This is a genomic window from Dankookia sp. GCM10030260 (genome assembly GCF_042666655.1).
Lineage (GTDB): Bacteria > Pseudomonadota > Alphaproteobacteria > Acetobacterales > Acetobacteraceae > Paracraurococcus.
Genome location: NZ_JBHTDE010000005.1, coordinates 164,503 through 220,645 on the forward strand (window position 1 = coordinate 164,503; position 56,143 = coordinate 220,645).

The 56,143-nt window shown below is 72.0% G+C and carries 49 protein-coding genes (2 of these 49 running past the window's edge); 24 read left to right on the plus strand and 25 right to left on the minus strand.

Annotated features, from left to right (window positions below; translation table 11 throughout):
* Window positions 1-678: the 3' portion of a cytochrome P450 gene (locus ACFQS7_RS18280; protein WP_380068549.1), read on the plus strand. It extends 534 nt beyond the left edge of the window; the window shows 678 of its 1,212 coding nt (coding positions 535-1,212); its start codon lies beyond the left edge, outside the window; it ends in the stop codon at window positions 676-678.
* A 166-nt stretch (window positions 679-844) separates the two neighbouring features.
* Window positions 845-1,807: a Bug family tripartite tricarboxylate transporter substrate binding protein gene (locus ACFQS7_RS18285; protein WP_380068550.1), complete on the plus strand. Its 963-nt coding sequence runs from the start codon at window positions 845-847 to the stop codon at window positions 1,805-1,807.
* 603 nt (window positions 1,808-2,410) lie between these two features.
* Here ACFQS7_RS18285 and paoC read toward each other — a convergent pair.
* From paoC to paoA, 3 genes are read right to left on the minus strand one after another with little or no spacing between them, the layout of a single operon-like run.
* A complete protein-coding gene (gene paoC, locus ACFQS7_RS18290; protein WP_380068551.1) occupies window positions 2,411-4,630 on the minus strand; it encodes an aldehyde oxidoreductase molybdenum-binding subunit PaoC in 2,220 nt (739 codons plus the stop codon).
* Between the two features lie 3 nt (window positions 4,631-4,633).
* The gene (locus ACFQS7_RS18295) at window positions 4,634-5,584 is read right to left on the minus strand and encodes an FAD binding domain-containing protein (protein ID WP_380068552.1); all 951 of its coding nucleotides are present in this window, start codon (window positions 5,582-5,584) and stop codon (window positions 4,634-4,636) included.
* A complete protein-coding gene (gene paoA / locus ACFQS7_RS18300) occupies window positions 5,581-6,594 on the minus strand; it encodes an aldehyde dehydrogenase iron-sulfur subunit PaoA (RefSeq protein WP_380068553.1) in 1,014 nt (337 codons plus the stop codon). Before paoA ends, ACFQS7_RS18295 begins: the two co-directional genes overlap by 4 nt.
* Window positions 6,595-6,802: 208 nt before the next feature.
* Between paoA and ACFQS7_RS18305 the strand changes: the two genes are divergently transcribed.
* Together ACFQS7_RS18305 and ACFQS7_RS18310 are read left to right on the plus strand one after the other, a co-directional pair.
* Window positions 6,803-7,813, plus strand: coding sequence for a TauD/TfdA dioxygenase family protein (locus ACFQS7_RS18305; protein ID WP_380068554.1), 1,011 nt, complete (start codon window positions 6,803-6,805; stop codon window positions 7,811-7,813).
* Window positions 7,814-7,862: 49 nt separating this feature from the next.
* Window positions 7,863-8,528 carry a glutathione S-transferase family protein gene (locus ACFQS7_RS18310; protein WP_380068555.1) on the plus strand — a complete coding sequence of 222 codons (666 nt, stop codon included), beginning with the start codon at window positions 7,863-7,865 and terminating at the stop codon, window positions 8,526-8,528.
* Here ACFQS7_RS18310 and ACFQS7_RS18315 read toward each other — a convergent pair.
* Together ACFQS7_RS18315 and ACFQS7_RS18320 are read right to left on the minus strand one after the other, a co-directional pair.
* Window positions 8,525-10,150, minus strand: a complete 1,626-nt coding sequence (locus ACFQS7_RS18315) for a GMC family oxidoreductase (RefSeq protein ID WP_380068556.1) — start codon at window positions 10,148-10,150, stop codon at window positions 8,525-8,527. The two genes, ACFQS7_RS18310 and ACFQS7_RS18315, sit on opposite strands and share 4 nt — an antisense overlap.
* Window positions 10,150-10,902: an SDR family NAD(P)-dependent oxidoreductase gene (locus tag ACFQS7_RS18320; protein WP_380068557.1), complete on the minus strand. Its 753-nt coding sequence runs from the start codon at window positions 10,900-10,902 to the stop codon at window positions 10,150-10,152. Before ACFQS7_RS18320 ends, ACFQS7_RS18315 begins: the two co-directional genes overlap by 1 nt.
* Window positions 10,903-11,114: 212 nt before the next feature.
* Here ACFQS7_RS18320 and ACFQS7_RS18325 point away from each other — a divergent pair, with 212 nt between their 5' ends.
* Window positions 11,115-11,999, plus strand: a complete 885-nt coding sequence (locus ACFQS7_RS18325) for a sulfurtransferase (RefSeq protein ID WP_380068558.1) — start codon at window positions 11,115-11,117, stop codon at window positions 11,997-11,999.
* 21 nt (window positions 12,000-12,020) lie between these two features.
* Here the strand turns inward: ACFQS7_RS18325 and ACFQS7_RS18330 are convergent, their stop codons facing one another.
* From ACFQS7_RS18330 to ACFQS7_RS18390, 13 genes are all read right to left on the minus strand, one after another.
* A complete protein-coding gene (locus ACFQS7_RS18330) occupies window positions 12,021-13,043 on the minus strand; it encodes an ABC transporter ATP-binding protein (protein ID WP_380068559.1) in 1,023 nt (340 codons plus the stop codon).
* Entirely contained in the window at window positions 13,040-14,008 is a 969-nt protein-coding gene (locus ACFQS7_RS18335) for an ABC transporter ATP-binding protein (RefSeq protein ID WP_380068560.1), read from the minus strand. Before ACFQS7_RS18335 ends, ACFQS7_RS18330 begins: the two co-directional genes overlap by 4 nt.
* 2 nt (window positions 14,009-14,010) lie before the next feature.
* Window positions 14,011-14,850: an ABC transporter permease gene (locus ACFQS7_RS18340; RefSeq protein ID WP_380068561.1), complete on the minus strand. Its 840-nt coding sequence runs from the start codon at window positions 14,848-14,850 to the stop codon at window positions 14,011-14,013.
* Window positions 14,850-15,860 carry an ABC transporter permease gene (locus ACFQS7_RS18345; protein ID WP_380068562.1) on the minus strand — a complete coding sequence of 337 codons (1,011 nt, stop codon included), beginning with the start codon at window positions 15,858-15,860 and terminating at the stop codon, window positions 14,850-14,852. The genes ACFQS7_RS18340 and ACFQS7_RS18345 overlap by 1 nt, the downstream gene beginning before the upstream one ends.
* A 1-nt stretch (window position 15,861) precedes the next feature.
* Window positions 15,862-17,442, minus strand: coding sequence for an ABC transporter substrate-binding protein (locus ACFQS7_RS18350; protein WP_380068563.1), 1,581 nt, complete (start codon window positions 17,440-17,442; stop codon window positions 15,862-15,864).
* Between the two features lie 107 nt (window positions 17,443-17,549).
* The gene (locus ACFQS7_RS18355) at window positions 17,550-18,920 is read right to left on the minus strand and encodes an FAD-dependent oxidoreductase (RefSeq protein ID WP_380068564.1); all 1,371 of its coding nucleotides are present in this window, start codon (window positions 18,918-18,920) and stop codon (window positions 17,550-17,552) included.
* On the minus strand, window positions 18,917-19,192 hold the full coding sequence (locus ACFQS7_RS18360; RefSeq protein WP_380068565.1) for a (2Fe-2S)-binding protein: 276 nt from the start codon (window positions 19,190-19,192) through the stop codon (window positions 18,917-18,919). Before ACFQS7_RS18360 ends, ACFQS7_RS18355 begins: the two co-directional genes overlap by 4 nt.
* Window positions 19,189-20,178: an ABC transporter ATP-binding protein gene (locus tag ACFQS7_RS18365; RefSeq protein WP_380068566.1), complete on the minus strand. Its 990-nt coding sequence runs from the start codon at window positions 20,176-20,178 to the stop codon at window positions 19,189-19,191. The genes ACFQS7_RS18360 and ACFQS7_RS18365 overlap by 4 nt, the downstream gene beginning before the upstream one ends.
* A complete protein-coding gene (locus ACFQS7_RS18370) occupies window positions 20,171-20,992 on the minus strand; it encodes an ABC transporter permease (RefSeq protein WP_380068567.1) in 822 nt (273 codons plus the stop codon). Before ACFQS7_RS18370 ends, ACFQS7_RS18365 begins: the two co-directional genes overlap by 8 nt.
* Entirely contained in the window at window positions 20,989-21,927 is a 939-nt protein-coding gene (locus ACFQS7_RS18375; RefSeq protein WP_380068568.1) for an ABC transporter permease, read from the minus strand. Before ACFQS7_RS18375 ends, ACFQS7_RS18370 begins: the two co-directional genes overlap by 4 nt.
* Entirely contained in the window at window positions 21,928-23,472 is a 1,545-nt protein-coding gene (locus tag ACFQS7_RS18380; RefSeq protein WP_380068569.1) for an ABC transporter substrate-binding protein, read from the minus strand.
* On the minus strand, window positions 23,469-24,614 hold the full coding sequence (locus tag ACFQS7_RS18385; protein ID WP_380068570.1) for an NAD(P)/FAD-dependent oxidoreductase: 1,146 nt from the start codon (window positions 24,612-24,614) through the stop codon (window positions 23,469-23,471). The genes ACFQS7_RS18380 and ACFQS7_RS18385 overlap by 4 nt, the downstream gene beginning before the upstream one ends.
* On the minus strand, window positions 24,598-25,566 hold the full coding sequence (locus ACFQS7_RS18390; RefSeq protein WP_380068571.1) for an ABC transporter ATP-binding protein: 969 nt from the start codon (window positions 25,564-25,566) through the stop codon (window positions 24,598-24,600). The genes ACFQS7_RS18385 and ACFQS7_RS18390 overlap by 17 nt, the downstream gene beginning before the upstream one ends.
* Before the next feature lie 187 nt (window positions 25,567-25,753).
* Between ACFQS7_RS18390 and ACFQS7_RS18395 the strand changes: the two genes are divergently transcribed.
* Window positions 25,754-26,593 carry an LLM class F420-dependent oxidoreductase gene (locus ACFQS7_RS18395; RefSeq protein ID WP_380068572.1) on the plus strand — a complete coding sequence of 280 codons (840 nt, stop codon included), beginning with the start codon at window positions 25,754-25,756 and terminating at the stop codon, window positions 26,591-26,593.
* Window positions 26,594-26,596: 3 nt separating this feature from the next.
* Here ACFQS7_RS18395 and ACFQS7_RS18400 read toward each other — a convergent pair whose 3' ends face one another.
* Together ACFQS7_RS18400 and ACFQS7_RS18405 are read right to left on the minus strand one after the other, a co-directional pair.
* Window positions 26,597-27,511: an SMP-30/gluconolactonase/LRE family protein gene (locus ACFQS7_RS18400; RefSeq protein ID WP_380068573.1), complete on the minus strand. Its 915-nt coding sequence runs from the start codon at window positions 27,509-27,511 to the stop codon at window positions 26,597-26,599.
* A 40-nt stretch (window positions 27,512-27,551) separates the two neighbouring features.
* Window positions 27,552-28,313, minus strand: coding sequence for a class II aldolase/adducin family protein (locus ACFQS7_RS18405; protein WP_380068574.1), 762 nt, complete (start codon window positions 28,311-28,313; stop codon window positions 27,552-27,554).
* A gap of 136 nt (window positions 28,314-28,449) precedes the next feature.
* Between ACFQS7_RS18405 and ACFQS7_RS18410 the strand changes: the two genes are divergently transcribed.
* Together ACFQS7_RS18410 and ACFQS7_RS18415 are read left to right on the plus strand one after the other, a co-directional pair.
* Window positions 28,450-29,694, plus strand: a complete 1,245-nt coding sequence (locus ACFQS7_RS18410; protein ID WP_380068575.1) for a CinA family nicotinamide mononucleotide deamidase-related protein — start codon at window positions 28,450-28,452, stop codon at window positions 29,692-29,694.
* A gap of 168 nt (window positions 29,695-29,862) precedes the next feature.
* Window positions 29,863-30,666, plus strand: a complete 804-nt coding sequence (locus ACFQS7_RS18415) for a glucose 1-dehydrogenase (RefSeq protein ID WP_380068576.1) — start codon at window positions 29,863-29,865, stop codon at window positions 30,664-30,666.
* Between the two features lie 9 nt (window positions 30,667-30,675).
* Here ACFQS7_RS18415 and ACFQS7_RS18420 read toward each other — a convergent pair whose 3' ends face one another.
* Window positions 30,676-31,878, minus strand: coding sequence for a CaiB/BaiF CoA transferase family protein (locus tag ACFQS7_RS18420; protein ID WP_380068577.1), 1,203 nt, complete (start codon window positions 31,876-31,878; stop codon window positions 30,676-30,678).
* Entirely contained in the window at window positions 31,875-32,813 is a 939-nt protein-coding gene (locus ACFQS7_RS18425) for an HpcH/HpaI aldolase/citrate lyase family protein (RefSeq protein ID WP_380068578.1), read from the minus strand. The genes ACFQS7_RS18420 and ACFQS7_RS18425 overlap by 4 nt, the downstream gene beginning before the upstream one ends.
* A 258-nt stretch (window positions 32,814-33,071) precedes the next feature.
* On the opposite strand from ACFQS7_RS18425, the gene ACFQS7_RS18430 reads away from it, so the two are divergent.
* Entirely contained in the window at window positions 33,072-33,533 is a 462-nt protein-coding gene (locus ACFQS7_RS18430; RefSeq protein WP_380068579.1) for a nitroreductase family deazaflavin-dependent oxidoreductase, read from the plus strand.
* A gap of 87 nt (window positions 33,534-33,620) precedes the next feature.
* A complete protein-coding gene (locus ACFQS7_RS18435) occupies window positions 33,621-34,580 on the plus strand; it encodes a TIGR03557 family F420-dependent LLM class oxidoreductase (RefSeq protein ID WP_380068580.1) in 960 nt (319 codons plus the stop codon).
* Window positions 34,581-34,746: 166 nt separating this feature from the next.
* On the opposite strand, the gene ACFQS7_RS18440 is transcribed toward ACFQS7_RS18435, so the two are convergent.
* Complete coding sequence (locus ACFQS7_RS18440) at window positions 34,747-35,319, minus strand: phosphonate degradation HD-domain oxygenase (RefSeq protein ID WP_380068581.1); 573 nt, start codon at window positions 35,317-35,319, stop codon at window positions 34,747-34,749.
* A 288-nt stretch (window positions 35,320-35,607) separates the two neighbouring features.
* Here ACFQS7_RS18440 and ACFQS7_RS18445 point away from each other — a divergent pair, with 288 nt between their 5' ends.
* The 4 genes from ACFQS7_RS18445 (at window position 35,608) to ACFQS7_RS18460 (ending at window position 42,936) form a co-directional block, all read left to right on the plus strand.
* Window positions 35,608-36,759: an efflux RND transporter periplasmic adaptor subunit gene (locus tag ACFQS7_RS18445; RefSeq protein WP_380068708.1), complete on the plus strand. Its 1,152-nt coding sequence runs from the start codon at window positions 35,608-35,610 to the stop codon at window positions 36,757-36,759.
* A complete protein-coding gene (locus tag ACFQS7_RS18450) occupies window positions 36,756-39,923 on the plus strand; it encodes an efflux RND transporter permease subunit (protein WP_380068709.1) in 3,168 nt (1,055 codons plus the stop codon). Before ACFQS7_RS18445 ends, ACFQS7_RS18450 begins: the two co-directional genes overlap by 4 nt.
* Before the next feature lie 81 nt (window positions 39,924-40,004).
* Window positions 40,005-41,201, plus strand: a complete 1,197-nt coding sequence (locus ACFQS7_RS18455) for an ABC transporter substrate-binding protein (protein WP_380068582.1) — start codon at window positions 40,005-40,007, stop codon at window positions 41,199-41,201.
* Window positions 41,202-41,256: 55 nt separating this feature from the next.
* Window positions 41,257-42,936, plus strand: a complete 1,680-nt coding sequence (locus ACFQS7_RS18460; RefSeq protein ID WP_380068583.1) for a dihydroxyacetone kinase family protein — start codon at window positions 41,257-41,259, stop codon at window positions 42,934-42,936.
* Window positions 42,937-43,032: 96 nt separating this feature from the next.
* Here the strand turns inward: ACFQS7_RS18460 and ACFQS7_RS18465 are convergent, their stop codons facing one another.
* Complete coding sequence (locus ACFQS7_RS18465; RefSeq protein WP_380068584.1) at window positions 43,033-44,844, minus strand: DEAD/DEAH box helicase; 1,812 nt, start codon at window positions 44,842-44,844, stop codon at window positions 43,033-43,035.
* A 210-nt stretch (window positions 44,845-45,054) separates the two neighbouring features.
* On the opposite strand from ACFQS7_RS18465, the gene ACFQS7_RS18470 reads away from it, so the two are divergent.
* The 9 genes from ACFQS7_RS18470 to ACFQS7_RS18510 all read left to right on the plus strand — a co-directional run bounded on the left by ACFQS7_RS18470 (window position 45,055) and on the right by ACFQS7_RS18510 (window position 54,590).
* A complete protein-coding gene (locus tag ACFQS7_RS18470) occupies window positions 45,055-46,683 on the plus strand; it encodes an ABC transporter substrate-binding protein (protein ID WP_380068585.1) in 1,629 nt (542 codons plus the stop codon).
* Window positions 46,684-46,878: 195 nt separating this feature from the next.
* Window positions 46,879-47,070, plus strand: a complete 192-nt coding sequence (locus ACFQS7_RS18475; RefSeq protein ID WP_380068586.1) for a hypothetical protein — start codon at window positions 46,879-46,881, stop codon at window positions 47,068-47,070.
* Window positions 47,067-48,461, plus strand: coding sequence for an amidase (locus ACFQS7_RS18480; protein WP_380068587.1), 1,395 nt, complete (start codon window positions 47,067-47,069; stop codon window positions 48,459-48,461). Before ACFQS7_RS18475 ends, ACFQS7_RS18480 begins: the two co-directional genes overlap by 4 nt.
* Entirely contained in the window at window positions 48,458-49,801 is a 1,344-nt protein-coding gene (locus ACFQS7_RS18485) for an amidase (protein WP_380068588.1), read from the plus strand. The genes ACFQS7_RS18480 and ACFQS7_RS18485 overlap by 4 nt, the downstream gene beginning before the upstream one ends.
* A 39-nt stretch (window positions 49,802-49,840) precedes the next feature.
* Window positions 49,841-50,080, plus strand: coding sequence for a hypothetical protein (locus tag ACFQS7_RS18490; RefSeq protein WP_380068589.1), 240 nt, complete (start codon window positions 49,841-49,843; stop codon window positions 50,078-50,080).
* A gap of 5 nt (window positions 50,081-50,085) precedes the next feature.
* Window positions 50,086-51,705 carry an amidase gene (locus tag ACFQS7_RS18495; RefSeq protein ID WP_380068590.1) on the plus strand — a complete coding sequence of 540 codons (1,620 nt, stop codon included), beginning with the start codon at window positions 50,086-50,088 and terminating at the stop codon, window positions 51,703-51,705.
* A 57-nt stretch (window positions 51,706-51,762) separates the two neighbouring features.
* Complete coding sequence (locus ACFQS7_RS18500; protein WP_380068591.1) at window positions 51,763-52,599, plus strand: LLM class F420-dependent oxidoreductase; 837 nt, start codon at window positions 51,763-51,765, stop codon at window positions 52,597-52,599.
* Complete coding sequence (locus ACFQS7_RS18505) at window positions 52,596-53,528, plus strand: LLM class flavin-dependent oxidoreductase (protein WP_380068592.1); 933 nt, start codon at window positions 52,596-52,598, stop codon at window positions 53,526-53,528. The genes ACFQS7_RS18500 and ACFQS7_RS18505 overlap by 4 nt, the downstream gene beginning before the upstream one ends.
* Before the next feature lie 66 nt (window positions 53,529-53,594).
* A complete protein-coding gene (locus ACFQS7_RS18510) occupies window positions 53,595-54,590 on the plus strand; it encodes a 2-hydroxyacid dehydrogenase (RefSeq protein WP_380068593.1) in 996 nt (331 codons plus the stop codon).
* On the opposite strand, the gene ACFQS7_RS18515 is transcribed toward ACFQS7_RS18510, so the two are convergent.
* Entirely contained in the window at window positions 54,587-55,636 is a 1,050-nt protein-coding gene (locus ACFQS7_RS18515) for an LLM class F420-dependent oxidoreductase (RefSeq protein WP_380068594.1), read from the minus strand. The genes ACFQS7_RS18510 and ACFQS7_RS18515 overlap by 4 nt on opposite strands.
* Window positions 55,637-55,740: 104 nt before the next feature.
* Between ACFQS7_RS18515 and ACFQS7_RS18520 the strand changes: the two genes are divergently transcribed.
* Window positions 55,741-56,143, plus strand: the 5' portion of a protein-coding gene (locus tag ACFQS7_RS18520; RefSeq protein ID WP_380068595.1) for an SDR family NAD(P)-dependent oxidoreductase. It continues 350 nt past the right edge of the window; the window shows 403 of its 753 coding nt (coding positions 1-403); it begins with the start codon at window positions 55,741-55,743; the stop codon falls past the right edge of the window.

Below are 56,143 nucleotides of genomic sequence, written 5' to 3' on the forward strand. Positions count from 1 at the left end.
CGGCCGGAGGTCGCTGCGCGCGGCAATGCCGCGGTCACCGAATTCCTCGGCTACCTGCGCGGCCTGGTCGCCCGCCGCCGTGCCGCGCCGCTGGACCCCGCCACCTGCGTGCTGACCCGGCTGATCCAGGGCGAGGAATCGGGCGACCAGCTGACCGAGCAGGAATTGCTGCACAACTGCATCTTCCTGCTGAACGCCGGCCATGAGACCACCACCAACCTGATCGGCAATGGCCTCGAGGCGCTGCTGCGCTTCCCCGCCGAGAAGGCCCGGCTGCTGGCCGAGACCGGGCTGATCGGCAGCGCGGTGGAGGAGGTGCTGCGCACCGAAAGCTCCAACCAGCTCGGCAACCGCGGCGTGACGGCGGCCTGCGAGATCGGCGGCGTCGCGGTCGCACCGGGCACGCTGGTCACGCTCTGCATCGGCGCCGCCAACCGCGACCCGGCGCAATTCCCCGACCCGGAACGCTTCGACGTGGGCCGCACGCCGAACCGGCATCTGGCCTTCGCCACAGGCGCGCATCAATGCGCGGGGCTTGCCCTGGCGCGGCTGGAAGGGCGGATCGCCATCGCCCGGTTCCTGATGCGGTTTCCCCGCTATGCGTTGTCCGCCGCGCCGGTGCGTGGCGGGCGGGCGCGGTTCCGCGGGTTCCTCAGCCTGCCGGTGCGGGTTGCCTGACAGGCAAGGTTGGGGAGGGAAAAGTATTTCCTCCCCGAACCCCACCCTTCCTTTTTGTGGGCTTGGCATTTGCCGCGCGGCAGGCGCCGACTCCCAGAAACAGCGGAAGGCCAGGGAGGATGCTCTCTCCCTGGCCTTTGCTTCCTAACCTGCACAGGACGCCCGCATGATGCCCACCCGTCGCGCCACGCTGGCCACGCTGTTTCCCCTTGCCGCCCAGGCCCAATGGGCACCGGACCGCCCGCTGCGCTGGATCGTCGGCTACCCGCCCGGCGGCGGCACCGACGTCCTCGCCCGGCTGCTGGCCGCTGCCATGGGCCCGAAGCTCGGCCAGCCGGTGGTGGTGGAGAATCGCCCGGGCGCGGCCACCAATATCGGCGCCGAGGCCGCGGCCCGCGCCGAGCCGGATGGCCTGACCGTCTTCACCGCCGGCAACGAGACGCTGGTCTTCAACCCGGCGCTCTACCGCGCGCTGTCCTTCGACGTGGACCGCGACCTGCGGCTGCTCGGCCTGATGGCGCGGTTCCACCTGGTGGTGGCGGTGCGGCCCAATTCCGCCGCCGGGTCGCTGCGGGCGCTGCTGGACCGCGCGAAGGCGGCGCCGGGCAGCGTGGACTACGGCAGCCCCGGCATCGGCAGCCCGCACCACCTGGCGATGGAACGCCTGGCCCGCGATGCCGGGGTGAGGCTGAACCACGTGCCCTATCGCGGCATGGCGCCGGTGCTGAACGACCTGATGGCCGGCACGGTCGAGGCCGCGGTGGTCGACCTGGCGGCGGGCGGGGAGGCGCTGCGGTCGGGCCGCATCCGCCCGCTCGCGCTCTGTTCCGCGGCCCCCCAGGCCGCGCTGCCGGGCGTGCCCACGGTGGCCGATTCCGCCGGGCTGGCGGGCTTCGAGGCCTATGCCTGGCAGGGCCTGACCGCCCCCGCCCGCACCCCGGACGCTGCCGCCACGCGGCTGGCCGCGGCGCTGGCGGAGGCGCTGGCCGAACCGCCGGTGCAGGCCCGCATGCGGGAGATCGGACTGGAGCCGCTGGCGGGCGGCGCCGCCGAATACCGCGCCCGGATCGACGCCGAACGCGCCATCACCTGGCCGCTGATCAAGGCGCTGGGGCTGACGCTGGACTAGAGTGCGATGGCTTGGGGCGAAACCGCCGATAAGCCCGATCGCGCGGCCCAACGGACGCCGTTGCGGCTGTGCCATCAATACTTGCCGGATGCGACACTGCTTTTGTCCGTGGGAAGGCTCACGCATCTGGCGGCGGTACCTGGCCCTCCCAGCTGCACTGGGCGACGGTGAATCGCGGTTCCCGACTCTGTCGCGGCGTTACGTGCCTAGCTGCTGCTGCCGGATGACCGCAAGAGCATCGAGCCAGCGGCCGCCTGGGTCGGGTCCAGGCGACGCATCGGTCGCGCATTGCGTCCAGCCCCGAAGGCGCGCCGACGGCGGTCGAACGCATGCGTTCAACCCAGGATGCGAACGTCCACCTCCTCGAGCAGTCCGATGGGTGGGTAACCCAGCGAGCCCGTCACATGACCCTGGAGACGATCGGCACGCTCAGCCCTACCGCCGGCGTCAGCCGGCCCGCTATGGCCAACTGACCGGACGGCCCAGCCCAGGAGCGTCCCTCCTACACCACGCGTCGGGGCACGATCCTTGCCGTGCCATCAGTCGCTCGGTGGCCGAATCCGCGGCCTTGGCTCGCCGCAGGGCGAGCATGGCGGCCCTGCGTCATGCCGGCTCCGGCAGACGCTCCAGCAGCTTGTCGAGGGTGACCGGGTAATCGCGCACGCGCAGGCCGGTGGCGTTGTGGATCGCGTTGGCGATCGCCGCGCCGACGCCGCAGAGCCCGAGTTCGCCGACCCCCTTGGCCTTCATGGGCGAGGAGACCGGATCGACCTCGTCCAGGAAGATGACCTCCTGATGCGGGATGTCGGCATGCACCGGCACCTCGTAGCCCGCCAGATCGTGGTTTACGAAGAAGCCATGCCGCGTGTCGACCGCCAGTTCCTCCATCAGCGCCGCGCCCACGCCCATCGTCATCGCCCCGATCACCTGGCTGCGCGCCGATTTGGGGTTGAGGATGCGGCCCGCCGCGCAGACCGCCAGCATCCGCCGCACCCGCGTCTCGCCGGTCGCGGCATCCACCGCCACCTCGACGAAATGCCCGGCGAAGGTGGATTGCTGGAAGCGCTCGGCGAGGTCGCCGTATTCGATCGTGTCTTCCACCACCAAGCCCGCCGCGCCGGCCGCCTCGCCGAGCGGCACGCTGCGGTTGCCGGCGCGAACCTGGCCATCGGCGAACTCCGCCTCCGCCGAGTTGAAGCCCAGCTTCTGCGCCACCGCCTCGCGCAGCTTGACGCAGGCGGCATAGACACCGGCGGTGGAACTGTTCCCGCCCCACTGCCCGCCCGAGCCGGCGGAGGCGGGGAAGTCGGAATCACCGAGCCGCACCGTCACCCGCTCCAGCGCCACGCCCATCATCTCGGCCGCGGTCTGGGCAATGATGGTGTAGCTGCCGGTGCCGATATCGGTCATGTCGGTCTCGACCGTGACCCTGCCGTCGGCGGCCAGCCGCACCCGCGCGCCCGACTTCATCGCCATGTTGTTGCGGAAGCCGGCCGCCATGCCCATGCCGATCAGCCAGCGACCCTCCCGCTGCTGGCCGGGCGTGGCGCGGCGCCGGTTCCAGCCGAAACGCTCCGCCCCCTGTTGCAGGCACTGCACCAGCTGGCGCTTGGAGAAGGGGCGCTCCGGGTTCTCGGGATCGACCTGGGTGTCGTTCAGGATGCGGAACTCGACCGGGTCGATGCCTAAGCGCTCCGCCATCTCGTCCATCGCTACCTCGAGCGCCATCAGGCCCGGCGCCTCGCCCGGCGCGCGCATGGCGTTGCCCTCCGGCAAATCGAGCTCGGCGAGGCGCATCGCGGTCAGCCGGTTCGCCCCGGCATAGAGCAGCTTGGTCTGCGACACCGCCAGTTCCGGCTGCCCGCCCGGCAGGTCGCCCGAGAGGCTCTCATGCGCGATGGCGGTGATGCGGCCGTCGCGCCCGGCGCCGATGCGGATGCGCTGGATGGTGGCGGGGCGATGCGTCGTGTTGTTGGCGACCAGGGGACGCGCCAGCGCCAGCTTCACCGGCCGCTTGGCGGCCCGGGCGCCCAGCGCCGCGAGGACGGCATCCGCCCGGAGGAACAGCTTGCCGCCGAAGCCCCCGCCGACATAGGGACTGTCCAGCCGCACCTTCTCGGCCGGGATGCCCAGCGTCTTCGCCAGGTCGCGCTTGCCCCAGGCGACCATCTGGTTCGAGGTCCAGACGGTGAGGCTGTCGCCCTTCCAGGCGGCGATGGTCGCGTGCGGCTCCATCATCGCATGGCTCTCGTCCGGCGTGGTGTAGGTCGCGTCCAGCGTCACCGCGGCCTGGGCGAAGGCGGCTTCGAAATCGCCGACGCGGTCCTCGGCCGGGGCGCCGCTGCCCTCGTCGCTGTCGGCACTGGTCAGCTTGGCGTTCCCGGCCTCGGCGGCCAGGTCGAAGCGGCCGGGCTGGCGGTCATACTCGACGCGGATCATCGCCGCGGCGTCGCGCGCCTGCTCGAAGCGCTCGGCCAACACCACCGCGATCGCCTGGTGGTAGTGCTGGATGTCCGGCCCGCCGAAGAGGAAGGCGGTGTTCATCTCGCCCTTTTCCAGCTGCGGCATGTCGAGCGTGGTGACCACCGCCAGCACGCCGGGCGCGGTGCGCGCGGCGGCGGTGTCCATGGCCTTGACGCGGCCCTTGGCGATGCCGGCGCCGAGGATATGGCCATAGGCCTGGTCGGGCGCCACGTCGTGGCGTTCATAGGCATAGGGCGCCGTGCCGGTGGTCTTGCGCGGCCCGTCGATGCGGTCGACCGGCTTGCCGACGACCTTCAGCCGGTCGATCGGATTGGCCGCGGCGGGGGTATCGAATTGCATGGCTCAGCTCCTCGCCTCGGCCAGGACGGCAGCCAGCGTCCGTTCAGCCAAAATGACCTTGAAGGCATTCTCGTGGGTCGGCCTGGCGCCATCCAGGATCGCCGCCGTCGCCGCCTTGGCGCCGCGCGGCAACTCGGCCTCGGCCGCCTCGACCCGCCAGGGCTTGTGCGCCACGCCGCCCAGGGCGACGCGCCCGGTGCCGTCGCGCTGCACCACCGCCGCGACCGAGACCAGGGCGAAGGCATAGGAGGCCCGGTCGCGGACCTTGCGGTAGAAATGCCGCCCGCCCATCGGCGGCGGCAGGACCACCGCGGTGATCAGCTCGCCCGCCTGCAGGGCTGTCTCGATATGCGGCGTCTCCCCGGGCAGGCGGTGGAAGTCGGCCATCGGGATCCGCCGCTCCGTCCCGTCCGGCGTGATCGTCTCCACCACCGCATCAAGCGCCCGCATGGCGACCGCCATGTCGCTGGGATGCGTGGCGACGCAGGCCTCGCTCGACCCGATCACCGCCAGTTGCCGGGTGACGCCGCCGATCGCCGCGCAGCCGGAGCCGGGCTTGCGTTTGTTGCAGGCCATGTTGGTGTCGTAGAAATACGGGCAGCGCGTGCGCTGCAGCAGGTTGCCCGCCGTGGTCGCCTTGTTGCGCAGCTGCCCCGAGGCCCCGGCCAGCAAGGCGCGGGAAAGCACGCCGTAGTCGCGCCGTACGCGGTCGTCGGCGGCGAGGTCGGTGTTGCGCACCAGCGCGCCGACCCGTAGCCCGCCTTCCGGCGTCGGCTCGATCCGGTCCAGTGCCAGGCCGTTGACGTCGATCAGGTGGACCGGCGCCTCGATCTGCAGCTTCATCAGGTCGAGCAGGTTGGTCCCGCCGGCGATGAACTTCGCCCCGGGCTTGCCGGCCACGGCAGCGGCGGCCTCGGCCGGGGTGGCGGCGCGTTCGTAGGTGAAGGGCTTCATGCCTGCCTCCCCGCGACTTCGGTGATCGCGTCGACGATGTTGGAATAGGCGCCGCAGCGGCAGATGTTGCTGCTCAGGCGTTCGCGGATCTCCTCGGCGGTGACCTGCGGCGCCGCGGTCAGGTCGGCGGTCACATGGCTCGGGATGCCGGCCTTGAATTCGTCGAGCATCGCCACCGAGGCGCAGATCTGCCCCGGCGTGCAATAGCCGCACTGGTAGCCGTCATGCCTGACGAAGGCGGCCTGCATGGGATGCAGGGCGTCGGGCTGGCCGAGGCCCTCGATCGTGGTGACCGCATCGCCCTCGTGCATCACCGCCAGCGTCAGGCAGGAATAGATCCGCCGTCCCTCCACCAGCACCGTGCAGGCGCCGCACTGGCCGTGGTCGCAGCCCTTCTTGCTGCCGGTGAGCTGCAGATGTTCCCGCAGCGCATCCAGAAGCGTGGTGCGGGTGTCGAGTTCGAGGGCCCGCGTTTCGCCATTCACCCGGAGGGAGACATTCGCCATCGTCGATGTTCCTGTCTGCGTCGTTGCGCTGGTCGTGGGGGCCGGCCGCGCCTGGGTCGGCCCGGCCGTCGGCGCCATCGTGGCGGTGGCCGCGCCGGCGACCAGGATGCGCCGTGATATCGGTGGGGTGTCGTCGGTTCTCATGCGGTTCGGTCCTTCAGCGTCCAGACAGGGCGCATGGCGTCGCCGGGCGAGTGGGCGCGGCCGCCGAACGCCAGCGTGCGAGCACCCTGGGCGACTTCGGCCGGCGCCCTTGGGACGTCCTTGCGGAGTGATTTCTTGGTGCGGCCGAAGCCGCACGCCCCAGGTCAACGCGGCGACACGGAAACGGTGGCATCGCGTCCGTTGGCCGAGTCGTTTTTGAAGAACCGTGCGGGGAGGGGGGGTGCCGCCGGTGACCTGGGAGCCACCCCGGGACCTGGCGCCGTATCGCCGTGCCCGGTGGCGACGGCGGGGCGTCCGAGCACGGCCTCGGGCCCGCCCATGCGGCCGATCGGCTCCCATGCGATCACGCGCGCCCGGTGGGCGTGTCGCCGCCGGAGCGGCCGTTCACCGGCGCCTCGATGCTCCCATGGCGGATGGCGGTGCCACGGATGTCCGAGATTGCCGGCCCGATGCCCGCATCTTCCCAAGCCGGCCCCGGCGCGACACCCTTCCCGGCAGCCGGGGTCGCTCCGGCCCCGCTTGCTTCAGCCGCAGGATGACACCGCCCATGGCCGCCAGCATCGCCTTCGCCCAGCCCCTGACGGGCGCCGGTTTCGGCTGCCGCATCGATCCGGCGGGGGCCGGCGGCGCCGCGGCCCTGGTCGCCGCCGCGGAAGCCGATCCGGCGGCCCTGCCGCGGGCGCTGGCCGCGGGCCGCGGCCTGCTGCTGCTGCCAGGCATGGACGCGATGGCCGAGGCGCCGGAGTTGCTGCTCCGCCTGTCCCGCATCTTCGGGCCGGAGGTCGAGGACTACCGCACCACCGGCATGGCGCCCAACATGGTGCACCCGACGGTGCCGGAGATCTTCGTCGTCTCCAACATCCCGCCGGTCCTGCGCCAGCCGCCGCCCCTGCCGGACCCGCCGCTGACCGAGGACGGCAGGCTGCCGGTGCAGTATCCGCACCGGCATGGCTGGCATACCGACCAGAGCTACCGCCGGCCGCCGCCCGACATCTCGCTCTTCCTCGCGGTGCTGCCGGCGCCGCGGGGCCAGGGCCAGACGCTGTTCGCCGATGGCATCGCGGCCCATGCGGCCTTGCCCGAGGCGCTCAAGGCGCAGGTGGCGGGGCTGGAAGGGCTGCATGTCGGCTCGTCGGCCGGGCGGCGGCGGGAAGCGGTGGCGGCAGGGCAGCCGCCGCGCGCCCTGGCGCCGCACGAAAGGCCGCAGCGCCAGCCGGTGGTGCGCATCCACCCGGTCACCGGGCAGCAGGCACTGTACCTGTGCGAGCACGGCCAGATGGACTGGCTGGAGGGCCCCTTCCTTGGGATGGAGCCCGGCCCCACGGGCGCGGGCGCGGCGCTGCTGGACCGGTTGATGGCGCATCTGACCCGGCCGGAATTCGTCTATGTGCATGAATGGACGCCGGGCGACTTGGTGGTCTGGGACAACCGCTGCACCGTCCATGCCGCCACTTGGTTCGACGCGGCGAAGGAGGCGCGGGTGATGTGGCGCACCACCGTCAGCGGCCATCCCGGCGCCGCCTATGCCGGGGAGGCGAAGAGCTGGCTGGCGGCTTGACCCCGGCCGCGGCGGCCCCCCACCATACCGCGGTGGGGGAAAACCGGTCATGGTCAACACGGCGGATGCGGGCGATCCGGAACGCCTGGTGCTGTTCGGCAGCTTCACCAGCAGTTCCAGCTACAAGCCGATGCTGTTCCTGTCGCTGTCCGGCCTGCCGTTTTCCTTCCGCACGGTGAACCTGAAGAACGGGGTGCAGAAGTCGCCGGACTACCTGCGCGTCAACCGCTACGGCCAGGTGCCGGCGCTGCGGCACCGCGGGCTGACCGTGGTGCAGTCGAACGTCATCCTCGACTACCTGGCGCGTGCGACGGGTTGCTTCGACGGGGCGACGGAGCAGGCGCGCTGGACCGCGCGGGAATGGCTCTCCTGGGAAGCGGATGCCATCACCAACGTCGCCAAGGTGCGGCACTACAGCCGCTTCCGCGCAGTGGACCCGGCGGTGATGGACTACTTCCGGCCGCTGGCCGAGGGCGCGCTGGGTTTCGTCGATGACGCGCTGGCGGATGGGCGGGACTGGCTGGCGGGCGGCGCGGCGCCGAGCATCGCCGATATCGGCTGCTGGGGCCGCATGGTCTTCATGGCGGAAGGCGGGCTGGAGATCGCCCGCTGGCCGCATCTGCAGGCCTGGGCCGCGCGGCTGATGGCGCTGCCCGGCTTCGCCCTGCCCTACGACCTGATCCCGAAGCGGGACACGGAGTTTCCAGGCCGTTAGGCGGCCCGGGCGAGCCGCGCCGCCGCCCTGACCAGCACCGCGCCCTTCTCCGCGATCATGATGGTCGGCGCATTGGTGTTGGTGGAGGTCACCGCCGGCATCACCGAGGCATCGATCACCCGCAACCCCTGCAGCCCATGCACGCGAAGCTGGTCGTCCACCACCGCCATCGGGTCCTGGCCCATCCGGCAGGAACAGGAGGCATGGAACACGGTGGTGCCGGTCTGCCGCGCATAGGCGAGGAATTCGTCGTCGGTCTGCACCTCGGGTCCCGGCAGCGTCTCCGCCACCAGGTAGCGTTGCAGCGCCGGCGCGCGGAACCAGTCGCGCACCTTGCGCATCCCGGCGACGATGCTGCGGCGGTCGCGGTCCTCGGCCAGGTAGTTCGGGTTGATCGCCGGCTGGTCCTGCGGATCGGCGGTGCGGGCCAGCACGCTGCCGCGGCTTTCGGGCCGCATCTGCCAGAGGCCGGAGGTCATGCCCGGCTTGCTGTCCAGCACCCGCTGCGTCCCCGGCGCATAGCTGGCCGAGGCGAAGAGTGCCTGCACGTCCGGCGTCGCCGACTCCTCCAGCACCTTCACCGAGGCGGCGATGAGCGAGGCCGCATAGGTCAGCATGCCGCGCCCGGTGGCGACATACTTGAACACCTCGCCGGCGAAGCGCAGCCCGCGCGAGCGTTCGTTCAGGGTGGCGATGTCCTTCACCTCGGCCTGGACGCGGACCAGGAAATGGTCCTGGAAATTCCGCCCCACGCCGCGCAGCGCATGCCGCACCGGCACGCCGATCCGCGCCAGGTGGTCGGGGTCGCCGACGCCCGAGAGCTGCAGGATATGCGGCGAGCCGATGGCGCCGGCCGAGAGGATCACCTCCGCCGCCGCATCGGCGCGCTGCACCGTGCCGCCACGGGCGAATTCGACGCCCACCGCCCGCGTGCCGTCGAGCACCACCCGGTGCACCAGCGCGCCGGTCACCACCTGCAGGTTCGGCCGCGCCATCGCCGGCCGCAGATAGGTCCGCGCGGTGGAGGCGCGCAGCCGCCCGCCGCGGGTCTGCTGCACCCAGCCGACATGGTCGCCGAGCCCATGCGGCAGGTCGTTCAAATCCTCCCGGTATTCCCAGCCCAGCTCGGTGCCGGCGCGGATCGCCGCCTCGCACAGCGCGGGCTGGTCCCGGGTGCGGGAGGTGAATTGCGGCCCGTCCTGCGCATGCACCGCATCGGCCGGGCCTTCCCAGCGCTCCGACTTGCGGAAGAAGGGAAAGACCTCCTCCGACGACCAGCCGCGGTTGCCGAGCTGGGACCAGTGGTCGTAGTCCTCCGGCTGCGAGCGGATGTAGATCATGCCGTTGATCGAGCTCGACCCGCCCAGCACCTTGCCGCGCGGATAGGGGATCTCCCGCCCATCCAGCCCCGAGGCCTTGTCCGCCTTGAAGCCCCAGGTCAGCGTCGGGTGCTGCAGCAGCTTCATGTAGCCGGCGGGGACATGGATATAGGGGTGCCAGTCGCGCCCGCCCGCCTCGATCAGGATGACTTGCGTGCCCGGGTCTTCGGTCAGCCGGTTGGCCAGCACGCAGCCGGCCGAGCCGGCGCCGACGATGACGTAGTCCGCCCGCAGCCCGGGCATCAGTGGAAGACCCGGCCGGAATCGATGACCATGGTCTGGCCCGTCATCGTCCCGGTGCGGCACAGGGTGACGACCATGTCGGCGCAATCCTCCTTGTCCGCCGGCTTCTTCAGCAGCGACGTGGCGGCCGAGCGCTCGATCATCTCCGGCCGCAGGTTGGCGGTGGCGCGGGTGCCGTCCAGCAGGCCGGGCGCTACGCAATTCACCAGGGTCTCCGGCGCCAGCGCCACCGCCATGCAGCGCGTCAGGTGGATCAGCCCGGCCTTCGAGACGGCATAGGCGATGGAGGAGCCGACCGGGTGCAGCCCGGCGACCGAGGCTATGTTGACGATCCGCCCCGCCCCCTGCGCCCGCATCACCGGCGCCACCGCCTTGATCAGCCGCATCGGCCCGGTCAGGTTCACCGCGATGATCCTGTCCCAGGCCTCGGCGGTCAGGGCGTCGAGGTCGGCGAAGGGGATCGCCTGGTTGTAGGCCGCGTCGTTGACCAGGATATCCAGCCGGCCGAAGCGCTGCGTCACCGCGCCGACCAAGGTATCCACCGCCGCCTGATTGGTGATGTCGCACTGGAAGGCGGCGGCGCTGGCCTGGTGTCGCGCCGCCAGGTCGCGCACCACATCCTCGGCCTGGTCGCGGCTCTGCGCATACATCACCGCGACATGCACGCCCTCGCGCGCCAGGGCGTGGCAGATGCGCTGGCCGAGCCCGCCATTGCCGCCCGTGACCAGGGCGACCTTCCCCTTGAGGTCCATCGACCCTTCCTCCCCCGCGGGTGCGCGCTCCGCCGGCGGCGGCTTCCCGTTTCGCCCGGCAGAGTGCAGCCTGTGCCGCCCGGCAGGCAAGCCGGGCCGGTGTCCTGCCCCTGAGGCCCGCATGCGGGCTTCCGGGATCGGCAGGCCACGCAACCTTGGTTTCTGGCTTGCCGGTCGCCCGTCGCGATCGGCCCGCCAGGGAGGAAACCCGGATGGAAGCCGCCCCGTACTACGCCTTCCCCGAGGCCATCGTCAGCACCGCCTGGCTGGCCGACAACCTCGGCGACCCCGCGCTGCGGGTCTTCGACTGCACCACCTACCTGCTGTACGAAACCGGCACCGGCCGGCCCTACCGGGTCGGCAGCGGCCGGCCGGACTACGAGGCCGGCCATATCCCCGGCTCGGGCTTCCTCGATCTGCAGGGGGACCTGTCCGACACCGCCAGCCGCTTCAACTTCACCATGCCGGACCCGGCCGACCTGGCCGCCCGCTTCGCGGCCAAGGGGATCGGCCCTGGCACCCGCGTCGTCCTCTATTCCCGGAAAAGCCTGCAATGGGCGACGCGGGTCTGGTGGATGCTGCGGGCGATCGGCTTCGACGATGCGGCGATCCTCGATGGCGGCTTCGACAAATGGGCGGCCGAGGGACGGCCGACCGAGACCGCCGAGACGCGCTACCCGCCGGCGACGCTGGCCGCCCGGCCGCGGCCCGGCCTGTTCATCGGCAAGGCCGAGGTGCAGGCCGCCATCGGCGATGCCGGCGCCTGCACCATCAATGCCCTGGCCCCCGACCTGCACCGCGGCGAGAACCCGCGCTACGGCCGGCCGGGCCGCATCCCGGGCAGCGTCAACGTGCCCGCCGCGGCCCTGCTGGACCCGGCGGCGCTGACCATAAGGCCGCCCGAGGCGGTCGCCGCCAGCTTCGCCGCGGTCGGCGCCGACCCGTCGAAGCGCATATTGCTGTACTGCGGCGGCGGCATCGCGGCGACGCTGGACGCCTTCCTGCTGCACCAGCTCGGCTACCGCGACATCGCCGTCTACGACGCGTCCATGAGCGAATGGGCGAAGGACGAGTCGCTGCCGATCGAGCAGGGCTGAAGCCCTTGCCGGCCGCCGCCATCAGCCTGCCGGCGGCAGCGCCGTCGCGTATCCTGGCGTAGTGGCGGCATCGGGGTCGATCTCCGCCGCGCGGTGACAGGCCACCTGCGTCGCGCCATGCGGCGCCAGCGGCGGGTCGATCGCCCGGCAGCGGTCCTCCGCCAGGGCGCAGCGCGGGGCGAAGGCGCAGCCGGGCGGCAGGCGTGCGGCGCTGGGCGGCTCGCCCTGCAGTGCCGGCGCGGCCTCGACCCGCCGGCCGGAAAGCCGCGGCGCGGCGGCCAGCAGGCTGCGCGTATAGGGATGCGCGGGTGCTGCGAAGATCCGCACGGTCGGCGCCTGCTCGACGATGCGGCCGAGATACATGATGGCGACGCGGTCGCAGAACCGCCGTACCACCGACAGGTCGTGCGAGATGAACAGGTAGGTCAGGCCGTAGCGCGCCTGCAGGTCGCGCAGCAGGGTCAGCACCATCGCCTGCACCGACATGTCGAGGCCGGAGGTGGGCTCGTCCAGCACCACGATGCGTGGCCGCAACGCCAGGATGCGCGCCAGCGCCACGCGGCGCAGCTGGCCGCCGGAGAATTCATGCGGGTAGCGCCGGCCTGCGGCGGCATCGAGCCCGACCGCCTCCAGGACCTCGGCGACCCGCGCCTGCCGCTCGGCGCGGTCGCGGACGCCCTGGACCACCAGCGCTTCCTCCAGCGCCCGGCCGATGCTCCACCACGGGTCGAGCGAGGCGCCGGCATCCTGGTGAACGTAGTGGATGGCGTTGCGCGCGCGCCGCGCCGCCTGCGGCGCCAGGCCGCTGACCGGGGCACCGTCCAGCAGGATGCGCCCGCCGCTTTCGCGCTGCAGGCCGAGGATGGCGCGGCCGAGCGTGGTCTTGCCGCAGCCGGATTCGCCGACGATGCCGAGCACCTCGCCCGGCGCGACCGCGAGGCTGACGCCGCGCACCGCCTGCACCGGCGGGATGGACCGGCCGATCCAGCGCTTGCGGCCGCCGAGCGCGACCGAGAGGTCCTCGACCTCGAGGATCGGCGTCATGCCGCGACCTCGTGCAGGATGCAGTCGACGCTGCGCCCCGGCTCCGGCCGCTGCGGCGCCGGGGCGCGGGTGGTGCAGGCAGGGTGGGCCGAGGTGCAGCGCGGCGCGAAGCGGCAGCCGGGCGGCGCCCGCAGCGGCGAGGGCACCGCGCCGGGGATGCCGACGAAGCCGCTGCTGCGTTCGGGATGGCAGGCCAGCAGCGCCCGCGTATAGGGATGCAGCGGCCGGTCGAGCAGCGCCGCGGTTGGGCCGGATTCCACCGTCTGGCCGGCATAGATGACCGAGACGTCATCGCAGAGCTCGGCGACGACGCCGAGGTCATGCGTGACGAAGAGCATGGCGATGCCGAGATCGTCGACCAGTTCGCGCAGCAGCCGCAGGATCTGCTGCTGGGTGGTGACGTCGAGCGCCGTGGTCGGCTCATCCGCGATCACCAGGCGCGGGGCGCAGGCGAGCGCCGCGGCGATCAGCAGCCGCTGCCGCTGGCCGCCGGAGAACTGGTGCGGGTGGCGGTCCAGCGCGGCTTCCGGGTCCGGCAGCTGGACGCGGCGGAACAATTCCAGCAACCGGGCGCGATGGCCGCGGCGGTCGCCCGGGGCATGCCAGCGCATCGTCTCCAGCAATTGCGCGCCGATGGTGAAGAGCGGGTTGAGCGCGAGGTAGGGGTCCTGCGGGATGAAGCTGATCCGGCTGCCGCGCACGTTGCGGTTCAGTTCGGCCTCGGAGAAGGCGAGCAGGTCCTCGCCCTCGAACAGGATCTCGCCGGCGGCGACCTCGGCGGCCGGTGGCAGGATGCCGAGGATGGCGCGGATCAGGGTGGACTTGCCGCAGCCGCTTTCGCCGACGACGCCGAGGATGCGGCCTGCCTCAAGCCGCAGCGCGATATGGTCGAGGATGCGCGCCACCCCCTCGTCGCCGCGGATCGCCACGCGCAGGCCGGAGACGGCGAGGGTCGGTACCGCCACGTTCAGCGGGACCGCCGCAGGCGCGGGTCGACCAGGTCGCGCAGCCCGTCGCCCAGCAGGTTGAAGCCGAGCACCGCGAGCAGGATGGCGAGGCCCGGGAAGGTGGCGAACCACCAGGCCTTCGGCAGGTAGGTGCGGCTCTGCGCCACGGCCAGGCCCCAGTCGGGGTCGGGCGGCGTCGCCCCCATGCCGAGGAAGCCGAGCACCGCGGCGACCAGGATGGTGAAGCCGAGCCCGATGGTGGCGCGCACGATGATGGGAGAGAGGATGTTCGGCAGGATGTGCAGCAGCAGGATGCGCGGCGTCCCGGCGCCGATCCCCTGCAGCGCATCGATGAACAGCGCGTTGCGCAGCCGCTGCGTCTCGGCATGGACGATGCGGGTGAAATAGGGCCAGTAGGTCAGCGTCAGCGCCAGCATCGCGCTTTCGACCGAGGGGCCGAGCAGCTGCGCCAGGGCCAGCGCCAGGATCAGCTGCGGCAACGCCAGGAAGACGTCGGTCACGCGCATGATCGCTTCCGGCACCAGGCCGCGGCCATAACCGGCAATGAGGCCGAGCGGCACGCCGATCGCCGTCGACAGCCCGACCACCACCAGGGCTACCTTCAGCGCGCCGCGCGCGCCGAGGATGACGCGGGAGAGGATATCGCGGCCGAGATTGTCGGTGCCGAAGGGGAAGGCGGCGCTCGGCGGCTTCAGCCGGCGCAGCAGGTGGGACGCGCTGGCGTCTTCCGGATAGGGCGCGATCCAGGGACCGAAGATGGCCAACGCGACCACGCCCAGCACCAGCAGCGCGCCGATCACCGCCGGTACGTCGCGGAGGAATTTGCGGAGGATCAGCATCAGTGCTGTTCCCGTACCCGCGGGTCGATCAGCGCATGCGCCACGTCGGTCAGGATATTGACCACGGCGTAGATCACGCCGACCAGCAGGGTTACCGCCAGCATCACCTTCGCATCCGCGGTCAGGATCGCCTGCACCGTGTAGCTGCCGATCCCCGGCCAGTCGTAGATCGCCTCCACCACCACGGCGCCGGCCAGCAGGCTGCCGAAGAGCAGGCCGATCTGCGTCACGGTCGCAACGACGGAATTGCGCAGCACATAGATCCAGATGAGCCGGCCCCGCGGCGTGCCGGTGGCGCGGCCATAGAGCACGAAATCCTTCTGCAGCGTGTCCAGGACGCCGGCCCGGGTGAAACGGGTGATGGTGGCCAGGCCGCCGAGCGAGAGGGTGACCGCCGGCAGCACCAGATGCCGCAGCGCGTCCAGGAAGACATCGAAACGGCCATGCAGCAGGCCGTCGAGCAGCAGCAGGCCGGTCGGCCCCGCCGGCGCCGCAAGCCCCACATCGAGGCGCCCGCGCAGCGGCAGCCAGCCGAGCTCCATGGCGAACAGCAGCTGCAACATGATGGCCAGCCAGAAGGCGGCGATGGCGATGCCGCCGACCGAGACGATGCGAAGGACGAAATCCGGCCAGCGGTTGTGGTTCACCGCCGCCAGCACGCCGAGCGGGATGCCGAGCCCGGCGCTGAGCAGCAGCGCGGCGAAGGTGAGCTCCAGCGTCGCCGGCAGGCGCTGGGCGATGTCCTGCGCCACCGGCCGGCCGGAGAACTGGCTGGTGCCGAAATCCAGCCGCGCGACGCCCGCGAGGTAGCGGCCGAACTGCACGTGCAGCGGCTGGTCCAGCCCGTATTGCCGGCGGATCTCGGCGATCTGCGCCGGCGTCGCATTGTCCCCGGCCAGCGCCACCGCCGGGTCGGCCGGCACCGTGCGGATCAGCAGGAAGGTCACCACCAGCAGCCCGAAGAGCGAGGGCAGCACCAGCAATGCCCGCCGCAGGACGAAGCCGAGCATCTCAGCCCTGCATCTGCAGCCAGCGGAATTCGGCGCCGCCGCCGGCCGGGCAGAAGCGGTAGCCGGACAGGCGGCGGGAGACGCCGCGCAGCTCGACCGTGTTGTAGACCCAGATATCGGCGCAATCGGCCATCACCAGGCGGGTCGCTTCCTCGTATAGCGGGGCGCGCTCGGCCTGCACCACCAGGCTGCGTGCCTGGCGCAGCAGCTCGTCCACCCTGGCGTTCCGGTAGTAGGAGGACGCCTTCCAGGTGCCGTGGAACTGGCTGTCGTACATCTGGCCGACCCAATTCTCCGGGTCGACGAAATAGGTGCTGACCCAGTGGATCCACATCTCCGGCGAGGTGTCGGGCTTGCCGGTCGCCGCGGTGATGTTGGCCCAGGTATCGGCGACGATGCGCAGGTTGACGCCGATGGATTGCAGGTCCGACTGGAACAGCTGCGCCGCCTGGTTGGTCTGTTCCAGCTGCGACTGGATGTGGATGCGGACCGGCGTCTTCGGGTTGTAGCCTTCCGCCTGGGCCAGCTTCAGGAAGTGCTTCGCCTTGTCGAGGTCGTAGGCATAGCCCGGCGCATCCTTCGGCGCGCCCCACAGCGCGTTCGGTACCGGCCCGGCATTGCGGTCGGCATAGCCCTTCAGGATCTCCTGGATGAAGCCTTCGTAGTTGAAGGCATGGGCGAAGGCCTTGCGCACGTTGATGCTGCTGAAGGGAGCGCGGCTGTTGTTCATGCGGATGATGAAGGTGCGCATGGAGACGGCCTTCTCCACCCGCGCCACCCGGCTTTTCTCGATCTGTTCGAGCTGGTCGGTCGGCAGGTAGCTGTCGGTCCAGTCGATCGAGCCGTTGAGCAGGCCGAGCACGCCGGTCGAGGTCTCCTTCGCCGCGCGGGTGGCGATGCGGGGGACCGGGTTCGGGTTGTCCTTCCAGCCGAGGAAATGCCCCTCGAACCGCACCATGTCGAGCTTTTCCAGCGTCGTCAGCGAGCCGGGGACGAAGCTGTAGGCGCCGGACCCGGCCTCGTTCGAAGCCAGCCAGCCGGCGCCCCAGTCGCCGTCCTTCTCGTTGGCGCGCACCAGGCGGCTGTTGACGACGGCGATGATCGGGATGGCGGCGAGGAAGGGCCCGTAGGCGCGGTCCAGCCTGAAGCGGACCGTCAGCGCATCGGGCGCCGTCACGTTCTCCGGCTTCAGGATCGCCAGGAAGGCGCTGGCCGGCGCCCGCTTCAGCGCCAGCGCGCGGCGGAAGCTGTAGACCACGTCCTCGGCGGTCAGCGCAGTCCCGTCATGGAATTTGACGCCGTCGCGCAGGCGGAACTCCCAATCGAGCCCATCCGCCGAGGCGGTATGGCCGGTGGCCAGCCAGGGCAGGAGCTCCGGCGGGTTGTTCTCGTAGCGGTAGAGCCCATCATAGGTGTTCAGCGCATAGCCCATCATGGGCACGTCGTAGAGCAGATGCGGGTCGAGATTGGCAGGCGGCGAATCCGACCGCACCAGCACGCCGGGCGTGGCCGCTTGGCCGGCGCGCGCCGCCACCAGCGTGGCGAGGGCAAGGGCACCGCCCTGACGTCTCGTGATCTGCATGGTTTCTCGCTCCCGCTCCGGCTAAGCGCGCGCGGATTGTGCAGGCAGGCCGGCAGGCCGCCCCGCGTGGCTTGATGCGGCAAGCCTTACGCAATATGCGGGCCAGATCAGGCGGCGGCCGTCGCCGGGATCGGGATCGGCTTGACCGGCGGCTGGCCGCGCAGCCGGCCGACCGCGGCCGTGGTGCAGCCGAGCGCCGCCGCCAGCACCTCTGCCCCGGCCGGTCCGCAGACGCGACCCTGGCAGCGGCCCATGCCGATGCGCGTGATGGCCTTGGCGCGGTTCGCTTCCGGCGCCGGGCCGGTGGGCGATGCGGCGGCGGCGCGCAATTCGCCGGCGGTGATCGCCTCGCAGCGGCAGAGGATGGTGGCGTCGGCCATCTCGGCAGCCAGGCCGGCGGGAAACGGAAAGGCGCGTTCCAGCGCGGCGCGGAAGCGGGCCTGGCGGCGCAGCGCGCGGTCCAGGTGCAGGACCTGCGCGGCATCCGCGGGATGGCCGGCATCCTCCAGCAGCGCCAGCGCGGCGCGGGCGCCGGCCAGTTCCGCAACCTCCGCCCCGCCGATCCCGGCGCCGTCGCCGGCGAGGTAGAGGCCTGTCACCGGCGTTCGCCCGGCCAGGTCGCGGCGCGGCACCCAGTTATGCTGCAAGGGGTCGAAGTCGAAGGGCACGTCGGCAAGGTCGGCAAGCTGCGCCTCCGGCTTCAGCCCCCAGCCCATGCCAACCGCGTCGCATCCGGTACGGTGTTCGGCGCCGGCCGCATCGCGCCAGCGTAGCGCGGTCACGCCATCGTCGCCTTCGACCGCGAGCGGCACGACGCCCTCGACGACGGGGATGCCCCGGGCCCGCAGCCATACCGTATAGTAAAGACCCTTGGCCAGCGTCGCCGGCCCGTGCAGCAGGCCGGGCGCGGCGGCCAGCTTGGTGGCGAAGCGGGTGGTGTCCAGCACCGCCGCGACCTCGATGCCCGCCCTGGCATATTGATAGGCGGCCAGCCACAACAGCGGGCCGGTGCCCAGGAACACCACGCGCCGGCCGATGGCGCAGCCCTGCGCCTTCAGCGCGATCTGCGCCGCACCGAGCGTGGCGACCCCCGGCAGGGTCCAGCCCGGCAGGGGGATGACGCGGTCCATCGCACCGGTGCAGAGCAGCACGGCATCGTAGCCGACTGCCTGCTGCGCACCGTCTTGCATCAGGTCCAGCACGCGCGCCTTCGGGCGGATGTTCCAGACCAGCGTGTCCGGCCGCCATTCGGTGCGCGGCTTCAGCGCGTCGAGCGTGGCGTGCAACACTGTCGCACGGCGCGCCTCGAAGCCATAGAGGGCGCGTGCGTCGCGGCGGAAGCCGGCGGGCGGACGCTGGTAGATGCGGCCGCCGCCATCCGGCGCCTCGTCGATCCAGGCCGGCGTCAGGCCGGCCCGGACCAGCTGTTCCACCGCGCGTACCCCGGCAGGGCCGGCGCCGACCACCGCGACCCTCATCTGCGGCGTACCTGCATATCCGCCACGACAAGCGTGCCGCACGCGCGGCGGCGGCCCTGGCCTTCCACCGTCACCCAGCAGTCCTGGCAGGCCCCCATCAGGCAGAAGCCGGCGCGCTTGCCGTCGCCGAATTCGCTGTTGCGCAGCCAGCCGGCGTCGGCGGCGAGGATGGCGGTGAGCAGCGTGTCGCCGGCGCGGGCGGTGAGCGTCTCGCCATCGAGCTGGAAGCGCAATTCGGCGCGGTCCTGGTCCAGCACGCGCTGCAGCCTCATGCCACCTTCTCCATGATGTCCTCGGCGCGCAGGCAGGCGACGCGGCGGCCCTGGCCCAGGTCGCGCAGCGGCGGCAGGTTGGTGGCGCAGGCCGGGATGGCGTGCCCGCAGCGCGGGTGGAAGGGGCAGCCCGGCGGCGGGTTGGCGGCGGAGGGGATCTCGCCGGTGATGCGCGGCAGGGCGCCGCGCCGCGCCGGGTCCGGGATGGGGGAGGCATCGCGCAGCATCCGCGCATAGGGGTGCAGCGGCGCTTCCAGCACGCGGGCGGCCGGGCCTTCCTCGACGATGCGGCCAAGATACATCACCGCGACGCGGTCGCAGAACCAGCGCACCACGGCCAGGTCGTGGCTGACCAGCAGGAAGGACAGGCCGCGGCGCTCGCGCAACTCCCGCAGCAGAAGCAGTACCTGCGCCTGGACCGAGACGTCGAGCGCGCTGACCGGCTCGTCCGCCACGATCAGCTCCGGTTCCACCGTCAGGGCGCGGGCGATGCCGATGCGCTGGCGCTGGCCGCCGCTGAACTCGTGCGGGTAGCGGTCGAGCGCCGCGGGCGGCAGGCCCACTTCCTCGAGCAGCGCGGCGGCGCGGCGGCGCGCCCCGGCGCCGCTGGCGAGGCCGTGCACGCGCATCGGCTCGACCAGCGCGGCGCCGATGGTCTGGCGCGGGTCGAGCGAGGAATAAGGGTCCTGGAAGACGATCTGCATGCGCCGCCGCAGCGCCTTCAATGCGGCGCCGCGCGCCGCCAGCAGGTCCTCCCCGCGCCAGTGCACGCGGCCGGCATCGGGTTCGATGAGCCGCAGCAGGGCGCGGGCGGCGGTGGACTTGCCGCAACCGCTTTCGCCAACCAGGCCGAAGGCCTCGCCGCGGGCGATGCTGAAGGAGAGGTCCTCCACGGCGCGGACGGTGACGGTGCGGCGGCGCGGGAAACCGCTGGTGGTGGTGAAGTGCTTGCGCAGCCCGTCCACCGTCAGCAGGGGCTCATTCATGGCGCAGCCGCGGGTCGGTGGCGTCGCGGAGGCCGTCGCCGACCATGTTCAGCCCCAGCACCAGGAACAGGATGGCGAGGCCGGGGAAGATCGCCAGCCAGGGGGCGTCGAGGATGTTCTCGAACCCGTCCCGCGTCATGCCGCCCCAGGTGGCGGTCGGCGGCTTGGCGCCGAGGCCGATGAAGGACAGGGAGGCCTCGACCCGCACCGCGGTGGCGAGCCAGAGCGTGCCCATCACCAGCACCTCCGGCAGGATATTGGGCAGGATGTGACGGAACAGGATGCGGGCATGGCTGAAGCCGAGCGCCCGCCCGGCCTCGACGAAGGCGCGTTCCTTCAGCGCCAAGGTCGGCGCGCGGGCGATGCGGGCGAAAGGGGCGATGGCGGTGAGCGCGATGGCGATGATGAGGTTCTGCAGGTCCGGCCCCAGCAGTGCCACCACGATCAGCCCGAGGATAAGCGAGGGGAAGGACAGCAGCACGTCCATCACCTGCATGGTGAACAGGTCGGTCCGGCCGCCGACATAGCCCGAGATCAGGCCGATCGCCCCGCCCACCACCATGGCCGCGGCGATGGCGCCGAGCGAGACGGTGAGCGAGATGCGCGCGCCCCACAGCAGGCGCGAGAGGATGTCCCGGCCGAACTGGTCGGTGCCCAGCGCATAGTCGCCGCCGGGCGGCTGGAGGCGGGCGATGATGTCCTGTTCCGCCGGGTCGAAGGGCGCGATCCAGGGGGCAAGGGCCGCCGCGAGCAGGATGCCGAGGCAGAGCAGCGCGCCGACCAGCGTGGTCGGGTTGCCGGCCAGGCGCCTCATGCCTTCACCCGCGGGTCGATGATGCCGTAGAGCAGGTCGGTGATGGTGTTCACCGCCACGATCAGCACGCAGTAGATCACCATCAGCCCCTGCAGCATGGTGTAGTCGCGCTGGTTCAGCGCGCCGACGATGACCTTGCCGAGGCCGGGACGGTTGAAGACGATCTCGGTCAGCACCGAATTGCCCAGCAGGATGCCGACATAGAGCCCGACCACGGTGACGATCGGGATGGCGGCGTTGCGCAGGCCATGCACCCAGACGATGCGGCGCCGCGGCACGCCCTTGGCGCGGGCGGTGCGGATGAAATCCTCCCCCATGCTCTGCAGCATGGCGCTGCGGGTGACGCGGGTGATGTAGGCGGCCATGACCAGGCCGAGGGTGATGGCCGGCAGGATCAGCTTGTGCAGCCGATCGAGCGGATCGCCGAGGTCGGCGTTGCCGATCACCGGGAAGACCTGCCAGTGCAGCGCGAAGGCCAGCAGCAGGAAGATGCCGGAGACGAAGACCGGGAAGGACAGGCCGAGCAGCGACAGCATCCGCGCGGCGAGGTCGATGGCACCGTTGCGGTGCAGGGCGGCCGCGATGCCGGCCGGCACGCCGATGACGATGCCGAAGACCATGGCGGCGAGCGTCAGGTCGATGGTGTGCGGCAGCACGGCGGCGACCTCCGCCGTGATCGGCCGGCCGGTGACCATGGAGGCGCCGAAATCGCCGACCAGCACGCGTCCCATGAAGGCGGCATACTGCGCCGGCAGCGGCTGGTCGGTGCCGAGCTTGGCCCGCAGCGCCGCCACCGCCTCCGGCGTCGCCTGGTCGCCGAGAATGACCAGCGCCGGGTCCCCGGGGACGATACGGACGATGACGAAGATCAGCGTCAGCACCGCCAGCAGGGTCGGCACCGCGGCCAGCAGGCGACGGGCGACGAAGAAGGCCATTCAGCGCAGCCGCGACTGCTCGGTGATCTGCGGGCCGAGGCCCATCGACCCCACCAGCTTGTAGCCGTAATCCAGCGTGTCGCGCCGGGCGAAGACCAGCAGCGTCTCCACCAGCGGCACGGCGCAGACTTCCTTCACCAGGGTCCGCTGCGCCTCCGCCCACAGTTTCAGCTGCGCCGCCGGGTCGGTGCTGACCCGGGCCGCATCGATCTGCGCATCGGCCTGGTTGCAATGGGAGAAATTGGTCACCGCGGTCGGCGTCTTGACGATCGACCGGCCGTGGAAGAACTGGCTGAGGTAGATGTCGGCCACCGGGAACCGCGCCGCCGAGTAGTAGACCAGCGGTGAGAGGTCCTGGCGGATCTGCTGGTGAAAGGTGGCATGCTCCACCACCTGCAGGTCGAGCGTGATGCCGGCGCGGCGCAGCTGCTGCTGCACCACCTGCATCATGTTCAGCATCTCCGGCAACTGGGTGTGGATGACCTTGATGGTCAGGCCGTTCGGGTAGCCGGCCTCGGCCAGCAGCGCCTTCGCCTTCGCCACGTCGTGGCCCGGCAGCCCGTTCTCGGCGGTGAAGCCCAGGTAGCCGCGCGGCACCAGGCTCTGCCCCGGGCGGCTCACGTCGGGGCCGCGCCAGCGCGACAGCTCCGCCCGGTTCACCGCATGCGCCATGGCCTGCCGCACGCGGATGTCGTTGAAGGGTGCCTGGGTGATGTTGAGGTGGAGCATGGCGAGCTCGGCCGGCTCGAACACATCGACCGTCACGCCCGGCAGCGCCCGCACCCGGGTCGCCCAGGTCTGGTCGGCGCGGCCGTAGTTGAGGTCGAGCTCCTTGTTCTGGAAGGCCAGGTCGCGCGAGGCATCGGACGGGATGAAGCGGTAGGAGATGCCGGCGATCTGCGGCTTGCCGCGGAAATAGCCGGCATGCGCCACCAGCTCGGCGCTCTGGTTCGGCGTCACGCCCTGCAGCGCGAAGGGCCCGGTGCCGACCGGTGCGCGGGCGAAGCCCTCGCCCTTCTGCTCCACCGCGCGCTTCGAGACGATGTAGCCGCCGGAGTAATTGGTCAGGATGCCGAGCAGGCTCGGCACGTTCTCGCGCAGCACGATCCGCACCGTATAGGGATCGACCGCCTCGACGCTTTCGAAGGCGCGGAAATCGGCGGAGAAGGCGGAGGTCGCGGCGGCGGCGGATTTCCTCAGGCTGAAGACCACGTCGTCCGCGGTCAGCTCGCCGAAGCCGCCATGGAACTGCACGCCGCGGCGGAGGAAGAAGGTCCAGGTCCTGCCGTCGGCGCCGCTCTCCCAGCGCTCGGCCAGGTCGGGCTCGATCGCCGCCGGGTCGATGCTGCCGGGCGGGAAGCGCACCAGGCCGTTGAACATCCAGCCGACCGCCACGCGGTCGATGGTGGAGGTGGCGAAATGCGGGTCCAGCCGGCCGACATCCTGCGCCGCCATGCCCACGCGCAAGGTCTGCGCCTGGCTCCCCGATGGCAATCCGATCGCCAGCGCCATGCCGAGCAGTGCCGCGCGCAAAGCCTTCATCATTCCGTCCCCCGGCCTGTGGCCGCGTCCGCCCGTGGGGCGAAGCGGCCGATATCGAATGCGTCGAGCGGCACGTCGCTGTGCCCGTCCAGCACCAGCTCCGACAGCACCTCGCCCACCGCCGGCCCCAGCATGAATCCATGGCCGGAGAAGCCGAAGGCGTGGAACAGCCCGGGCGTGGTGCGGCTCGGCCCCATCACCGGCAGCACGTCCGGCGTCAGCCCGTCGATGCCGGTCCAGCTGCGGATGATCAGCGCATCCGCCAGGCGCGGGATCAGCCGCACCGCCTTTTCCATCGCCGCCGCGCCGCTGTCCGGGCGCGGGCGGGACATCGGCACCGCCGGGTCGCCCTCGCCGCGCCCGCCGCCCAGGATGACGTTGCCGCGCGAAATCTGCCGCAGGTAGACATCGCCGCCCACCACGCCGATGTTCAGCCGGCAGAAATGCGGCAGCGGCTCGGTCACCAGCATGTTGGGGTGCAGCGCCTCGATCGGCGCGCGCTCGCCGAAGCGCGCCGCCACCGCGGCGCCCCAGAAGCCGGCGCAGTTCAGCAGCACCGGTGCGACGAAGCCGGTGTCGTTGGCAGTGACGCGGAAGCGGGTGCCGTCATGCGCCATCTCCGCCACTGCATGGCCTTCCAGGATGGTCGCGCCCGCTTTGCGCGCCGCCGCGGCCAGGGCCGGCGCCAGCAGCCGGGGATTGGCCGAGCCATCCTCCTCCAGCAGGCTGCCGGCGATCACCTGCTCGCCCAGCCAGGGATGTTCGGCACGGATGGCGTTGCGGCCGACCATGCGCGGCCGCAGCCCATGCTGCTCGGCGATGGCGTTCCAGCGCAGCAGCTCGGCTTCCTCCGCCGCGCTGCGGGCCAGCTTCAGGTGGCCGCTGGGATCGAATTCGGCATCGGTCCCGATCAGGTCGGCCATGCGCGCCCAGATCGCGCGGGACCGCCGCGCCAGCGGCAGCTCCGCCGGGTTGCGGCCCTGCTGCCGCACGCCGCCATGGTTGACGCCGGAGGCCTGGCCGCCGACCAGGCCGCGTTCCAGCAGCACCACGCGGGCGCCGCGCTTCGCCAGGTGCAGCGCGGCGGAACAGCCGGCGCCGCCACCGCCGACCACCAGGACATCGGCCTCAACCATGCGCGACATGGCAGCGCGCGGCATGGCCGGCCGCCACCTCGGCCAGCAGTTGCGGCGTCTCGCAGCCCGGGCGCGCCAGCGGGCAGCGCGGCGCGAAGCGGCAGCCCGCCGGCATGGCATCCAGCGCCGGCACCCGCCCGCCGATCGCGGACAGCGCCTGGCCCGAAAGGTCGATCCGTGGCACCGCGGCGAACAGCGCCCGCGTATAGGGGTGCAGCGGCCGGGCGAAGATGGCGCCGACCGGGCCCTGCTCGACGATCTCCCCGGCATACATCACCGCCACGCGGTCGGCGATCTGCGCCGCGACGCCCAGGTTGTGGGTGATGAACAGCACCGCCATGCCGTGCTTCGTCCGCAGATCGGCCAGAAGCCCCAGCACCTGCGCCTGGATGGTGACGTCGAGCGCCGTGGTCGGCTCGTCGGCCAGCAGCACCGCGGGCTCGCAGGCCAGCGCCATGGCGATCATCACCCGCTGGCGCATGCCGCCCGAGAATTGGTGCGGGTATTCGCGCAGCCGCTGGCTGGCCGAGGGGATCTTCACCTCCTCGAACAGCGCGCCGGCGCGGTCGAGTGCGGCGGCGCGCGACAGGCCGCGATGGATGCGGAGACTCTCCGCCACCTGGTCGCCCACCGTCATCACCGGGTTCAGGCTGGTCATCGGCTCCTGGAAGATCATCGCCATGCGGTCGCCGCGCAGGCGTTCCAGGGCGGCATCCTCCAGCCCCGCGAGGTCTTCCCCGTCCAGCAGGATGCGGCCGGCGGCGACGCGGCCGGCGGGCGGCTGCACCAGCCCCATGACGGACAGCGCCGTGACGCTCTTCCCGCAGCCGCTCTCGCCGACCAGGGCCAGCGTCTCGTCGCGCTTCAGCCGCAGCGAGACGTCGCGCACCGCGGCATGCCAGGCGCCGCGGATGCGGAACTCGGTGCGCAGGCCGATGAGCTCGAGGGCGGGCGTCGCCATGATCGCGGCAGCCTGCCCGCGCCGCCCGGCGCCGGCAAGCCGGTGCCGCTGCCGCTTGGCGCCACGGCGGACCGGAACCGACCGTCTTCTGGGCAGCGCCGCCTGCCGGCGCGGCAATGGGCGGTTTGCCGGCGCCCGGCGCGGGCGATAGGCTTCCCGCCACAAGGCTGCGACGGGGGAGCGGGACATGCAGTTCGGGGCCTCGATGTTCTTCACCGACTATTCGATGACGCCCGCCGCGCTGGCCCGCGCGCTGGAGGAACGCGGCTTCGAATCCGTCTGGGCGCCGGAGCATTCGCATATTCCCGCCGCCCGCCTGACCCCCTGGGGCGGCGGCGGCGAGCTGCCGAAGCGCTACTACGACGTCATGGACCCCTTCGTCAGCCTGACCATGGCGGCGGCGGCGACCACCACCCTGCTGCTCGGCACCGGCGTCTGCCTGCTGAACCAGCGCGACACCATCCAGACCGCCAAGCTGGTCGCCTCGCTCGACCAGGTCTCCGGCGGCCGCTTCCTGTTCGGCATCGGCGTCGGCTGGAACCGGGAGGAGATGGAGAACCACGGCACCGCCTTCGACACCCGCGCCAAGCTGGTGCGCGAAAGGGTGGAGGCGATGAAGGAGATCTGGACGAAATCGAAGGCCGAGTACCACGGCGAATTCGTCGACTTCGCGCCGATCATGGCCTGGCCCAAGCCGGTACAGAAGCCGCACCCGCCGATCCTGGTCGGCGGCGCCTTTCCGCAGGGGGCGCGGCGGGCGCTGCGCTACGGCAATGGCTGGATCCCGATCGCCGGCCGCGCGCCGCTGGAAGACGCTTTGGTCGCCTTCCGCGGGATGGCGGCGGAGGCCGGGCGCGACCTGGCGGAGGTGCCGGTCTCCACCTTCGGCGCGCCGGAGGACCTCGACACGCTCCGGCGCTACCGCGACCTCGGCGTCTCCCGCGTGGTGGTGTCGCTGGACTCGGAGAAGGCGGCGACCATCCTGCCGATCCTCGACCGCTGGGCGGCGCTGATCCGCGGGCTGTAGCCGCTATTCCTGGAAGTTCAGCCGCAGCCCCGGCTCCGGCCAGCGCATCTGGCCGAGCTCGCCCAAGCCCGATAGCGTGATGGTCGCGGTGCGCATGTCGGCGCCGCCGAAGCAGATATTGGTCGGGTGGGTGTCGGGCATCGCCACCTGGTCCAGCAGCCGGCCGTCGGGGGCGAAGACAGTGATCCTGCCCGTGACCAGCGTGGCGACGCAGACGTTGCCGGAGGCCGTCACGGCCAGGCTGTCGAAGCGGGCGAAGCCCGGCGCGGCGCCGAGGTAGCGCCCGCCATGCGGCGAGGGGAAGGGTTGCTTGCGCAGCACGCCCGGGCTCTCGATGTCGAAGGCCCAGAGCCGCGCCGGCTCGGTATCCGCGACATAGACCGTGCGCTCATCCGGCGAGAGGCCGACGCCGTTGGCGCTGAGGATCGGATAGGCGATCTCCCGCACCGAGGACCCGTCCGGCATGGCGTAGTAGAGCCCGCCGTGGTCGCGCGACGTGTGGTAGCGCTTGCCGAGATCGGTGAAGTAGAAGCCGCCATGCCGGTCGAAGACCAGGTCGTTCGGTGCCGAGAGCTTGTGCCCGTTCGCCGCCTTGTACAGCAGGTGCCGCGCACCGCTGACGGGATCGACCCGCTCGACGGAGCCGTATTCGTAGTCGTCGGACGGGCCCTGGCCCATGAAGCTGTCGGGCAGGTATTTGCTGCCGCCGTTGTTGCAGAGGATCAGCCCGCCATCCGGCGCGCGCGCCAGCCCGTTCGGCCCACCTCCGGCCTGGCCGAGACGCGTGACCTTGCCATCGGCGCCGACCCGGGTGATCCAGCCGCCGTTGATCTCGGTGAGGAGGATGCTGCCATCCGCCATGGCGACGGGGCCTTCGGGGAAGCCGAGGCCCCTGGCCAGGATGCTGATCTCGGTCACGGCGTTTCCCCTTCTTCGTTTCGTGGCCGGCCTTGCCGGCTCAGCAGCGGTACTTGGCGCCCTGCCGGTCCACCGTGCGCACCAGGCCTTGGAATTCCAGCAGGCCGTAGTCCGGCGTGCCGCGGAGCTTCTTCATGCGCGCCTTGGCGCGTTCCTGCACATGCGGCTCGATCACCACCGGCGGCTCGTCCATCTGCCGGGCCATCAGCTCGACCTCGCAGGCGCGCTCCAGCATATACAGCCGCATCAGCGCGCCATGGATGGTCTCGCCCCAGGTCAGCAGGCCGTGGTTCAGCAGCACCACGCAACTGCCCTGCTGGCAGGTGACGCCGAGCGCCTCGCACTCCTCGACCGAGGTCGGCACGCCGTAATCGTGGTAGGCCACGTCGTCCAGCACATGCAGCGCATCCTGGCTGATCGGCCGCAGCCCGCGGCGCAGCACCGAGATGCCCGCCCCCGCGCGGGTATGGGTGTGCAGCACGCAATTCGCATCCGGGCGCGCCTTGTAGACGCCGCTATGGATGGTGAAGCCGGCGGCGTTGAAGCGGCCCTGGTCGCCGATGACGTTGCCGGCGAGATCCATCTTCACCAGGGAAGATGCGGTGACCTCGTCGAACATCTCGCCGTAGCGGTTGATGAGGAAGGTGTCCGGCTCCCCCGGCACGCGCGCCGACATATGGGTATTGATCAGGTCGGTCCAGCCGAGGTGGTGCACGACACGATAGAGCGCGGCCAGGTCGCAGCGCGTCTGCCATTCGGCATCCGACATGTCCGCCCCGGCGAGCTTCATGGCTGAGGACATTGCTCTCTCCCGTTCCCGGCGCTGCCGCCGGCCGGCCATCCTGTGCGCCAAGCCGCTCCGCCCGCAAGCCAGTATGTCCGGCCGGCTTGACAGCCGGGCGGGCCGGCCGCCTTACCGGGGCCACGGAGGCAACGGCATGCGCATCGAGATACTCTGCACCGGCGACGAGATCCTGACCGGCAAGACGATCAACACCAATTACAGCCACATCGCGCAGCGCCTGGGCGAGGCCGGGCTGGAAGTGGTGCATGGCACCACCGTCGGCGACGACCGCGCCAGCCTGCTGGCCGCCTTCCGCCAGGCGGCGGCCCGCGCCGACGCCGTCATCGTCAATGGCGGGCTCGGCCCGACCGTCGACGACCTGTCGCAGGAGGTCGCGGCCGAGGCCGCCGGGGTGCCGCTGGTGCTGCACGAGCCCTGGCTGGCCCGGATGGAGGCCTTCTATGCCGGGCGGGGCCGGGCGATGCCGGCCAACAACCGCAAGCAGGCCATGCTGCCAGACGGCGCCGAGTTCATCGACAACCCGATCGGCACCGCCTGCGGCTTCGCGGTGACCATCGACGGCGCGCGCTTCTACTTCACCCCCGGCGTGCCGCGCGAGATGCGCCGCATGCTGGACGAGCAGGTGATGCCGCGCCTGCTGGCCAGCGCCGGGCTGCCCGGCGTGGCGAGGCTGAAGCGCTTCCACTCCTTCGGCATCGGCGAATCCCGCGCCGACGAGATGCTGGCGGGGATCGAGGCGATGGCGCCGCCCGGCACGGTGAAGCTCGGCTTCCAGGCGCATTACCCGGAACTGGAGACCAAGCTGGCGGCGCGCGGCGCCGATGCGGCCACGCTCGATGCCATCCTGGCGCCGCTGGAGGCCGAGGTGCGCCGGCGCTTAGGCAATTTCATCCTCGCCGAGGATCGGGACACGCTGGAATCCGTCGTGCTGGATGCGCTGCGCGGCTGTGGCGGCACGCTGGCGGTGGCGGAGAGCTTCACCGGCGGCAGCATCGCCGCCCGCCTGCTGCAGCTGGACGGCGCCGAGACGCTGTTCCGCCGCGGCGTGGTCAGCCGCGACCCGGGCCAGCTTGCCGCCGCGGTCGGCCTCGCGCCGGATGCCGCCGCGGCGCCGGCGGTGGCACTGGCGCTGCGGGCGGCGAGCGGCGCCAGCCATGCGCTGGCCGTGCTGGTAACGATGGAGGGCGAAGGCGCCCAGGCGGCCGGCAGCATCAGCATCGGCCTCGCCGATCCGAACGGCAGCCTGCTGCGCGAGGCCAAGCTGGTCGGCGGGCGGGAATGGGTGCGGCTCGGCGCGGCGGAGCTCGGGCTCGACTGCCTGCGCCGGCACCTGGCGGGGCTGCCGGTGGAGGAACGGTTGGACTTCGAGCGGCGGTAAGGCCAGGGAGGATACTTCTCTGGGTCGGCACCTGCCGCGCGGCGAATTCCGACCCGGGAAAAGGAAGGGTGGGGTCTGCGGAGCGGGAGACTTTCCCGCGGGCCCGCCGCGCCATAGGCTGGCCGGCGGAAGCGGGCGACAGCACCCGCAGGTCGAGGAAACGCCCAGATGAATCGTCTCGATGGCAAGGTCGCGCTCATCTCCGGCGCCGCGCGCGGCATCGGCGCGGAGACCGCGGCGCTGATGGCGGAGGCCGGCGCGAAGCTGGTGGTCGCCGACGTGCTGGACGACGCCGGCCGGCAGACGGTGGAGGCGATCCGCGCCGCCGGCGGCCAGGCCGACTACATCCATCTCGACGTGACGCGGGAAGCCGACTGGACCGCCGCGATCGAGCTGGCCACCAGCCGCTTCGGCAAGCTCGACGTCCTGGTCAACAACGCCGGCGTCTTCATCGGGAAGTCGATTGAGGAGATCAGCCTCGACGATTGGAACAAGCTGGTCGCGGTGAACATGACCGGCGTCTTCCTCGGCACCAAGCTGGCCGCCCCGGCGCTGCGCGCGGCGGCGGCGTCCAGCGAGCATGGCAGCGCCATCGTCAACCTGGCGTCGATCGCCGGGCTGGTGGGTTCGCAGCTCGACCCGCTCTATTCGATGACCAAGGGCGGCGTGACGCTCTTCACCAAATCCGCCGCGCTGGAATTCGGCCGCAAGGGCTACCGCATCCGGGTGAACTCGATCCATCCCGGCGTCATCCAGACCGAGATGGGGGAGCAGACCTTCATGGCCCGCGCCCGGCGGACCGGCAGCAACGACCCAGGCCCGGTGCGGCAGCAGGTCTCGGACACCATCCCCTGGGGCCGGCTCGGCGTGCCGCTCGACATCGCCAAGGGGATCGTCTTCCTCGCCTCGGACGACGCCGCCTACATGAACGGCGCCGGCCTGGTGGTCGATGGCGGCTTCACCGCCGCCTGACCGGCGCCGTCACACCGCGCCGCCGGCGCGCAGCGCGGCGATGTCGCCGAGCGCCAGGCCGAGCCATTCGCCGAGCACCGCATCGGTATCGGCGCCGCGGGCCCGGCCGGCGTGGCGGAGCGTCGCCGGCGTCGCGGTCAGGGTCGGCACCGGTGCCGGCAGCACCAGCTCGCCCACGCGTTCGTCGATGATGCGCAGCAGGTTGCCGCGGGCGGCGATCTGCGGATCGGCGAAGATGTCGGCGATGCTGTTGATCGGGCCCCAGGGCACCTCGGCCGCGTCGCAGGCGGCGCCGAGCTGTTCCATCGTCATCGTCGCCGCCCAGTCGGCGACGATGCCGTTGACCTCCGACCGCGCGGCGATGCGCTGCGCCGTGGTGGCATAGCGGTCGGCCGCGGTCAGTTCGGGCCGGCCCATCGCCTCCGCCAATCGCGCGAAGATCTTGTCGCTGGTACAGGCGATGGCGACCCAGCGGCCCTCGCTGGTCTGCCAGTGGCCATGCGGCACCACGGTCGGCACGTCGGCGCCCATGCGCTCGCGGATGGTGCCATGGCGGGCATAGGCCGGCGCGGTCTCGTCCAGCAGCCGGAAGATCGATTCATACAAGCCGATATCGACATCCTGGCCCTGGCCGGTGCGGTCTGCGACCCGCAGCGCCAGCAGCACCCCGAGCGCGCCCCAGATGCCCGAGAGATAGTCGGCCAGCGAGGTCGAGCCCGGCACCACCGGACGGCCATCCGGCTCGCCGGCCAGGTAGCTCAGCCCGCCGAACCCATGCGCCACGCGGGCGAAGCCGGGCAGGCCGCGCTTCGGCCCGGTCTGGCCATAGGCGCTGACCCGCAGCACCACCAGGCGCGGGTTGATCTCCCGCAGGCCGTCGGGCGAGAGGCCCCATTTCTCCAGCGTGCCGGGGCGGAAATTCTCCAGCAGCACGTCGGATTGCGCGATCAGCTTGCGGAACACCGCGGCGCCGTCCGGGTGGCGCAGGTCCAGCGTCATGCACTGCTTGTTGCGTGCCTCGCTCAGCCAGGCGAGCGTGTCGCCGCATTCCGTCGGGGTGCCGAAGGCGCGCATCGGGTCGCCGAGTTTCGGGTGCTCGATCTTCAGCACCGTGGCGCCGAAATCGGCCATGATCGTGCCGGCGAAGGGGGCGGCGAGGAAGGTGGCGACGTCGAGCACCTTGACGCCGGCCATGGGCTGCGGCGCGGTCATGCCGGCGACCCCGCCTGCCGCAGGATCTCGCGCGCCATCCGCGCATGCACCGCATCGACCATGATCCCAGCCTCCCCCACCGCGCCGGACGATCCCTCCAGCAGAGCCAATACCCGCCGCGCCCAGGCGACCCGCGCCGCATCCGGGCCGAAGACCGCATTGATGGGCGCCACCTGATCCGGGTGGATCGCCCATTTGCCCGCGTAGCCCAGCGCCCGCGACCGCTGCGCCGAGGCCCGCAGCCCGGCTTCGTCGCGGTAGTCGGCATAGACCGCGTCGATCGGCCGCACCCCCGCGGCGCGGCAGGCATTGGCGATGCGGGCCAGGGCATAGTGCCATTGGTCGTTCAGGTGCGGCGCCGGCTCGGCCGGCATGGCGTAGTCGGGGTTCGGCGCGCCCACCGTGCTGTCGGGCGTCCGCATCTCCGCCATGTAGTCGCCGAGGCCGAAGATCACGCTTTCCAGCCGCGGATGCGCTGCGGCGATCGCCTCGACCTGGCCGACCCCCTTCGGCGTCTCGACCAGGGCGGCGATGCCGATCCGTCGGCCGCCGCCGCGGGCAGCCTCGATGCCGTCGAGCAGGGCTGCGACGAAGCGGATGTCGAAGGGCTCGGCGGATTTCGGCAGCACGATCCGGTCGAGCCGCGGGCAGGCGGTGGCGACCTCCACGATGTCGCGGTGGCACCAGGGCGTGCCGATGCCGTTGACGCGGACCGACATGATCCTGTCGCCCCAGTCGATGGTGCCCAATGCGCCGATGGCGGCCTGCCGCGCCGCGTCCTTGCGGTCCTCCGTCACCCCGTCTTCCAGGTCGAGCACCACGGCATCCGCCGCGCCGGCGGCGGCCTTGGCGAAGAACCGTTCCGCACTGGCGGGGACCGACAATTCGCTGCGCTGCGGCCGACCGCCCCTGGCGCCGGCATCCGTCGCCGTCATGGTCCGGCCGCCGCGATGGGCCGGCGAGGGGCCGGGTCGCCGCTGCCGCGGCGCGGCGACCGGCCATCGCAACCTGCGGATGCGCCGCGTCCCGTGGCTTTCAGGGTTTGCGCCATGACGTCTCCATCCCGTGCCGTCGCAGCCGCGGCGCTGGGTGATCAAAGCCTGCCCAGCGGGGATTAGGCAAACGCCTTCGGCCCTGTATCGCCGCGGCCGCCGGCTGGTCTAGGCTGCAGCCGACCCCAGGGAGATGCGACCATGACCGAAGCGAGGCTTGCCCCGAACCTGCCGGAATGGATGGTGGAACACGCCAACCGCTACCTCTCGAGCGGCGGCACCGACGGCCACATGTACACCGTGACCCCGCCGGGCCGGCAGGAGATGACGGTGCCGTCCCTGCTGCTGACCACCACCGGCCGGAAGTCCGGCGACCGCTACATCTTCCCGCTGTTCTACGGCGATGTCGGCAAGGGCTGGGTCATCGTCGCCTCGAAGGGCGGCGCGCCGGAGCATCCCGGCTGGTACCGCAACATCCTCGCCAACCCCGAGGTCGAGGTGCAGGTCGGCACGCTGAAGACCAAGGCAAAGGCGCGCACCGCGACCGGCGAGGAGCGCGCCCGGCTCTGGCAGCAGGCGCTGGAATTCTGGCCGCCCTATGCCGACTACGCGCTGAAGACCGACCGCGAGATCCCGGTGGTCGTGCTGGATCCGATCGGCTAGGCCCGGCCGGGGCGCCGCGCGGCAGGGACGAACAATCGCCCCATCGCCGCGTTGGGGGACCAGCCCCCCCAAACGGAGCCCCCGGCGATGATCAAGCTCGGCTATAAACTGATGTCCGAAGAGCACGGGCCGAAAGACCTGGTGCGCAACCTGGTCCTGGCCGAACAGGCCGGATTCGACCTCGCCGCCATCTCCGACCATTTCTCCCCTTGGGTGGAGGAACAGGGCCATGCGCCGTTGGCCTGGTCGGTGCTCGGCGCGCTGGCGCAGGCGACCTCCCGCATCGGGCTGATGACGGCGGTGACCTGCCCGATCATGCGCTATCACCCGGCGATCATCGCCCAGGGCGCGGCGACCATCGCGCTGCTCAGCGACGACCGCTTCACCCTCGGCCTCGGCGCCGGGGAGCGGCTGAACGAGCACGTCGCCGGCCAGGGCTGGCCTGGGGCCGGCGAGCGGCATGAGCGGCTGTCGGAGGCGATCGACATCATCCAGGGCCTGCTTACGGGTGAGCTCACCAACTACCGCGGCCAGCATTTCCAGCTCGATCAGGCGCGGCTCTATGACCGGCCAGACCGGAAGCCGCCGGTGGTGATGGCGGCCGGCGGGCCGCAGGCGGCACGGCTGGCGGCGCGCAAGACCGACGGGCTGGTGGTGACCGAGCCGAAGCCCGAACTGGTGGAGGCTTTCCGGTCCGCCGGCGGCAGCGGCCCGCGCTATGCCGAGGTGTCGATGTGCTGGGCGCCGTCCGAGGAGGAGGCGCGCAAGACGGCGCACCACTATTTCCGCTGGGCGGTCACCGGCTGGCCGGTGCAGGCGGAGCTGCCCAATACCCTCGGCTTCGCCGCGGCGACCAAGCATGTGACGCCGGAGATCGTCGCGCAGCAGGTGACCTGCGGCCCTTCGGCCGAGGTGCATCTGGAGGCGATCGGCAAATTCATCGAGGCCGGCTACGACCACATCATCCTGACCCAGGTCGGGCCGCGCCAGGGGGAGTTCATCGCGTTCTTCGAACGCAGCCTGGCGCCGGCGCTGCGGCGGCGCTGAAGGCGCTTTCAGCGCGGGGCCGAGGCAAGGCCAGGGCGGAAGTATCCTCCCTGGACCCTCCTCCGTTTCTCTCAGTCGGCACTCGCGTCGCGGCAGGTGCCGACCCACAGAGAGGAAGGGAGGGGTTTGGGGAAGGGAATACCTTTCCCTCCCCGATCTTGCCGACCTAGTCCACCGATCGCTCCGCTTCCAGGCAGGCCGCGACATAGGGCGCGAAATGCGCGAAGCCGGGGGTCTCCAGCCCCCTAACCTTGGCGGCCTCGTCCCAGCGGCGCAGCCGCACCGCGGCGGCTGATCCCGGCAAGGCCTCGAAGGCGGTGACCTCCGCGGCCGACATCGGGCCGCCCTGCAAGGACAGGCTGAGCACCGAATCCGGGGAGAGCCTGGCGAAGTAATCCGGCTCCACCGCGCAGAGGTAGCGCTTGGCCGCGACATGAAGGCGGACCGGCTCGGTCACCGCGGGGCCGAACCAGCGGACCAGCCAGGCCTGGCCGAGTTCCTCGTGCCGGTCGTCGATCCCGGCGGCGGCCGGGGCCTGTCCCAGGTCGTGCACCATGTGGCCGATGTCGTGCAACAGCGCCGCGGTCACCAGCGCCGGCCCGGCGTCCTCCTGCTCCGCCAGCCAGGCGGCCTGCAACGCATGCTGCCGCTGGTTGATGGCGGCAAGGCCGTACCGCCCGTGGCCGCGACCTTCGATGATGCCGGCCAGTTCGGCGAGACGCGGGTCGGGCTGGGTCATGGCACCTGAACCATCCAAGGAGATGCGGTGCTTTGTCCGTAAAGCCGCCGACCGGCAAGCCCCGCATCGGCTTGGACGCGGCGCGCATCCGCTGAGACAGATTGGTGATCATCCTACCCCCGGTAGGGTTTCTGCCCACGCGTCGCATTCTCACCAACTCGTCAAAGCAGTCCGTGGTCCTGGCCGGGCCATGCTGTCCATGCCTGACCTGGTGCCGCAGGCGGAGATGCGATGCGACTGTTTGGAGAATCTGCGGCGGCGGCACCGGGGCGACCCGCGCGGCATCGCATGCGCCTGGCGCTGGCGCTGGCCCTGGCGCTGGCCAACGCCGGCTGCGACAGCCACGAGGAGGAGGCCCCGCCGATGGCGCCGCCCTCCGTCACCGTGACCCGGGCGGTCCGCCAGCAGGTCACCGACTGGGACGAGTTCACCGGCCGCTTCGTCAGCACCGAACGGGTCGAGCTGCGCGCCCGGGTCAGCGGCTATCTCGACAGCATCTCCTTCGCCGACGGCCAGGTGGTGAAGCGCGGCGACATGCTGTTCCGCATCGACCCGCGCCCCTTCGTCGCCGCGGTGACCGAGGCCGAGGCGCGGCTGACCGGCGCCCGGTCGCAGGCCACGCTGGCGCAGCAGGAATACGATCGGGCGAAGAACCTGCTGCAGTACCGCGCCGCGTCCGAAGCCGCTCTCGAGCAGCGCGTGCAGGCGGTGGAAAACAGCAAGGCCCTGGTCATCCAGGCCGACGCCGCGCTGCAGCGGGCCCGGCTCGACCTGGAATTCACCACGATCCGTGCCCCCCTGGACGGCCGCATCGGCCGCCATCTGGTCAGCCCCGGCAACCTGGTGTCGGGCGGCGAGGCCAGCTCGGCGACCCTGCTCGCCACCATCGTCACCATGGACCCGATCGACTTCAGCTTCGACCTCGACCAGGCCTCGGCGCTGCGCTACGTGCGGCTGGCCCAGCGCGGCGACCGGCCCTCGTCCCGCGAGGTGCAGAATCCGGTGCAGCTCGCCTTGGCGGACGAGACCGGCTTCCCGCACCACGGCCGCATCGTCTTCGTCGACAACGAGGCCGATGCCGGCACCGGCACCATCCGGCTGCGCGCCCGCTTCGACAACCCGCACGACATCTTCGTGCCCGGCGGCTTCGCCCGCGTCCGGCTGATCGCCAGCGCGCCCTACCAGGCGCTGCTGGTCCCCGACGCGGCGGTGGCGACCGACCAGTCGCGTCGGGTGCTCTACGTGCTCGACGGCGCCGACACGCCGGAGGCGCGGCAGGTCCAGCTCGGTCCGCTGCAGGGCGGGCTGCGGGTCATCCGCGACGGCCTGCGTGGGGAGGAGGAGATCGTCGTCGGCGGCATGATGCGCGTCCGCGCCGGGCAGCCGGTCACCCCGCAGCGGATCCCGGGCGCGCGCGCCATCTCGGACGCCCGCCCCTGAGCAACCTCGGCGTCCTCTCGGTCCGCCAGCCGGTCCTCGCCTGCGTGCTGTCGCTGGTGCTGCTGATCGTCGGCGGGCTGTCGATGCTGTCGCTGCCGATCTCGGAATACCCGGACGTGGTGCCGCCGACCGTGGTGGTCGCCACCACCTATCCAGGCGCCTCCGCCCAGGTGGTGGCGGATACCGTGGCGACCCCGATCGAGCAGGAGGTGAACGGCACCGAGGGCATGCTGTACATGTCGTCGCAGTCCACCGCCGATGGGCGGATGACCCTGACGGTCACCTTCCGGCTCGGCACCGACCCGGACCGCGCGCAGATCCTGGTGCAGGGCGCGGTCGCCGCCGCCCTGCCGCGGCTGCCGGAGGAAGTGCGGCGTTGGGGCGTCACCACCCGCAAGCTCGCCACCGACCGGCTGATGGTGATCTATGTCAGCTCGCCCGATGGCAGCTACGACCAGCTCTATGTCTCGAACTACGCGCTGCGCCAGGTGCGGGACGAGCTGCTGCGGATCGACGGCATCGGCGACATCGACATGCAGGGCGCGCGCGACTATGCCATGCGCATCTGGCTCGACCCCGGCCGCATGGCGGCGAACGGCATCATCGCCGAGGACGTGGTCGCCGCCATCCAGGCCCAGAATGCCGAGGTCGCCGGCGGCCAGATCGCCGAGCCGCCGGTCGCCGACCAGGCCTTCCAGCCCAACCTCACCTTCCGCGGCCGGCTGGCCGATGCGGCGGAATTCGATTCCATCGTCATCCGCGCCGACGCCGACGGCAGGCTGCTTCGGCTGCACGACATCGGCCGGGTGGAACTGGGCGCCGCCTCCTACACCACCGCCAGCACCCTGCAGGGACGGCCGGCGGTCGGGCTGGCGATCACCCAGCGGCCGGGCTCGAACGCGCTGGCGACGGCCGGGCAGATCCGCGAACGGCTCGCCGCCATCGCCGGCGGCTTCCCTGCCGGCATCACCGCCGAGATCGCCTACGACCCGACCCGCTTCGTCGCCGAGAGCGTGCGCGAGCTGGCGGTGACCATCGGGGAGGCGGTGTTCCTCGTCGTCATCGTGGTGCTGATCTTCCTGCAGAACTGGCGTGCCGCGACCATCCCGATCCTGGCCATCCCGGTCTCGCTGATCGGCACCTTTGGGGTGATGATCGCCTTCGGCTTCACCCTGAACGTGTTGACGCTGTTCGGCCTGGTGCTGGCGGTCGGCATCGTCGTCGACGACGCCATCGTGGTGGTCGAGAATGTCGACCGCCACCTGCGCACCGAGACCTCGGTGCAGCGTGCCGCCACCGCGACCATGCTGGAGGTCGGCGGCGCGCTGCTGTCGATCGCGCTGGTGCTCTGTGCGGTCTTCGTGCCGACCGCCTTCCTCGAAGGCATCACCGGGCGGTTCTTCCGCCAATTCGCCGTCACCATCGCGGTCGCCACCGCGCTGTCCTGCTTCTGCTCGCTCACCCTCAGCCCGGCTTTGGCGACGCTGATCCTGCGGCACGAGCCCCCCCGCCCGCCGCCGCGCCGGCATGGGCCGGCCCGGCTGCTGCGCTGGGCGCTGACCCGGTTCAACCGCGGCTTCGACCGGCTGGCGCGCGGCTATGCGGGGCTGACCCGGCGGCTGGCGCCGCGGACCTGGACCATGCTGGCGCTCTATGCGCTGCTGATCGCCGGAGCCGGCGGGCTGCTGGCCACCACGCCGCAGGGCTTCGTCCCGGCGCAGGACCGCGGCTATGCCACGGTCTCGATCGAACTGCCCGGCGGCGCCTCGCTCGCCCGGACGACCGAGGTGGTGGAACGCGCCGCCGCCATCGCGCGGGAAATCCCGGGCATCGCCAGCGTCTCCGCTTTGGCCGGGGTGTCTGGCGCGACCAATACCGCCGGCAGCAACCAGGGCACGCTGACGCCGGTCTTCGCCCCCTGGGAGGAACGCCTGCCGGAAGGCCATACGGCGGCGCGCATCCTGCGCGAATTGCGCCAGCGGCTGGACGTGTTGCAGGAGGCGAGCGTGCTGGTGATCCCGCCGCCGGCGGTCCCTGGGCTCGGCAGCGGCGGCGGCTTCGCGCTGCGGCTGGAGGACCGCACCGGCCGCGGCACCGCCGTGCTGGCCGCCGCCGCCGATACCCTGGTCGCTGCCCTGGGCCGCACCCCCGGCCTCGCCGGCGTCTACACGCCCTTCAAGGTCGACGCGCCGCTGGTCGCCGTCGACATCGACCGCAGCCGGATCGAGATGCTGGGCGTGCCGGTCGCCCGCCTCAGCCAGAGCATCGAGACCCTGCTCGGATCCTCCTACGTCAACGACTTCACCGCCTATGGCCGCAACTGGCGGGTGGTGGCGCAGGCCTCGCCGGAATTCCGCCGGCTCCCGACCGACCTCGCCCGGGTCTTCACCCGCAACGCGCAGGACCAGATGGTGCCGCTGGCCAACGTGATGACGCTGCGCGACATCACCGGGGCGCAGCGGGTGCCGCGCTACAACCTGTACCCGGCGGCCGAGGTGGCCGGGGAAATCCTGCCCGGCACCGGCTCGGCCGCCGCCATCGCCGCGGTGGAGCGCGTGGCGCGGCAGGTGCTGCCGGACGGCATCCGCTTCGAATGGACCGAGCTGTCCTACGAACAGACGCAGAGCGGCAATGCCGGCCTGCTGGTCTTCCCCTTGTGCGTGCTGTTCGTCTACCTGGTGCTGGCGGCGCAGTACGGGTCCTGGAGCCTGCCATTCGCGGTCATCCTGATCGTGCCGATGTGCCTGCTGACCTCGACGCTCGGCGTCCGGCTGCTGGGGCAGGACGTCAACATCCTGACCCAGATCGGCTTCGTCGTGCTGGTCGGGCTGGCGGCGAAGAATGCCATCCTCATCGTCGAATTCGCCCAGCAGCGGGAGGAGGACGGCGAGACCGCGCTGGATGCGGTGGTGGCGGCCTGCCAGCTGCGGCTGCGCGCCATCCTGATGACCTCGCTCGCCTTCATCCTCGGCGTGCTGCCGCTGGTGATCGCCACCGGCGCTGGGTCCGAGATGCGCCGCGCGGTGGGCAGCGCGGTGTTCTTCGGCATGATGGGCGTGACCGTCTTCGGCCTGCTCTTCACCCCGGTCTTCTACCTGGCGATCCGCCGGCTGGTCGGGCCGAAGCGTTCGGCGCTGCGGGAGATGGCGCGGCAGGCGCGCTGACGCGCCGGGATTTCCCGCTCGCCACCGGCGGCGATCTTCCCTAGCCTTCGCGGCAACGAACCAAGAATGGGGAGAGAACCGATGTCAGGACTGTCACGCCGTCAGCTCGTGCAGGCCTCCGCCGCGGCGACCGGGGCGCTCGCCACCGGCCTGGCGGCGCCGTCGCTCGCGGCCTCCGGCCCGATCCGGATCGGCTGGCTGCCGGCCCTGACCGGCCCCTCCTCCTCCACCGGCATCGCCATCAACCGAGGCATCAACTTCGCCGCGGTCGAGCTGAACGCCGCCGGCGGCATCAAGGGCCGCAAGGTCGAGCTCGTCATCCGCGACACCCAGAGCGACCCGACCAAGGCGGTGAACGCCGCCGCCGAGCTGACCCGCAGCGAGAAGGTCCATGTGCTCTACGGGCCGGGCAATTCCGGCGAGGCGCTGGCCTGCACCGCGGTGATCGCCCGCGCCCGCACGCCGCAGCTGAACCCCTGCTTCGTCGACGAGGTGATCGACGCCGACAGGTATCCGCTCGCCTTCCGCACCGCGCCTTCCAACCAGCAGGTCGGCGCCGCCGCCAACCGCTTCGTCGTGGATATCCTGAAGATCCGCGACATCGCGGTGATCGGCGACACCAGCGGCTACGGCACTTCGTCCGTGAAGGCCTTCGCCGCCATGCTGACCGCCTCCGGCGCCAAGGTGGCCTACGAGGCGACGATCGACGCCAACCAGCCCGACCTGCTGCCCGACATGATGCGGATGCGCGCCGCCGGGGCCAAGGCCATCATGCCCTGGAGCGTCAATCCCGGCTTCCTGTCGCGCATCCTCAACGTCCGCGCCAGCATGGGCTGGGACGTGATCGTCGCCGGCCAGCCGACGCTCGGTTCCGGCCAGACCCGCGCGCTGCTCGACCGGCCGGAGAATTGGGAGAAGGTCTACCAGACCAATTTCCGCAACTGCTGCTACGGCGAGGACGGCAAGCTGCCGCCGCGGACGGCGGAGCTCGTCGGCCGGCTGCGCGAGACCAAGGTCGAGACCTCGGACACGCTGCTCTGGTGGATCGCCGCGGGCTACGACATCGTCGCGCTGGTCGCCGCCGCGGTGCGGGAGGCCGGCGAGGCGCCGGAACAGCTGGCGGCCTATTGGAATACCGCCGGGCCCTTTCCCGGCGTCTACGGCACCTATGCCTGGTCGCCGCGGCAGCACAACGGCTATCCGGACGACGGCGTGGTCATGTCGCAGGCCAATTCCTTCCGCGACGGCACCTTCAGGCTCGCCCCGGGCTATGCCTGACGCGGCCGGGGGGCGGCGGCGGACCGACCCGCGCCGGAACCCTGGGAGGCCGTCGATGAAGAAGCTGGTCAACGACCCGCAGCAGGTGGTGCGCGAGATGCTGGAAGGCCTCTGCGACCTGCACCCGCAGCTGGCCCTGCTGCAGGCGGAGACGGTGGTGGTCCGCGCCGACCTGCCGCCGCCCGCCCATCGCCCGGTCGCCATCCTGTCCGGCGGCGGCGCGGGGCACGAGCCGGCGCATGCCGGCTATGTCGGCCCGGGGCTGCTGACCGGGGCCATCGCCGGCGACGTCTTCACCTCCCCCGGCGTAGATGCGGTGCTGGCCGGCATCCGCGCCGCGTCCGGCCCGGCCGGCGCCGTGCTCATCGTCAAGAACTACACCGGGGACCGGCTGAATTTCGGCCTGGCCGCCGAGCTGGCCCGGGCCGAGGGCATCCCCACCGAGGTGGTGGTGGTCGCCGACGACGTCGCCCTGCACGCCACCGTCCCGCCCGACCGCCGGCGCGGCATCGCCGGCACCGTGCTGATCCACAAGCTGGCCGGCGCCGCCGCAGCCGCCGGGCAGCCCCTGGCCGAGGTCGCCGCCCTGGCGCGCGAGGCGGCGGCAGAGCTCGGCAGCATGGGGGTGGCGCTCGGCGCATGCACCGTCCCCGCGGCGGGACGCCCGGGCTTCGAGATCGGCCCGGCGGAGATCGAGCTGGGCCTCGGCATCCATGGCGAGCAGGGGGTGGAACGCGCCGCGCTGCAGCCGGCCGACCAGCTGGTCGAACGGCTGCTCGGCACCATCCTGGCCGATCGCGGCTTCCGCGCGGGTGAGGCGGTGGCGCTGCTGGTCAACGGGCTGGGCGGCACCCCGCCGATGGAACTCGCCATCGTCGCCCGCCGCGCCATCGCCTGGCTGCGCGAACAGGGGCTGGTGGTGGAACGCGCCTGGGCCGGCGAATTCCTGACCGCGCTGGAGATGCCCGGCGCCTCGCTCTCCGTGCTACGGCTGGATGCGGCGCGGCGGGCGCTGCTGGACGCCCCGGCCGAGGCCCCGGCCTGGCCCGGTCCCGGCCGCATCGCCGCGGCGCGGCGGATCGTCGCCGCGGCGGCGCCGCCGCTCGCCGGGCCGGTATCGCCGCCCGGCCCGCTGACCCCGGCCCTGGGCCGGGCATTGGCCGCGGTCGCCACGGCGCTCGACGCGGCGGAGGGCCGGCTGACCGAGCTCGACAGCCGCGCCGGCGACGGCGACCTCGGGATCAGCATGCAGCGTGCCGCCGCGGCGCTGCGCGCGCTGCCGGCCGGCGCCCTGGCCGATCCGCCGACCGCGCTGGCCGCCATGGCGGAGGCGCTGCGCCGCGCCATCGGCGGCAGTTCCGGCCCCTTCTATGCCACCGCCCTGCTGCGCGCGGCGCGGCGCCTGCCGGCGGCGCCGGGCCCGGCCGATTGGGCCGCGGCGCTGGCCGAGGCGGCCATGGCGATCGGCGATCTGGGCGGGGCGGCGCGCGGCGACCGGACCATGCTGGACGCCCTGCTGCCGGCGGCCGAAGCATTCGCCGGCGCGATCGAAGCCGGCGCCGGCCTGGCCGCCGCGACGCAGGCAGCGGCCGCGGCGGCGGAAGCCGGCACCGAGGCCACCGCGGCGATGCTGCCGCGGCTCGGCCGGGCCAGCTATCTCGGCGCCCGGGCGGTCGGTGCGCCCGATGGCGGGGCGGCGGCGGTGGCGGTCTGGCTGCGCGCCCTGGCGGGGTAGCCGCCATCGCCCCCGTCAGCCGCCGGTGGGCCCCTCGTCGCCTCAGTCGCCGGCGGACCCCTCGTCGCCTCAGTCGCCGGCGGGCCTCTTGTCGCCTCAGTCGCCGGCGGGCTGGCCCGGCATGCCGTGGCGCCGCTGCCGGCGGCGCGACCAGTCGTAGCGGCCGTCGCCTTCCAGCCGGTGCAGCTGGTCCGCCAGGCGGTTGCGTGCCAGCCAGGCGAGCGTCGCCTCCAGTTCCTCCAGCGTCATCTGCGCCCGGCCCTTGCCCATCACCCGCTTCAGCGCCGCGGCATAGGCGTGGTGGCCGCCGGCGGCGCGCGGGATGCGCAGCGCCATCTCGTCCTCCACCACCTGCGCCGCCACTGCCTGGCCGACCTGCCGGCGCAGGTCGCGCTCGCGCAGCGAGGGAACCTCCAGCAGGTCGCGCGGTCCCGCCGCGGCGGCGGCGAAGGCGGGGCCCGGCGCCAGCTCGGTGAAGCGCAGGGCGAGGGCGTTGGAGGCCAGCGGCAAGATAGGCCGGCCGCGCTCGTCCGTCTCGGGCCCGAGGTCGAGGGATGGCTGCCGCCGCGGCGGCGGCTTGCGGATGCGCATGCCCTGCTCGGTCTCGATCCGCTCGCGGAAGCTGCGGAACATCGGGTCGTCGGGGTGGAAGACCAAAGCGCGCTGCGCCGCATAGGGCCCGGCCAGCGGATCGACCCGGGTGGCGCGCGCGATCATCTGTTCCAGCCAGGGGCGTGAGCGGATGCCGGTCAGCGCCGCGACCACCGCGACCTCGGGCGCGTCCAGCCCTTCATAGGCCATGGCGACGGTGACCAGGATGGCGGGCTCGGCCTGCAGCCGGAAGGCGGCGAGCGTCAGCGCGGCATCGGGCTCGTCGCAGGTGGCGATGCGGATGTCCTGCGCCGCCCGGTCGCGGCGCATCCAGCGGCGCAGCGTCTCCAGGTAGCGCCGGGCATTGGCCTGGTCGGGGGCGACCACCAGCAGCTTGCCGAGCCCGCGGCCCGGCGCGCCCGGGGCGATCCCCAGCGCCTCGCGCCGGTCGGCGCGCAGTTCGCGGGTGACGGCGAAGGCGCGGCGCAGCAGGTCCTCGGCGAAGCCGGTCCGCAGCGCGGTGAACAGCGCCGGGCGGGCGAGGTCCGACCCGGTCGAGAGTCGGTGCGGGCCGACCGGGCGGCGCTCCTCGTCCAGCCATTCCGCCTGGCCGTCGAGCGCGCCGAAGGTGACCGGCAGGACCGCCTTCTCGGCCAGGGCCTGGGCCCGGCTGTAGCCGATGATGGCCCAGCCGGGGGTGTCCGCATCGATGGCGCGGGTGCCGCTGCGGACGCCCTTCCGGTATGGCAGCCAGAGGATGGCGCGGCCATCCGCCCGTTCCAGCGTGCCGGAGAGCAGCAGGCGGATGCGCGCGGTTTCCAGCAGGGGCAGGATGGCGCGGCTCCAGCCCGCCTCGTCGTCCGGCGCGGTGGGGTCGAGCTCGGCGAGCGAGGGCAGATGATGCACCTCGTCCAGCACCAGCAGCATGCGGTGGCGCTGGAATTCCTGGAGATGGAGGTCGGGCGCCGCGGCGACCGCCTGGAAGGTGGTGACATAGCCTTGCAACCCGCGGCAGGGGTCGGGTGCATTCGCCGCGGCGCGGACCGAGACGGCATGGCCCAGCGCCGCGCGCCAGGCGGGGTCGGCGAAGGCTTCCTCGGCCTGCAGGCGCAGGCTGTCGCGCGGTACGATCCAGCACAGCCGGTCCACCAGGCCGGCGCCGAGCAGGCGGGCGGCGGCGATCACCGGCAGCAGGCTCTTGCCGCCGCCGGGCGTGACCGCGGCAAGGATGTCGGTCACCTCCGTCGCGCCGCGGGCGATCGCCTCGATGATGCCGGCAAGCTGCTGCTGATGCGTGCGAAGGGGACGGACCGTCATCGGCCGCGAATCTGCATGGCTTGGGACTCCGCGTGAATCCCTGAAATGCATGGCGCCATCACGGGTTCGCTGCATCCGCCGCGGTCGTTGCCGACTCTGGATCGCGCAGCCCGGGTTGACGCCCGGCGCAGGAGGCTGCCACGCTCCGCCCGCCGGGAGAACGCGAGCGGACGGCCACAGGGCATCCAGCCTTGAGGGAGCACGCCGCGCATGCACGCCTCCGACCGTCCCCCTACCGTCTCCCGCCGTGCCCTGCTGGGTGGGGCCGCGCTTGCGGCACTGCCCTGGGACCTGGCGCAAGCCCAGGCACCGTCAGGCACCTTGCGTGTCGGCATGACCCTGGCCGCCATCCCGCTGTCCAACGGCTGCCCCGACCAGGGCGGCGAGGGGCAGCGCTTCATGGGCATCACGTTGTACAACTTCCTGGTGGAATGGGACCTGTCGCAGTCCGACCGGCCGGCGCCGCTGAAGCCCGGCCTGGCAACGGATTGGGCGGTGGACCCGGGCAATCCGAAGCGCTGGTGGTTCACCATCCGCCAGGGCGTCAAATTCCACGATGGCAAGCTGCTGACCGCGGCCGACGTTGCCTTCAGCTTCGACCGCGCCTTCCGCCGCGACGCCGCCTGGTTCGACAACCGCGCCAATGCCGCGGTGGCGCTGCGCATGCCGACCATCGCCGACTGGGGCGCCGAGGGCGAGGACCGCTTCTGGCTGGAGACCATCTACCCCGACAGCACCGTGCCCTTCGGCACGGTCTATGTCGGCATCACCCATCGCGGCGCCTGGGAGGCGGCGGGGAGATCCTGGGACGCCTATCTCGACCGCGCCGTCGGCACCGGGCCGTGGAAGCTGGAGAGCTTCGCCATCCGCGAACGCGCCGTTCTGGTGCGCAACCCCGACCACTGGGAGGCCGCGCGCATCCCGAAGACGCAGCGTCTGATGCTGCTGCCGCTGCCGGATGCGAATACCCGCGTCGCCGCGCTGCGCAGCGGCCAGGTCGACTTCATCGAGGCGCCGCCGCCGGATGCGTTGGCCTCCCTGCAGGCGGCCGGCTTCGCCACCGTGCTGAACCGCTACCCGCACAACTGGACCTGGCATTTCTCGATGCTGGAGGGATCGCCCTGGCGCGACGTGCGGGTGCGCAAGGCGGCCAACCTGGCGATCGACCGGGCGGGAATGACGGCGATGCTGGGCGGCACCATGCTGGCCGGCGCCGGCATCGTCACGCCGGACAGCCCCTGGTACGGCACGCCGAGCTTCAGGCTGGACTACGACCCGGCCCGAGCGCGTGCGCTGTTGGCCGAGGCCGGCCATGGCCCGCGCAATCCGCTGAAGACCCGCGTGGCGATCTCGGCGGGCGGGTCGGGGCAGATGCAGCCGCTGACGATGAACGAGGCGGTGCAGCAGAACCTGAAGGATATCGGCATCGAGGTTTCGTTCGAGGTGGTGGAGTGGAACGCCCTGCTGGTGATGCGGCGGGAGGGCGCGGCGAAGATCGCATCGCGCGGCGTCAGCGCCATCAACGTCTCCTACGGCGCGGGCGATCCGTTCAGCGGCTTCATGCGCATCATGAAGGCCGACATGGCGGCCCCCGCCGGCGGCAATTGGGGCAGCCTGAACGACCCGGTGCTGGAGCCGCTGTTCGAGGCCGCCTACCGGGCGATGGACCCCGCGGTGCAGGATGCCATCCTGGCGAAGATCCACACCCGCGTGGTGGACGAGGCGCTGTTCCTGTTCGTCGCGCATGACCTCAACCCGCGGGCGATGAGCCGCCGCGTGCAGGGCTTCGTGCAGGCGCGCAACTGGTCGCAGGACCTGACGCCGATCCGCATGGCCTGAGCGCAGGACAAGGCAAGGCCAGGGAGGAGGTATCCTCCCTGGACCCTCCTCTATTTTTATGGGTTGGCATTCGCCGCGCGGCAAATACCAACCCACAAAAAGGAAGGGAGAGGTCCGGGGAGGGAATACTTTCCCTCCCCGGCCTTGTTGCCGCCATGACAGGCCTTGCCTGATAAACACGAGGGAAGAACGAACATGGACGAGATGGAAGAGGATTTCCGGTCGGCATTGCGCGTCGCCGGCGTGACCGTGCCCGAGTCCCGCTACGCCATCATGCTGGAGGCCTACCGGTCCTGGCGCAGCCTGGCCACCGTACTGGACGAACCCACGCCCTATGCGCTGGAACCCGCCGCCGCACCGCATCTCGCGCCGAGCCCCCGCCGGTGAGCGCCCCCGTCCCCTCGCTGGCCGAGGCCTCCGCCGCCATCGCCGCCGGCACGCTCTCCCCCGTCGCGCTGACCGAGGCGGCGCTGGCGCGCATCGCGCTGCTCGACCCGAAGCTGGATGCCTTCATCACCCTGACCGCCGACCGCGCCCGCGCCGCGGCGGCGACGGCGGAGGCCGAGATCAGGGCCGGCCGGCGGATCAGCCCGCTGCACGGCATCCCCTATGCGCTGAAGGACATCTACGACGTCGCCGACGTGCCGACCACGGCGCATTCCCGCGTGCTGGCCGGCAACGTCCCGACCGGGGATGCGGCGACGACGGCGAAGCTGGAAGCCGCCGGCATGGTGCTGCTGGGCAAGCTGGCGACGCATGAATTCGCCCGCGGCGGGGTGAACGACGACCTGCCCTATCCGCGCGCGAAAAACCCGTGGAACCCGGCACATTTCGCCGGCGGCTCCTCCTCCGGCTCCGGTGCGGCGGTGTCCTCCGGCATGGTGGCGCTGGCCATGGGGTCCGACACCGGCGGGTCGATCCGCTTGCCGGCGGCGTTTTCCGGCTGCGTCGGGCTGAAGGCGACCTATGGCCGGGTGTCGCGGCGCGGCGTGGTGCCGCTCTCCTTCGGGCTCGACCATACCGGGCCGCTGACCCGGACGGTGGAGGATTGCGCGCTGGCGATGCAGGTGCTGGCGGGGCACGACCCGGGCGATCCAGGCAGCGCCGATGCGCCGGTCGACGACTACACGGCGGGCCTGCGCGGCGGGGTGCGCGGCAAGCGGCTGGGCTATGCCCGCGCCTATGGTCTGGAGGCCGGGATCGACGCCGAGGCCCGGCGCGCCATGGACGACGCGGCCGAGGTCTATGCGAAGCTGGGTGCCGAGGTGGAGGAGATCGCCCTGCCGGCGCTGCGCCGCTTCGAGGCGGCCTGCTGGACCATCCTGCACGCCGAGAGCTTCGCCATCCACCAGCACGACCTGCGCACCCGGCCGGAAGCCTATGGCCGCGTCACCCGGGAACGCCTGCTGCTCGGCGCCTTCGTCACCGGGCCGCAATATGTCCAGGCGCAGCGGCTGCGCAGCGCGCTGACCGCCGAGGTGGATGCGCTGTTCGGCCAGGTGGATGCCATCCTCTGCGCCCCGGCGCATGGCGCGGCACCGGCGGCTAGGGACGCGGACGACGGGCCCTGGCGCCGCGCCCAGCCGATCACCGCCGCCTTCAACGTCACCGGCCATCCGGCGCTCTGCCTGCCTGCCGGCTTTGCCGCGAACGGCATGCCGCTGTCGCTGCAGGTCGTCGGCCGGCAATTCGCCGAGGCCGAGGTGCTGCAGGTCGCGCATGCCTTCGAGCAGGCGACCGAATGGCACACCCGCCGCCCGCCGGAGACATACGCATGAGCGGCCCCTGCTTCCTCACCATCGCCGAGGCCGGGCGGCGCATCGCCGCGAAGCAACTCTCCCCGGTGGAACTCACCGCCGCCTACCTGGCACGGATCGAGGCGCTGGACCCGGTGCTGCGTGCCTTCATCCGGGTGACGCCCGAGGCGGCGATGGCGGCGGCCCGCGCCGCGGAGGCCGAGATCATGGCCGAGGGGCCGCGCGGCCCGCTGCACGGCATCCCCTTCGGCCTGAAGGACATCTTTGCGAGTGAGGGCCTGCCGACGACGGGGCATTCGCAGCGCTGCGTCGACAATGTCGCCACCGAGGATGCGGCGACCACGGCGATACTGAAGGCGGCCGGTGCGGTGCCGCTCGGCAAGCTGGCGACGCATGAATTCGCCACCGGCGGGCCTTCCTGGGACCTGCCCTTCCCGCCGGCGCGCAACCCCTGGGACCTGACGCGCTTCCCCGGCGGCTCCTCCTCCGGCTCCGGCGTCGCGGTCGCCGCGGGGCTGCTGCCGGCGGCGATGGGGTCGGACACCGGCGGCTCGATCCGCCTACCGGCGGCCTTCTGCGGCACCGCCGGCCTGAAGCCCACCTATGGCCGCGTCAGCAAGCGCGGCGTGCTGCCGCTGTCCTTCACGCTGGACAATGCCGGCCCGCTGGCCTGGACGGTGGAGGATTGCGCGATCCTGCTGCAGGCGATCGCCGGCCACGATCCGCGCGACCCCGCCAGCGCCGACATGCCGGTGCCGGATTTCGCCGCCGGGCTGAACGCGGGCATCAAGGGGCTGAGGATCGGCCTGGTGCGCCACTGGTACGAGGTGGATCGCCGCGCCACCGACCCCGCCATCGCCGCGATGGAGGCCGCCGTCGCGGTGCTGCGCGGCCTGGGCGCCGAGGTGCGCGAGGTGACCCTGCATCCGCTGGCCGCCTACCAGGCCACCATGCGCGTCACGGGTGCGGCCGAAAGCTTCGCCATCCATGCCGACTGGCTGCGCCGCCGCGCAGGGGATTACGGCGAGGTCTTCCGCTACCGCATCGTCCCCGGCGCGCTGATCAGCGGCCCCGACTATGTCCAGGCGCAGCGCTTCCAGCGCCTGCTGACCGCGGAGATGCTGGCGGCCTTCCACGACGTGGACGCGCTGCTGACCTCGACCACCTGGGGCGAGGCGCCGGTCATGGCGGAGATGCGTGCGGAGGCGAATTTCGCCGTGCCGCCGCTGACCAACCCGTGGAACGTGGCACAGCTGCCCTGCATCTCGGTCTGCAACGGCTTCGGTCCGGCCGGGCTGCCGCTGTCGATGCAGATCGCGGCGACGCCCTTCGACGAGTCCATGGTGCTGCGCATTGGCTAGGCCTACGAGGCGGCGACGCCCTGGCGGCAGCGGCGGCCCGTGGTGCCGGCGGAAGGCCCGGCGGAATACCCGGTCAGCCAGGCCGCGCCGCCGCCGCCGGCCGCTTGGGGCGCGGAAGTCGAGGCACTGGCGAGGCACGCCGGCATCGCGCTGGGCGAGGCGCAACTCGCCCAGCTGGCGGAGGCGCTGCCGCATCTCGACGCCATGATCGCCGCCCTGCCGCGCGGCCTGCCCTTCGGCGCCGAACCCGCCAACGCCACCCACCTGGATGCGGAGTGAGCGCGATGCCCGAGGAATTCACGACCATCGCCGAGGCCGCCGCGCGCATCGCCGCGCGCGACCTCTCCCCGGTCGAGCTGACCCGCGCGCTGATCGACCGGATCGAGGCGCTGGACCCGCAGCTCAATGCCTACCTCCTACCGACGCCGGACCTGGCGCTGGACCAGGCGCGGAAGGCGGAAGCCGAGATCGCCGCCGGCAACCACCGCGGCCCGATGCACGGCATACCCTTCGCGCTGAAGGACATCTTCTGCACCGCCGGCATCCGCACCACCGGCCATTCGCGCACCGCGATCGACCACGTGCCGAAGCAGGACGCCGCCACCGTCACCAGGCTCTACGACGCCGGCGCGGTGCTGCTGGGCAAGCTGGCGACGCATGAATTCGCCCATGGCGGGCCGAGCTTCGACCTGCCCTGGCCGCCGGCGCGCAACCCCTGGAACACCGCGCATGTCACCGGCGGGTCCTCCAGCGGGTCCGGCGCCGCGGTCGCCGCCGGCCTGGCGCTGGGGGCGATGGGGTCCGACACCGGCGGGTCGATCCGCAACCCGGCGGCGCTCTGCGGCATCGTCGGGCTCAAGCCGACCTATGGGCTGCTCAGCCGGCGCGGGGTCTGGACCAATTCCTTCAGCTACGACCATGCCGGGCCGATGGCCTGGACGGTGCGCGACTGCGCGCTGATGCTGCAGGCGCTGGCCGGGCACGACCCGCTCGACCCGGCGAGCGCCGCGCGCGCGGTGCCGGATTATGCCACGGCCTTGACCGGCGACATCCAGGGCCTGCGCATCGGCGTGCTGCGCGAATTGTACGAGGATGACGTCCCCGTCCCGCCGGTCGCCCGCGCCGCGATGGAGGCGGCGCTGGACGTCCTGCGCGGTCTCGGCGCGGTGCTGGAGGACGTGCGCATCCGCCCCGCCGCCGACTACTACGCGGTGAAGGTGCTGACCGCCGAGGCCGAGCTCTACGCCGTGCACGAGCAGGCGCTGCGCGCCCGGCCCGGCGACTTCGGCGAGGATTTCCTCGGCCGCTCGCTTGCCGCCATCCTGATCCGCGCCGAGGACACCATCCAGGCGCAGCGCGAACGCCGCATCATGCTGGCCGAGATGCGGCCGCTGCACGACCGCTACGACGTGCTGGTCACCGCGGCCCCCGGCCCCGCGGCGCGGTTCGAATCCTGGCGGACCATCCACTTCTGGCAGAAGGGCTCGCTGACCACGCCCTTCAACGTCACCGGCGGGCCGGCGCTGTCGCAATGCATCGGCTATACGCCGGAAGGCCTGCCGCTGGCGATGCAGGTCGTCGGCCAGCCCTTCGCCGACGCGCAGGTGCTGCGGGTGGCCGATGCCTATGAGCGGGCGACGCCCTGGCGCGACCGCCGCCCGGTGCTGGTCGGCGGCGCCACCCCGCCGCCGCTGCCACCGGTGCCCGAGCCGACGCCGGCCGAGGTCACCGCCGCGGAGCGCGACACCATCGCCCTGGTTGCCCGCCGCGCCGGCCTGACCCTGGACGAGCGCCAATTCGCGCTGCTCTGCGCCGCCGCGCCCTATGTCGCCGGCATGGCCGGCCGGCTGCGCCGCCCGCGCGCCTTCACCGAGGAGCCGGTGAACGTCTTCGCCTTCGGCTGAGTTGTCCCGGGGCGGGAGCGGGGTAAGCTGCCGCGCTCAAGCACGGGGGAATACGTCATGCAGGTCGGTGTCTTCTACTTCCCGACGGATTACGGCATCGATCCCGGCGAGCTCGGCGCCGCGCTCGAGGCGCGCGGCTTCGAGTCCCTGTTCGTCTGCGAGCACACGCATATCCCGGCCAGCCGGAAATCGCCCTTCCCCGGCGGCGGCGAGCTGCCGAAGCGCTATTCCCACACGCACGACCCCTTCGTGGCGCTGGCCTTCGCCGCCGCCGCGACCAAGCGGCTGCGGCTCGGCACCGGGGTCTGCCTGGTGCCGCAGCGCGACCCGATCGTCACCGCCAAATCCGTCGCCAGCCTGGATCGCCTCTCGGGCGGCCGTTTCGAATTCGGCATCGGCGGCGGCTGGAACGTGGAGGAGATGGAAAACCACGGCGCCCGCTACGCCACCCGTTTCAAGCTGATGCGCGAGCGTGTGCTGGCGATGCGCGCGCTCTGGACCGAGCAGGAGGCGAGCTTCGCCGGCGAGTTCGTCAATTTCGACCGGGTCTGGCTGTACCCGAAGCCGCTGCAGGCCCGCCTGCCGGTGCTGCTGGGCGGGGAGACCGACCACACCCTGAAGCGCGTGGTGGAATTCTGCGACGGCTGGTTCCCCCGCGCCGGTGGCGGCTTCGACCCCGCCGTTGCCGTCGCCCGGCTGCGCGCCGCGGCGGAGGCCGGCGGGCGCGACCCGGCCTCGCTCACCACCAGCGTCTTCCGCGCGCCGCCGGAGGCCGCCGCGCTGGCGGGATACCGCGAGGCCGGGATCACCCGCGTGCTGCTGGAAGTCCCCGATCTCGACCGCGACGGCATCCTGCGCCGGCTGGACGAGCTCGCGCCGCTGGCCGTGGCATGAAGGTCGCGCTCGGCCTGGGGCTGATGGAATACTCGTTCGAGACGGCGGCGGGGTTCTGGCGCTGGGTGGACCTGTGCGAGCAGGCCGGCGCGGATTCGCTCTGGCAGACCGACCGCATCGTCAGCCGCGCGCCCATCCTCGAATGCATGACCATGCTGGCGGCGCTGGCGGGGCGGACGCGGCGGCTGAAATTCGGCATGAACGTCGTCTCGCTGGCCTTCCGCGACCCGGTGCTGGTGGCCAAGCAATGCGCCACCATCGACGTGCTGTCGGAAGGCCGCCTGCTGCCGGCCTTCGGCATCGGCAGCCCGGCGGCGCCGGAATGGGCGGCGATGGGGCTGGATACCGCAACGCGCGGCCGGGTGACGGACGAGGCGCTGGAGATCATCACCCGGCTCTGGCGCGGCGAAAGCCTCGACTTCGCCGGCCGCCACTTCACCCTGAAGGGCGCCAGCATATCGCCGCAGCCGGTGCAGCCCGACCTGCCGGTCTGGATCGGCGGCGGATCGGCGGCGGCGATCCGCCGCACCGCGCGCTTCGGCACCGGCTGGCAGGCGGGCGGCGAGACGCCGGCGGAAGCCGCCGCCGTCATCGCCGCCATCCGCGCGGAATGCGCGGCGCAGGGCCGGGTGATCGACGCGGACCACTACGGTGCCGGCTTCAATTTCCATTTCGGCAGCCCGGACGATCCGGCGGCGCAGCGCGCCATGGCGGCCTATGCGGCCCGCACCGGGCGCGACCCGGCGCGCGGCATCGTCGCTGGCGATGCCGCGGCGATCCTGCAGCGCATCGCCGAGTATGTCGAAGCGGGGGTGACCAAATTCGTCCTCCGCCCGGTCGGCCGTGGCGACGCGGTGCCGCTGGCGCAGACCCGCCTGCTGCTGGAACAGGTGCTGCCGCTGGTCGCGGCGCGCTGGCCGAAGGGCTGAGGCGGTTATGCGGCGTGCTGCGATGCGGTAGCGTGGCGCCTTACGCCCGCCATGGCAGGAGCCCGCATGAGTCAGACGCTGCTCGCCGTCACCTTCGACCTGGACGCGCCAGGCCGCGTCGCGCTGACGGCGGAGCTCGGGCCGGAGGTCGAGGTCGTCACCCTGCCGGACCTCGACGATGCCGAGCGCCGCGCCGTGCTCGGCCGCGCGTCGCTGCTGCTGGCGCGCAATACCGGCACCGAGCTGCGCGCGGGCGAGGCGGCGCTGCTCGGACATTTGCAACTGGTGCAATTCCTGACCGCCGGCGTCGACTTCATCCCGCTGCGGGCGCTGCCGCCGGCGGTGCCGATCGCCTGCAACGGCGGTGCCTATGCCGGGCCGATGGCGGAACATGCGCTGGCGATGGTGCTGGCGGCGACCAAGCGGCTGTTCGTCGAGCATGCGGCGCTGAAGCAGGGCGTGTTCAACCAGTTCAGGTCGAACCGCATGCTGGCCGGCATGACCTGCGGCATCCTCGGCTTCGGCGGGATCGGCGTGGCGACGGCGCGGCTGATGCGCGGCTTCGGCATGCGCATCCACGCCATCCGCCGCAGCGGCACGAGCGAGGAGCCGGTGGACTGGATCGGCACGCCCGACCGGCTGGAGGAGATGCTGGCGGCGTCCGACGTGCTGGTGCTGAGCCTGCCGCTGACACGCGCGACGCGCGGCGTCATCGGCGCCCGCGCGCTGTCCCTGATGAAGCCCGACGCCATCCTGGTGAACCTGGCGCGCGGCGAGGTGGTGGACGAGGCGGCGCTGTATGGCCATCTTCGCGCCCATCCCGACTTCACCGCCTGCATCGATGCCTGGTGGGTGGAGCCGGTGCGGCATGGCGAGTTCCGCATGGACCACCCCTTCATGGAACTGCCCAACGTCATCGGCTCGCCGCACAATTCGGCGTCCATCGCCGGCTGGCGGGAGGTCGCGCTGCAGCGCGCCGCGGCGAATTGCCGCCGCGTGGTGGACGGGCTGCCGCCGCTTTACCGCATCGGCGCGGATGAGCGGGATTCGGCGCCGGATTAGTTCAGCCGCGCCGCCTGGGCCATGACCTCGATCGCCTCCGGCTGCCGGGACCGGACGGTCAGCGCGTCGGCGCCGCTGTCCTCCCAGGCGCGGTAGCGCGCGCGGACCCGCGCGGCCGGCCCGACCAGCGACTTCATGTCGACCCACTCGTCCGGCACGGCGGCGATCGCTTCCGCCTTTCGCCCGGCGAGGTACAATTCCTGCACGCGCTCCGCGGCCTCGCCGAAGCCGCGGCGGATCATCTGGTCCTTGTGGAAATTCTTGTCGCGGTGGCCCATGCCGCCGACATAGAGCGCGACTTCCGGCTTCAATTCGGCCAGCGCCGCGGCCACGTCATCGGCGACCTTCACGTGCACCGAGGCCTGGATGGTGAAGTCGGCGCGCGACTTCGGGCGGCCGGTGCGTTCGGTGGCGCGGCGGAAGCCTTCCTCCAGCCAGGGGGCATATTCCTCCATCGCGCCGGGCACGAAGCCCATCGGCAGCCAGCCATCGGCGATCTCGGCGGTCAGCTTCACCGTGCTCTCGTTGCCGGTGGCCAGGTAGATCGGGATCTCCGGGTTCATGTGCAGGATGGATTTCAGCGGCTTGCCGACGCCCATCGCGCCGTCGCCGGTATAGGGCAGGCTGATCTCGCGGCCTTCATGCGTCACCGGCGCCTCGCGGCGGAAGATCTTCCGCATGATCTCGGTATAGTCCTTCAGCCGGTAGTAGGGCCTGCCCCAGGGCTCGCCGTACCAGCCCTCGACGATCTGCGGGCCGGAGACGCCGAGCCCGGCGATGAAGCGGCCGCCGCCGGCCAGCGCGTCCACCGTCGCCGCCGACATCGCCGCATTGGCCGGCGTGCGTGCCGCCAACTGCATGATCCCGGTGCCGAGCCGGATGCGCTTGGTCAGCGCGGCGAGGTAGGCGAGCGGCGTCACCGCATCCGAGCCATAGGCCTCCGCCGTCCAGACCGTGTCGTAGCCGAGTTCCTCGGCGCGCTGCACCAGGGCGACGGGGATGTCGAGCTGTGCGCCCGAATAGCCGATCGAGAGGCCGAGCTTCATCCTTGCGGTTCCTTCCCTGCTGGCCCGGCAGGCTGGCGCGGCACTGCCCGGATGGCAAGCCGGCACGCGGCGGCTACAAGGCAGCAGAAACGGGAGTGAGCGAGATGGCGGGAAGCCTCGACGGCAAGGTGGCCCTGGTGACCGGGGCCGGGCGCAACATCGGCCGCGCCATCGCGCTGCGGCTGGCGCAGGACGGCGCCGCGGTCGTGGTCAATGGCCGCGCCGACCAGGCGGCGATCGAGGCGGTGGCGGCGGAGATCCGCGCCCTGGGCGGCCAGGCGATGACCTGCCTCGCCGATGTCGCCGACCCGGCGGCGGTGGCGCGCATGGCCGCGGCGGTCGAGGCAGAATGGGGCGGCGTCGACATTGCCGTCTCCAATGCCGGGCTGCGGCGGCAGACCGCCTTCCTCGACATCCCGCTGGCCGAATGGCGGGAGATCATGTCGGTCGCGCTGGACGGCGCCTTCATCCTGGCCCAGGCGGTGGTGCCGCAGATGATCCGCCGCG

Bases quoted from the DNA above. Each gene is read 5' to 3' on its own strand.
- ACFQS7_RS18435 (WP_380068580.1), top strand. From the start codon at position 33,621: ATGATCAAGCTCGGCTATAAACTGATGTCCGAAGAGCACGGGCCGAAA.
- ACFQS7_RS18370 (WP_380068567.1), bottom strand. From the start codon at position 20,992: ATGAGGCGCCTGGCCGGCAACCCGACCACGCTGGTCGGCGCGCTGCTC.
- ACFQS7_RS18440 (WP_380068581.1), bottom strand. From the start codon at position 35,319: ATGACCCAGCCCGACCCGCGTCTCGCCGAACTGGCCGGCATCATCGAA.
- ACFQS7_RS18380 (WP_380068569.1), bottom strand. From the start codon at position 23,472: ATGATGAAGGCTTTGCGCGCGGCACTGCTCGGCATGGCGCTGGCGATC.
- ACFQS7_RS18510 (WP_380068593.1), top strand. From the start codon at position 53,595: ATGAGTCAGACGCTGCTCGCCGTCACCTTCGACCTGGACGCGCCAGGC.
- ACFQS7_RS18425 (WP_380068578.1), bottom strand. From the start codon at position 32,813: ATGACGGCGACGGATGCCGGCGCCAGGGGCGGTCGGCCGCAGCGCAGC.
- ACFQS7_RS18285 (WP_380068550.1), top strand. From the start codon at position 845: ATGATGCCCACCCGTCGCGCCACGCTGGCCACGCTGTTTCCCCTTGCC.
- ACFQS7_RS18485 (WP_380068588.1), top strand. From the start codon at position 48,458: ATGAGCGGCCCCTGCTTCCTCACCATCGCCGAGGCCGGGCGGCGCATC.
- ACFQS7_RS18360 (WP_380068565.1), bottom strand. From the start codon at position 19,192: ATGAGGCTGCAGCGCGTGCTGGACCAGGACCGCGCCGAATTGCGCTTC.
- ACFQS7_RS18495 (WP_380068590.1), top strand. From the start codon at position 50,086: ATGCCCGAGGAATTCACGACCATCGCCGAGGCCGCCGCGCGCATCGCC.
- ACFQS7_RS18410 (WP_380068575.1), top strand. From the start codon at position 28,450: ATGCGCATCGAGATACTCTGCACCGGCGACGAGATCCTGACCGGCAAG.
- ACFQS7_RS18460 (WP_380068583.1), top strand. From the start codon at position 41,257: ATGAAGAAGCTGGTCAACGACCCGCAGCAGGTGGTGCGCGAGATGCTG.
- ACFQS7_RS18475 (WP_380068586.1), top strand. From the start codon at position 46,879: ATGGACGAGATGGAAGAGGATTTCCGGTCGGCATTGCGCGTCGCCGGC.
- ACFQS7_RS18465 (WP_380068584.1), bottom strand. From the start codon at position 44,844: ATGACGGTCCGTCCCCTTCGCACGCATCAGCAGCAGCTTGCCGGCATC.
- ACFQS7_RS18340 (WP_380068561.1), bottom strand. From the start codon at position 14,850: ATGCTGATCCTCCGCAAATTCCTCCGCGACGTACCGGCGGTGATCGGC.
- ACFQS7_RS18350 (WP_380068563.1), bottom strand. From the start codon at position 17,442: ATGCAGATCACGAGACGTCAGGGCGGTGCCCTTGCCCTCGCCACGCTG.
- ACFQS7_RS18325 (WP_380068558.1), top strand. From the start codon at position 11,115: ATGGAAGCCGCCCCGTACTACGCCTTCCCCGAGGCCATCGTCAGCACC.
- ACFQS7_RS18320 (WP_380068557.1), bottom strand. From the start codon at position 10,902: ATGGACCTCAAGGGGAAGGTCGCCCTGGTCACGGGCGGCAATGGCGGG.
- ACFQS7_RS18365 (WP_380068566.1), bottom strand. From the start codon at position 20,178: ATGAATGAGCCCCTGCTGACGGTGGACGGGCTGCGCAAGCACTTCACC.
- ACFQS7_RS18310 (WP_380068555.1), top strand. From the start codon at position 7,863: ATGGTCAACACGGCGGATGCGGGCGATCCGGAACGCCTGGTGCTGTTC.
- ACFQS7_RS18445 (WP_380068708.1), top strand. From the start codon at position 35,608: ATGCGCCTGGCGCTGGCGCTGGCCCTGGCGCTGGCCAACGCCGGCTGC.
- ACFQS7_RS18505 (WP_380068592.1), top strand. From the start codon at position 52,596: ATGAAGGTCGCGCTCGGCCTGGGGCTGATGGAATACTCGTTCGAGACG.
- ACFQS7_RS18430 (WP_380068579.1), top strand. From the start codon at position 33,072: ATGACCGAAGCGAGGCTTGCCCCGAACCTGCCGGAATGGATGGTGGAA.
- ACFQS7_RS18355 (WP_380068564.1), bottom strand. From the start codon at position 18,920: ATGAGGGTCGCGGTGGTCGGCGCCGGCCCTGCCGGGGTACGCGCGGTG.
- paoA (WP_380068553.1), bottom strand. From the start codon at position 6,594: ATGGGAGCCGATCGGCCGCATGGGCGGGCCCGAGGCCGTGCTCGGACG.
- ACFQS7_RS18395 (WP_380068572.1), top strand. From the start codon at position 25,754: ATGCAGTTCGGGGCCTCGATGTTCTTCACCGACTATTCGATGACGCCC.
- ACFQS7_RS18385 (WP_380068570.1), bottom strand. From the start codon at position 24,614: ATGTCGCGCATGGTTGAGGCCGATGTCCTGGTGGTCGGCGGTGGCGGC.
- ACFQS7_RS18305 (WP_380068554.1), top strand. From the start codon at position 6,803: ATGGCCGCCAGCATCGCCTTCGCCCAGCCCCTGACGGGCGCCGGTTTC.
- ACFQS7_RS18375 (WP_380068568.1), bottom strand. From the start codon at position 21,927: ATGGCCTTCTTCGTCGCCCGTCGCCTGCTGGCCGCGGTGCCGACCCTG.
- ACFQS7_RS18470 (WP_380068585.1), top strand. From the start codon at position 45,055: ATGCACGCCTCCGACCGTCCCCCTACCGTCTCCCGCCGTGCCCTGCTG.
- ACFQS7_RS18455 (WP_380068582.1), top strand. From the start codon at position 40,005: ATGTCAGGACTGTCACGCCGTCAGCTCGTGCAGGCCTCCGCCGCGGCG.
- ACFQS7_RS18315 (WP_380068556.1), bottom strand. From the start codon at position 10,150: ATGCCCGGGCTGCGGGCGGACTACGTCATCGTCGGCGCCGGCTCGGCC.
- ACFQS7_RS18390 (WP_380068571.1), bottom strand. From the start codon at position 25,566: ATGGCGACGCCCGCCCTCGAGCTCATCGGCCTGCGCACCGAGTTCCGC.
- ACFQS7_RS18295 (WP_380068552.1), bottom strand. From the start codon at position 5,584: ATGAAGCCCTTCACCTACGAACGCGCCGCCACCCCGGCCGAGGCCGCC.
- paoC (WP_380068551.1), bottom strand. From the start codon at position 4,630: ATGCAATTCGATACCCCCGCCGCGGCCAATCCGATCGACCGGCTGAAG.
- ACFQS7_RS18415 (WP_380068576.1), top strand. From the start codon at position 29,863: ATGAATCGTCTCGATGGCAAGGTCGCGCTCATCTCCGGCGCCGCGCGC.
- ACFQS7_RS18500 (WP_380068591.1), top strand. From the start codon at position 51,763: ATGCAGGTCGGTGTCTTCTACTTCCCGACGGATTACGGCATCGATCCC.
- ACFQS7_RS18420 (WP_380068577.1), bottom strand. From the start codon at position 31,878: ATGACCGCGCCGCAGCCCATGGCCGGCGTCAAGGTGCTCGACGTCGCC.
- ACFQS7_RS18345 (WP_380068562.1), bottom strand. From the start codon at position 15,860: ATGCTCGGCTTCGTCCTGCGGCGGGCATTGCTGGTGCTGCCCTCGCTC.
- ACFQS7_RS18515 (WP_380068594.1), bottom strand. From the start codon at position 55,636: ATGAAGCTCGGCCTCTCGATCGGCTATTCGGGCGCACAGCTCGACATC.
- ACFQS7_RS18405 (WP_380068574.1), bottom strand. From the start codon at position 28,313: ATGTCCTCAGCCATGAAGCTCGCCGGGGCGGACATGTCGGATGCCGAA.
- ACFQS7_RS18330 (WP_380068559.1), bottom strand. From the start codon at position 13,043: ATGACGCCGATCCTCGAGGTCGAGGACCTCTCGGTCGCGCTCGGCGGC.